Source organism: Prevotella veroralis DSM 19559 = JCM 6290, from assembly GCF_000377625.1.
Classification (GTDB): Bacteria; Bacteroidota; Bacteroidia; order Bacteroidales; family Bacteroidaceae; genus Prevotella; species Prevotella veroralis.
Map to the genome: position 1 here is coordinate 1 of NZ_KB898329.1, position 57,671 is coordinate 57,671.

General features: G+C 42.1%; 38 protein-coding genes (1 of these 38 running past the window's edge). 24 read left to right on the plus strand and 14 right to left on the minus strand.

Translation table 11 applies throughout. The annotated features are described in order from the left end of the window. Nucleotides 1–36: 36 nt before the first annotated feature. The 7 genes from D464_RS0105680 (at nt 37) to D464_RS0105710 (ending at nt 12,545) form a co-directional block, all read left to right on the plus strand. A complete protein-coding gene (locus tag D464_RS0105680; RefSeq protein WP_018910542.1) occupies nt 37–699 on the plus strand; it encodes a hypothetical protein in 663 nt (220 codons plus the stop codon). Nucleotides 700–800: 101 nt separating this feature from the next. Continuing rightward, nucleotides 801–1,031, plus strand: a complete 231-nt coding sequence (locus D464_RS0105685) for a helix-turn-helix domain-containing protein (protein ID WP_018910543.1) — start codon at nt 801–803, stop codon at nt 1,029–1,031. Continuing rightward, the gene (locus D464_RS0105690; RefSeq protein ID WP_018910544.1) at nt 1,028–5,326 is read left to right on the plus strand and encodes an AAA family ATPase; all 4,299 of its coding nucleotides are present in this window, start codon (nt 1,028–1,030) and stop codon (nt 5,324–5,326) included. The genes D464_RS0105685 and D464_RS0105690 overlap by 4 nt, the downstream gene beginning before the upstream one ends. A 72-nt stretch (nt 5,327–5,398) precedes the next feature. Continuing rightward, complete coding sequence (locus D464_RS0105695) at nt 5,399–6,466, plus strand: Fic family protein (RefSeq protein ID WP_018910545.1); 1,068 nt, start codon at nt 5,399–5,401, stop codon at nt 6,464–6,466. Nucleotides 6,467–6,476: 10 nt separating this feature from the next. Beyond that, nucleotides 6,477–7,370 (plus strand): protein adenylyltransferase Fic, encoded by an 894-nt coding sequence (gene fic / locus D464_RS0105700; RefSeq protein WP_018910546.1) that lies wholly within the window; start codon nt 6,477–6,479, stop codon nt 7,368–7,370. 77 nt (nt 7,371–7,447) lie between these two features. Continuing rightward, the gene (locus D464_RS0105705; RefSeq protein ID WP_244264088.1) at nt 7,448–10,828 is read left to right on the plus strand and encodes a hypothetical protein; all 3,381 of its coding nucleotides are present in this window, start codon (nt 7,448–7,450) and stop codon (nt 10,826–10,828) included. Between the two features lie 829 nt (nt 10,829–11,657). Beyond that, nucleotides 11,658–12,545 carry a hypothetical protein gene (locus tag D464_RS0105710; RefSeq protein ID WP_238309024.1) on the plus strand — a complete coding sequence of 296 codons (888 nt, stop codon included), beginning with the start codon at nt 11,658–11,660 and terminating at the stop codon, nt 12,543–12,545. Between the two features lie 183 nt (nt 12,546–12,728). Here the strand turns inward: D464_RS0105710 and sov are convergent, their stop codons facing one another. Further along, entirely contained in the window at nt 12,729–20,285 is a 7,557-nt protein-coding gene (gene sov, locus D464_RS0105715) for a T9SS outer membrane translocon Sov/SprA (protein WP_026284646.1), read from the minus strand. A 132-nt stretch (nt 20,286–20,417) separates the two neighbouring features. Beyond that, nucleotides 20,418–21,035, minus strand: coding sequence for a Holliday junction branch migration protein RuvA (ruvA, locus tag D464_RS0105720; protein WP_018910549.1), 618 nt, complete (start codon nt 21,033–21,035; stop codon nt 20,418–20,420). Nucleotides 21,036–21,294: 259 nt separating this feature from the next. Here ruvA and D464_RS13630 point away from each other — a divergent pair, with 259 nt between their 5' ends. The 5 genes from D464_RS13630 (at nt 21,295) to D464_RS0105750 (ending at nt 25,920) form a co-directional block, all read left to right on the plus strand. After that, on the plus strand, nt 21,295–21,432 hold the full coding sequence (locus D464_RS13630) for a hypothetical protein (RefSeq protein WP_154649586.1): 138 nt from the start codon (nt 21,295–21,297) through the stop codon (nt 21,430–21,432). Nucleotides 21,433–21,917: 485 nt separating this feature from the next. Next, nucleotides 21,918–22,817 carry a diaminopimelate dehydrogenase gene (locus D464_RS0105735; RefSeq protein ID WP_018910550.1) on the plus strand — a complete coding sequence of 300 codons (900 nt, stop codon included), beginning with the start codon at nt 21,918–21,920 and terminating at the stop codon, nt 22,815–22,817. Between the two features lie 152 nt (nt 22,818–22,969). Beyond that, nucleotides 22,970–23,377 (plus strand): PH domain-containing protein, encoded by a 408-nt coding sequence (locus tag D464_RS0105740; RefSeq protein ID WP_018910551.1) that lies wholly within the window; start codon nt 22,970–22,972, stop codon nt 23,375–23,377. After that, the gene (dacB, locus tag D464_RS0105745; RefSeq protein ID WP_018910552.1) at nt 23,374–24,690 is read left to right on the plus strand and encodes a D-alanyl-D-alanine carboxypeptidase/D-alanyl-D-alanine endopeptidase; all 1,317 of its coding nucleotides are present in this window, start codon (nt 23,374–23,376) and stop codon (nt 24,688–24,690) included. The genes D464_RS0105740 and dacB overlap by 4 nt, the downstream gene beginning before the upstream one ends. A gap of 24 nt (nt 24,691–24,714) precedes the next feature. Continuing rightward, nucleotides 24,715–25,920, plus strand: coding sequence for a mechanosensitive ion channel family protein (locus tag D464_RS0105750; RefSeq protein WP_018910553.1), 1,206 nt, complete (start codon nt 24,715–24,717; stop codon nt 25,918–25,920). Between the two features lie 18 nt (nt 25,921–25,938). On the opposite strand, the gene D464_RS0105755 is transcribed toward D464_RS0105750, so the two are convergent. Together D464_RS0105755 and D464_RS0105760 are read right to left on the minus strand one after the other, a co-directional pair. Continuing rightward, nucleotides 25,939–26,574 carry a hypothetical protein gene (locus tag D464_RS0105755; RefSeq protein ID WP_018910554.1) on the minus strand — a complete coding sequence of 212 codons (636 nt, stop codon included), beginning with the start codon at nt 26,572–26,574 and terminating at the stop codon, nt 25,939–25,941. Between the two features lie 356 nt (nt 26,575–26,930). Beyond that, the gene (locus D464_RS0105760; protein ID WP_018910555.1) at nt 26,931–28,337 is read right to left on the minus strand and encodes a hypothetical protein; all 1,407 of its coding nucleotides are present in this window, start codon (nt 28,335–28,337) and stop codon (nt 26,931–26,933) included. Nucleotides 28,338–29,118: 781 nt separating this feature from the next. Here D464_RS0105760 and D464_RS0105765 point away from each other — a divergent pair. Continuing rightward, a complete protein-coding gene (locus D464_RS0105765; RefSeq protein ID WP_018910556.1) occupies nt 29,119–31,905 on the plus strand; it encodes a porin family protein in 2,787 nt (928 codons plus the stop codon). A gap of 153 nt (nt 31,906–32,058) precedes the next feature. On the opposite strand, the gene D464_RS0105770 is transcribed toward D464_RS0105765, so the two are convergent. The 8 genes from D464_RS0105770 to D464_RS0105805 form a co-directional block, all read right to left on the minus strand. Further along, the gene (locus D464_RS0105770) at nt 32,059–32,436 is read right to left on the minus strand and encodes a hypothetical protein (protein ID WP_018910557.1); all 378 of its coding nucleotides are present in this window, start codon (nt 32,434–32,436) and stop codon (nt 32,059–32,061) included. 93 nt (nt 32,437–32,529) lie between these two features. Continuing rightward, a complete protein-coding gene (locus D464_RS0105775; protein WP_004382386.1) occupies nt 32,530–33,201 on the minus strand; it encodes a DUF4276 family protein in 672 nt (223 codons plus the stop codon). Next, a complete protein-coding gene (locus D464_RS0105780) occupies nt 33,198–34,301 on the minus strand; it encodes an AAA family ATPase (RefSeq protein ID WP_244264089.1) in 1,104 nt (367 codons plus the stop codon). Before D464_RS0105780 ends, D464_RS0105775 begins: the two co-directional genes overlap by 4 nt. 348 nt (nt 34,302–34,649) lie before the next feature. Then, entirely contained in the window at nt 34,650–35,108 is a 459-nt protein-coding gene (locus tag D464_RS0105785) for a DUF6078 family protein (protein ID WP_018910559.1), read from the minus strand. A 92-nt stretch (nt 35,109–35,200) separates the two neighbouring features. Next, the gene (locus D464_RS0105790) at nt 35,201–36,934 is read right to left on the minus strand and encodes an acyl-CoA dehydrogenase family protein (protein WP_018910560.1); all 1,734 of its coding nucleotides are present in this window, start codon (nt 36,932–36,934) and stop codon (nt 35,201–35,203) included. A gap of 87 nt (nt 36,935–37,021) precedes the next feature. Beyond that, nucleotides 37,022–37,420 (minus strand): endonuclease domain-containing protein, encoded by a 399-nt coding sequence (locus D464_RS0105795; RefSeq protein WP_018910561.1) that lies wholly within the window; start codon nt 37,418–37,420, stop codon nt 37,022–37,024. A 125-nt stretch (nt 37,421–37,545) separates the two neighbouring features. Next, nucleotides 37,546–38,568, minus strand: a complete 1,023-nt coding sequence (locus D464_RS0105800; protein ID WP_018910562.1) for an electron transfer flavoprotein subunit alpha/FixB family protein — start codon at nt 38,566–38,568, stop codon at nt 37,546–37,548. 5 nt (nt 38,569–38,573) lie between these two features. After that, nucleotides 38,574–39,443, minus strand: a complete 870-nt coding sequence (locus D464_RS0105805) for an electron transfer flavoprotein subunit beta/FixA family protein (protein ID WP_018910563.1) — start codon at nt 39,441–39,443, stop codon at nt 38,574–38,576. A 537-nt stretch (nt 39,444–39,980) separates the two neighbouring features. Between D464_RS0105805 and D464_RS0105810 the strand changes: the two genes are divergently transcribed. Both D464_RS0105810 and D464_RS0105815 read left to right on the plus strand, forming a co-directional pair. Further along, the gene (locus D464_RS0105810) at nt 39,981–40,871 is read left to right on the plus strand and encodes a DNA/RNA non-specific endonuclease (RefSeq protein WP_018910564.1); all 891 of its coding nucleotides are present in this window, start codon (nt 39,981–39,983) and stop codon (nt 40,869–40,871) included. A 17-nt stretch (nt 40,872–40,888) separates the two neighbouring features. Continuing rightward, nucleotides 40,889–42,304: an ATP-dependent DNA helicase gene (locus D464_RS0105815; RefSeq protein ID WP_018910565.1), complete on the plus strand. Its 1,416-nt coding sequence runs from the start codon at nt 40,889–40,891 to the stop codon at nt 42,302–42,304. Nucleotides 42,305–43,261: 957 nt separating this feature from the next. Here D464_RS0105815 and lpxB read toward each other — a convergent pair. Next, a complete protein-coding gene (gene lpxB, locus D464_RS0105825) occupies nt 43,262–44,422 on the minus strand; it encodes a lipid-A-disaccharide synthase (protein WP_018910566.1) in 1,161 nt (386 codons plus the stop codon). An 11-nt stretch (nt 44,423–44,433) separates the two neighbouring features. Beyond that, complete coding sequence (gene surE / locus D464_RS0105830) at nt 44,434–45,207, minus strand: 5'/3'-nucleotidase SurE (protein WP_018910567.1); 774 nt, start codon at nt 45,205–45,207, stop codon at nt 44,434–44,436. A gap of 114 nt (nt 45,208–45,321) precedes the next feature. Here surE and D464_RS0105835 point away from each other — a divergent pair, with 114 nt between their 5' ends. The 9 genes from D464_RS0105835 to D464_RS0105875 form a co-directional block, all read left to right on the plus strand. Then, complete coding sequence (locus tag D464_RS0105835; protein ID WP_018910568.1) at nt 45,322–46,089, plus strand: ParA family protein; 768 nt, start codon at nt 45,322–45,324, stop codon at nt 46,087–46,089. A 3-nt stretch (nt 46,090–46,092) separates the two neighbouring features. After that, on the plus strand, nt 46,093–46,998 hold the full coding sequence (locus D464_RS0105840; protein ID WP_004382368.1) for a ParB/RepB/Spo0J family partition protein: 906 nt from the start codon (nt 46,093–46,095) through the stop codon (nt 46,996–46,998). 42 nt (nt 46,999–47,040) lie between these two features. After that, complete coding sequence (locus tag D464_RS0105845; protein WP_018910569.1) at nt 47,041–47,820, plus strand: DUF5683 domain-containing protein; 780 nt, start codon at nt 47,041–47,043, stop codon at nt 47,818–47,820. 40 nt (nt 47,821–47,860) lie between these two features. Beyond that, entirely contained in the window at nt 47,861–49,027 is a 1,167-nt protein-coding gene (locus D464_RS0105850; RefSeq protein ID WP_018910570.1) for a lytic transglycosylase domain-containing protein, read from the plus strand. A 41-nt stretch (nt 49,028–49,068) separates the two neighbouring features. Beyond that, the gene (locus D464_RS0105855) at nt 49,069–51,366 is read left to right on the plus strand and encodes a RelA/SpoT family protein (RefSeq protein WP_018910571.1); all 2,298 of its coding nucleotides are present in this window, start codon (nt 49,069–49,071) and stop codon (nt 51,364–51,366) included. A gap of 413 nt (nt 51,367–51,779) precedes the next feature. Continuing rightward, entirely contained in the window at nt 51,780–54,203 is a 2,424-nt protein-coding gene (locus D464_RS0105860; RefSeq protein ID WP_004382364.1) for a TonB-dependent receptor, read from the plus strand. A 15-nt stretch (nt 54,204–54,218) separates the two neighbouring features. Further along, nucleotides 54,219–55,670, plus strand: coding sequence for a hypothetical protein (locus D464_RS0105865; RefSeq protein ID WP_018910573.1), 1,452 nt, complete (start codon nt 54,219–54,221; stop codon nt 55,668–55,670). Nucleotides 55,671–55,691: 21 nt separating this feature from the next. Further along, complete coding sequence (locus tag D464_RS0105870) at nt 55,692–57,098, plus strand: hypothetical protein (protein WP_018910574.1); 1,407 nt, start codon at nt 55,692–55,694, stop codon at nt 57,096–57,098. Nucleotides 57,099–57,314: 216 nt separating this feature from the next. Continuing rightward, nucleotides 57,315–57,671, plus strand: partial view of a DUF4876 domain-containing protein gene (locus D464_RS0105875; protein ID WP_018910575.1) — the start only. 702 nt of this gene lie beyond the right edge of the window; 357 of the gene's 1,059 nt are visible here — the first part of the coding sequence; the start codon lies at nt 57,315–57,317; its stop codon lies off the right edge, out of view.

Here is a 57,671-nt window from a genome sequence, read left to right on the forward strand (position 1 = left end):
GAAGAAAAAGAAAAAACGTAAAATACATTTATAACTATGGCAGATAATAATACATTCGTCCTCTTCGAGGAAATCAAAAACAAGTTGGAAACAATTTACAGGGAACTAAAGGAACTGAAAGAAAAGGAGAACGGTTCTGTTTCCCTCCCTGTTCAATCTGCACCTGTACAACGTGACGAACAGATGGAACAGGAATTGCTCAATCAGTATGAACAGCGAACAAAAGAGGTGATTAACAAGTATATTGGTGTACAAGTGCGCATCAAGGACGAGGAGGCTAAATCTATGGACAAATTGGTGGCAAGCGTCTTGACCATGTTGCACGAATGGCAGGAGAATAAAGAGCATCCAATACCGCAGGAACATATTCACAGGCACAGTTTTGCCCTCAAGTCCTCGAAAGGCTTTACTTATATGGTAGCAGTATCTGTCCTTTGTTTTGTTTCTTTGGTCGGCAATTACTTCTTGTGGCAAAGCAAGCAGCAATACAAGGATGATGCCTTGAAATTCCGTATCATCAGAGTATGGAGAGGATGTAGCCCAAAGGAAATCCTATGGCTCAATGATGTGTTTGACATTCATCGTAATGCTGCAATAATTAAAAGAATCAAAAAGCATACAGATGATTATAATGTGGGACTGAAAGCAAAAGCAGATAGTTTAATGCAGAATAATCTACAAAATAAGAAAGGCAAATAGAATTGTAGATATAAGACTTTTGAAGGAGGAGAAAATATCTCCTCTTTTTTATTCTTTATACAAGAATATTTACTATATTTGCAAACTATCAGATGATATTTATGGAAAGTCCAACTAATAGAATTAAAGAGGTGCTTATCGAGAAAGGGATTAAGCAAACATGGCTTGCAGAGAAACTCGGTAAGAGTTTCACTATTGTCAACTCATATGTTTGCAATCGTCGACAGCCAAGCCTAGAATTGCTATTTCAGATAGCAGAGATCTTGCAGGTTAATCCAAAGGATTTAATAGTGTTTGTAGATAAGGAATTGAGTAAAGAGCAACTTAAATGAAAAATCTGAATTTACAGCCTAATAAATCATCTTGGGCTTCAAAACGTTTGGATGAAAAATCTGTTCGGCTACTACGGAAAATCTTAGAAGATAAAAGGGTTGACACTTCTAACATTGAAGAAGGTGGAACAGAAGCAAATACAGATGGGTATATTAGTATTTTGGATGTCGATGATACAATTGTCGCAAAAGTTACAGTGCAGATAAAGCATTATAATAACAACGCTATCAGTGAGAAGGGCGTCTGTTATGACATCCCGACATCACTTCTTGCGTATGCCCATAGAATGAAAGGAGAAGTTGTTTTGTTTATCACTTGTGATACTAACAACGATATCGTTTATTGGAAGTATATTGACAGAGCTTTTGTTGAGAGTCAAATTGCTAACTCGGAAAATATTCAACAGACTTACAGGTATTATTTTAAAGACAACGAAAATCTTACAGAAAATAATGTTGACTCGGTCATTGATTTATGGGAAACATTATACCATGAGCAAATGTTATCATTAAAAGATGAGAAGTCAAAACTATTAGATTTTTTAGATGTAAACCTGAAATCTTTTGAAGGAATAACGACTACATTTTATGGATTAAAAGAATCTCATATAGCTAGAAAAGAAACAGATCTATTATTTGATTGGATACAAGGCGATTTGACATCTAAAGATTGTAAATTAAAACTTCTGGTTGGAAATGCAGGAGTCGGGAAAACTGTTATCATTAAGGATTTACTGGATAAACTTACCACATCAGGAGTTAAATGTCTGACGATTAAGGCAGATTATTACAACATTACAGAAAATGAGACATCTGATTTTTCTTTGGAGAAGTTACACGCTTCACTGGATTTATTAGTATCTGAGCATAAGAGGGTTGTTGTTATTATAGACCAAATAGATGCATTATCCCAATATTTATCTAACGATAGAGACAAACTGAATATTCTCTTAAATGTAATTGCTGCATGGGAAAAGAAATATAGTAAAGACATAAGAATAATAGTGTCTTGTAGGAAGTATGATTTAGAATATGATCCCTCATTAAGTCAATTAAAAGAGCATAGCACTGCTATTGAGGTAAATAGCTTGGATGATAAGGATGTTGAGAATGTTGTTAACAAATTAGATTCAGGTCTTTATCACAAATTAACATCCCAAACAATTACAACACTAAGAACTCCTCAATATCTTGATATCTTTTGTAGGTTATATGACTCTGGCTGTGTTGGAAAATACAATTATCAAAACTACATGGAGTTATATGATGATTTGTGGTTGTCATTGATAAATTATGCAAATAAAAACACGTCTTGTGATAATTTGGAAGATGTTATGTTTGAAATTGCAAACTCTATTCATGAGGCAGAAACTTTAACCCCTACATGGTTAATAACGGCAAGAAACAATAAAGCAACAAGATATTTAGCGAGCGAGTGTATAGTAAAATATAACAACAAAAGAATCTCTTTCTTTCATCAAAGTTTCTACGATTATGTACTTGCAAGGTATTATGCATCAAAGAACAAGTCTCTTATTACTGAATTGAAAAGTCAATTTCAAGGATTAGAAGTACGTTCCTCAATTAAAATTTTCTTAGATTTTGAAAGGGGACATTCTGATTCATTGTATAAGAAGGATATTTATACAATAATATTTTCTAATGATATTCGTTTGCATCTGAAGCAACTGGCTCTTTCTATACTCTCATATAGTGATGCTGTATATAAGTTCGAGATTGATATCATTAAGAAATTGCCCAAACTCAATCACCAATTATTTATTTATTTCCTTTCGACAACAGCGAATCCTTTATGGTTCCCGACAATAAAGGACTTGATACAACCTTTAGTGGCTGACCTTACCACCGAAAACGATTATTTTGACCCTCTGCGAATTTTGTTTTCGAATTATGCCTCGAAATTTCCCAACGACATTTATGACATGGTAGAGACAATAAAGGACAGTTCTACTAAAGAGAATATAACGATGTGGATGTTGCGAAATCATAATGATTATTCCAATAAGAAAGTAAGAGAAAGTTACATTAACTTAAAAGTAAAACCCAATTTCGATTTGGCAAGTTGTGTCATGGATGCAATTGATAGCAATCTGAATTTTGCTTTGGAAGAGACGAAGGAACTTCTCATTAACTACTACTTTCTTAATAACAATAAGCATAAGTCGCATTACGATTACGAGTTGTTTGAACAGATATGTGAAAGATTCTACAAAGAATACCCGAAAGATTTTTTAATGATAGCATACGATTGTTTTGTACAAATAGTTTCCAAAACAAGAAAACAAAGCTATCAGTGGTATTCGACAAATGAGATTTTTAGTAACTATATGTCTGATTATGCAGAAAAGTTTTTTGACTGGTTAGGAAATCTCCTTATACAATATATTGGTGAGCAAGATTTTGATACCTCTATGGTGGAAAAATTATTATCTCTAGAGGAGGAGTATGCATTTATTTTGTCTTTCAAGGTAATTGCTGCAAAACCAACTCTTTTTGATATATATATAAAGAATTTAGTCTCACATAACGAAGAATTAGATAAGTTTATTGAATTTAATGATGTGAGGTATTATTTTTTAGAAGCTCTATCTAAATGGTATCTTTCAGTTTCGCATGAAGAACAAGTAAAATATCAGGGGTATATTTTGAAATATAGGTCAAAAAGAGACAACATACATAGTGATAGAAGTGACAATAAACTTGTGCTACCTTATCTTGGCTGGCATAAATGGCAGTTACTATGTTGTACTATTTTAGAATCTACATTGACGAAAGAAGCTAAGCGATATAAGCAAGAACTTTGTCGGCGATTCAAATGTGTATATGTCAATGAGAAACCTAACCACCATGTAACCGCTGCATCCATTTGTGGAGGTATAACAACGCAAGAAGTTTATAATCATTTCTCTCCCGATAATTGGCTATCCTCTTTTGGTAAATTAGATGAACGAATTACTTTCCGCAAAGGCAATTTTTCACCAATTAGTTTAAGAGCACATGCAGAAGCATTTACTAAATGTGTAGAGAATTCTCCAGAAAAGTATAAGAAATTTATCTTCTCTTTACATGATAATCCAAATATCAAATCTATGTACCAAGAAGCTGGATTATTAGGATTGCTTTTAGGTGGGGCTGAAAAGACAGAGCTAGCCCCATTGTTCCAAAGATATATGAATGTTAGCTATATAAGAGATAACGTATATACTTTTGAACAACTTGCCATGAACTATACAAAGGAAGAAAATTGTATGATAGATGATTTGATTCCAATACTTGTACAAACTATAAAGCAGCCATTACTTTTAAAAAATGAGCAAGAAGATCTGCAAGTTAAAAGCTTAACTGATATTACACAACACAAATTGAATGTTGCTATTAATAGTTTTCAAGGCCGTGCATTGAATATCCTTATATCTATTTGTGCGTTGTCCACCCGTCGTGTCCAAATCTATAATCTTTTGAACCTACTATATACAGATTTAGCTATAGAATTGCGTTTAGAGGTTTTATACTACATATACTACAAGGAATATTATGATGAAGTGCTAACAGATAAATTATTCTCGGTCTATTTATCTGGTAGTGGAGCCTGTGGACTAATAGTAAGAACAGATGTGGTACAGTCTCATTTTTATTTTAAGACAGATTTGGTGCGTACATACATCGCTGATCTTATGAAAGATAATAGATGCCATGATATTTTGGCTCAAATATTCTTTTATGGATTATATCATGATGATATAAAAGATATTTGCAAACAAAATCTTAATAAAATTTTATTGTTGAATGACAAGAAAGTTATCGCGACAATGATAAGACTTTCGTTAGAAAACATTTCTGAATCTTGTTACAGAGAAATAGCAACTGATATTCTGGTATGTCACATAGCGAATAATAGAGAAGAGATTGTGAAATCATATGAATATCATATAGAAGACCTGCCTGTAGAAGAATTTAATCTATTTGAAGAGATTACAAAGGATTGGAACATTAAATCGCATCGGGAACGTTTTTCTCAGATTAAATATTTGGAAAAATGTGCGAGTAAGCTACCATTAAATTGCTACCAGTATATAAAAGCTCATGACTTCTTGCATTCTGATGATTATTACGTTAAAGAAAAAATTGTGAAACTTTTATTAGGCATATATAAACAGATAAAAGAAGAGGAAAATTTGGATGCGATGAACAAAATGATGGACTTGTTTGATGAATACGTCATTGCGAATTCTTATATCATAAATGATGCAATAGAAAAATTAGGTGGTGTATAATTTACCTACTATAGTTGTTGTTAATGATGAAATATTACATTCATGGTAAAAAATAAATGTATAAAATTTGAAATGACTGACTTTGAGGAATATATACGACAGAGCGAACCGCATAAACGTGAGAAGGGTTATGCGTGGCAGACGGCTATTGGTTTGCAGGCTGTTGATGGCTTGAAAACCTCTGACTATCTGCGTGAAACTGCCCGGCAGCATATTGAGGGTGATATTACGATAGAGGAGGTGAAGCGACTCGTCAATAGTTATTATGAATCGAAGACTGCTCGTAGCGGCGTAGAGGATAGGACGGAGGAAGCTGATAAAGTTTCGGCTCGTATTACCGAATTGCTATCAGAACAGAGCTTTACATTCTCGCCATTGGAATATATTTCTATTCATCGCCGGTTGTTTGAAGGCATCTATGAACACGCTGGTAAAATAAGAAATTATAACATTACGAAAAAGGAATGGGTGCTGAATGGAGAGACGGTGCTGTATGCAGGTACAGACAGTATTCGTGAAACGCTGGATTATGATTTTGCCCATGAAAAGGAATATGATTACAAGCAGCACGATATAACAGAAGCTGTGAGCCATATTGCCCAATTTGTTTCTGACTTATGGCAAATTCATCCATTCGGTGAGGGTAATACTCGTACAACGGCGGTTTTCACTATTAAGTATCTGCGTACATTTGGATTTGACCTCAGCAACGAAACCTTTGCCCGCTATTCGTGGTACTTCCGCAATGCACTAGTTCGAGCCAACTATAACAGTATGCCTAAAGGTATTTTTGCCACAAGGCAATACCTTGAAGCGTTTTTCCGCAACTTGATATTAGGTGAGCAGAATGAGTTGAAGAATAGGCATCTCCATGTGTTGGCAGAAAGCCAAAGTGCAGCAGAGAATGTTCCAAAGTGCAATATTTGCACTTTGAATTGCACTTTAGAAGAATTAGCGTTGCTCAACTTTATTAAAGAGAAGCCGAATGCAACGCAAAAGGAAATAGCTGTGGATATAGGAAAATCAGAGCGAACGGTAAAGACGATGACCGTGAAATTATCTGAACAAGGCATTATTGAACGCAAAAATGGTCGGCGCAATGGCTATTGGGTAATAAAAAGTATTAAAACGAATAACTAAGTTCCCATTTATGGAAGAGAAGAAAGAGCAACATAAGAAATCGATTCGCTTCTTCAACGACCGTGAAGTAAGGGCGGTATGGAACGAGGAACAAAACTGTTGGTGGTTCTCGGCTACGGATATTGTACGAGCCATTAACAACGAACCCGACTACACCAAAGCTGGTAACTATTGGCGTTGGCTAAAACGTAAGTTGAAGCAAGACGGCATTGAACCTGTGAGTGCCACTCACGGCTTTAAATTTGAAGCACCAGATGGCAAGTTGCGTGTTGCAGATGTTCTTGATAGTGAAGGAGTGGCTTTATTAGCAAAGCACTATCCCAACAATCGGGCTAATGAATTTCTCGATTGGTTTACATACAGCGATAATACATTGGATGGACAGAGTCGAAAAAAAGCATATCAGTTATATGAAAGTGGTTTGCTGAAAAGTCTTGAGCCGGGCAGTGTAAAGTGTCTGCAACAGATCCATGCTTATCTTTTTGGTGGATTATATGACTTTGCGGGACAAATTCGTACCAAGAATATATCCAAAAGAGGTTTTACTTTCGCTAATTGTATGCACTTCCCTGAAACTCTGCAAACAATAGAACGAATGCCCGAAACAACCTTTGATGAGATTATGGACAAGTATGTAGAAATGAATGTTGCCCATCCTTTCATGGAAGGCAATGGTCGCAGCACCCGCATTTGGCTTGACCTTATACTGAAGCGTTCACTTAAACGGTGTGTGGATTGGAGTCAAATAGACAAGAACGAATATTTGTCAGCCATGCGTGAAAGTGTTTCTGATAGTACACACATCAAAGCTTTGGTACAACCTGCACTCACCACCAAGATTGACGACCGAGAAATGTTCATGAAAGGTATCGATTATTCGTATTATTATGAACAAAATGATTGAAGAAACAAAATGAATCGATAACATACTTCAAAAGGAAAAAGAGGAATACTATAATGAAATATAAATTCTATCATAACTTGAAGAGAGATAAGATGCTTAAGTACCTCTCTTATTTGTCCGTGTTGCAGGAAAATTCCCGTTTCTGCTATAGATTAGAAATGGCCTTGATCGAAGCATATTTGATGTGGAAACGAGGAAAGCATGACTGGCTCCACATAGATAGAATTCTTGAGTATGGCAATCCACATGAAGATCCACAGGAAAGGCTGTTTGTTGAAACTGTAAACACTCCGATTGGTTCTTACAAGGTATTCTCTGCGTTCTATTTGACTCATAAATATCTTCTCAGCCAATTATTGTTTTTGGCTCATAAGGAAAAGACAGATCAAAGTAAGTTGACAATTGTCTATGCAATTTTGGAAATATCCAATAAAATAGCAGATAGATTCAACTATGGCCGTAATATATGTGGTAAATACGATGCAGAATCAGTTTATACCTCAAACTACAAGGAATATGGCAAGTGTCAATCATATAACAGTTTTAGCAAAGCTGAGGTAAACTCCATATTGGCAAAATACAAAGTTGAGGAAAAGTATCTGCAACCATTCTTGTTATGCATGAAAAGGAAAGAGTACAAAAAAGAATTATCTCAATTAGGTCATAGCGATACGTTTGAGTTGCATCCTTTCTTAAAACTTGACGGTGGAGATTTTTTGGTTCTTTTCCCGGCTAATCTCTTAAGGTTAGCTTACAGACTATGCTATGGTATTCTTGTAAAGGAACTGGGCGAGAAAACACTCCTATCGTTAATCGAAAAAGAGATGATCCAAGAAACTGGATTTCTCCTGCAAGGAGGTCATGGATCATTTATTGAACAGAAGAACTATCATGACACTTCTTTCCTATGGTTCCAATTTGATGAAGATAAGGTTGCCAATGTTACAATCGTTTTAGCAGATAAGAAAGCAAATCTGGAGCAAGCAGTTAAAGATTCAGAGACTGCTATAAAACAAGCGTTCCCATTCAAAAACATATTCACGTTTTTAGTTACTCAAGCGATGACAGAGGAAAGTCTGTTTATGACTTTCGGTCATGATGTGGCTCATTTCTCGTTAGAGGAACTGAATATTGTAATGGGTCAGGATAGAATGAATCTGCTGAATCTATACTATTACGATCAAGACAGGAGGATTCAAGGATTTTTACCTACAGTCCAAGAAATTGATAGATTTGCATACTATAGTTCCAACCATAATACATTCTATCGGGATGAAAAACCAGATATCATGGTCGTGGAAATAGGTTACGCTCTATCAATGCGTGAGAAATATTTGTGCGGCCAGGATGCGCATATAGTACAATATGCACCGAAAAGTAGCTATGTTATGGTCAAGCACTATGCTGACATACCAAAACAGATACCTATCTACGCCCCATACATGATGGTGAAGGGCCTTCTTATGCTTGAGTTGCAAAACTATAATTTATGGATTCATATAGTATGCAAAGAGGAGCATCGCATATTTGGTAGAGAGGCCACCATCGCCTTGATGAATTGGTTGTTTGCTATTGAGAAGAAACTATGGGTAAATACTATTGGCCAAAATCTCTATGTGGAATTATGCGTTATGCCGGGTGGTGTCTATGAGTGGAAAAAGGAAAATGACCAGTCTATGGTATTTTGCGTACCAGAAGAAATCATGAGTTCGGATGCTACTACTTTAGAGAGAGATTTAGTAGGCCAATTCCTCAAAGCAATTAAAGATTGTGGATTCTCTTCAAACGAGTCATTATTTGATACTGGTATGCAATTGCTTGATTCTGCACCAGGAAGATTTATTCAGGTTGGCGAGAGTGAAAATATAACTATTATTGACGAGAAGGATGGTGTTGACTCATGCTATTATGTCAATTCCAGATATTGTGACAAGATTCTTTCCGAGATTGCTGATTTTCTGAATATTAAAGGTTCAGAACAGACTTTTGATTTTGCAGAGTCGAGGAAGATCATGATTCGGGTTTCTGATTATATCCTTGACGAAGTAAAAAAACTGTTGGCAGAGATGGATACCCAACTACTTCTTACAAGTCTACTTAACCTTCATCATGCCATGATTTATTGGTCGAAGCTTACTCAACGAAGGTACGAGTCTTTAAGCAAGGCATATTCTTTTTTGGATGCGACATTTGATAATCAACTTGATTATGTCAATGAATATTCGGAGATGAATACGTTGACACAAAGTATGATTGAAACCATTGTTCTGAATGGTATTCATAATACTGGTGGAAAGCCTGAATTGGAAAAGCTTGATCGCCTGTTTGCTCTGATGCACTTTAGTTTGAATATGGGTGTATATATGGATCAATTAGGTGAGAAGATAAAAGGTTCTGAATTGACAATACTAAAAAATGGAAGACTGGTAATGCCAAAGCCTATGATTGATAAACTAAACGCCTATTTTTATAGGCTAAGAAAGTTGTCCATGAGTAATCCAGAATTGTACACAAGATTACATAATCTGATGCCAACATCCTCCATCAATCCAAATGATGAAATATTTATAAAGGCTTATAAAGCGCAATTCGGTATTTCATTTGAGAAGTATTGTAAGGTACTCAAGGCATCCATTGATTATGCCAGCTATAATAAGAAACCAGTAATGGTATTACCGGAGAAAAAGTTCTTTGAGAAAATATGTGCCGGCATATTTGATGAAGAAGAGGCGAAAGTATTCATGGCGAACTTTGTCCTTACGAAGGATCTCAATAATGGTGATCTTAAGTTTAGTGACAGATGGGTTCAGAGATTTAATCGCCCAGTGCAAGTTACAGCACGGCCTTGGATACTCTTTGATGGCAACATCTATTATTCAACTAAAACACTTTATGAGAGTTGGATGATTCGAGTAGAACGATTGAATAATGGAACTGTGGTTAATACTACCCCAGAAATGCAGGCTCTTGTATCAAAGGTAAATATAGAAAAAGGTCGTGAGTTCACTACAAGTGTAAGGAGATTATATGAAAGTCTGTCTCTTGATTATTTATATGTGGATTCAGAGGTTAAGATTATGCCAGGCAAACACCTCAATTCCGACAAAGATCTTGGAGATATTGATATTCTTCTTATAAATAAAAAAACAAAGCAGATTGTTTGTATAGAGGCTAAGAATTTCTCGGAAAGTAGAACAGCATACGAATTAATACAGCAGAATAGAAAAATTGTGACTAAAGAACTTTCCCATGTGATTGACAGAGATTTGTGGTGCAAGGAAAATGTTGACAAGTTCATGTCTTACGTACCAGAAGTTGATGTTCAATTCTCTGTTAAGACAATATTCTTGACGTATCACGAGAATGCATATAAATACTTTGAACATAATCAAGAAAATGACATCACTTTCCTTTCTGCAGTAGAGATTGTGGAAAATCCAATGAGCCTATTTGAATGAAAGGAACATATTTATACCAAAGTAATTTGCAGAGCTGAAACAAATCTCAGTACTTTTGCAACCACGAAATGGAAATACAAAACAAAGGATAGATATTATCGGTATAATGAGAGCACGGATAGATCTCGATAATTATTGATTCCTATTGTTCATGATATTTACAACGCCCCTTATTTGTACCATGCTATTATAAATAACTGATAATCAGTGTAGGATATATTTGAGGAAGAAAAAACAAAGACTTATAAGAGATAAGGGTGTTGTAGTCAGAGAAGGCTGTAGCACTCTTGGTTTATAGGAGGGTATGGCGTTAAGGGCTGAAGGTATATAATAGGGTGGAATAATGTGTACAATAAGAGAGAAAGGAGGTTTTGATAAATACAGCAAAAACGCCTAATAAAGTTTTGAAATTAGTTGCTGCCACTTTTAACACTTCGTGTAAAGTGTTAGTTATTAATGCTTTATAAGTGCTATTTTGATGACAGAAGTGACAGGAAACTGAAAAGGACTCGGTCTGACCTTTTTATATACTGAGGGATGAGCGTTAGGTTTTGGGAGATGGGATATCTCTTTTGAGAATGTTTAAGTAGCATGTTGAACGTGGGAAAGGATGGTTGTGAGGTTGGAAGGAAAGGACTTAGTGATTTTTAACAAGTAATGAGGGGTAAATTGAAAAAGTATATTTACTTTTGTTACTATTAATATATAATTGTCTTTTAAATGGTTATAATTGTCTTTTGAATGGTTATATTGGTACAGGAAAGCTGGCAATTATGGGATTTGAAAGGGTGAGTTTGTTAGGGAATAAATAATTTTAAATATAAAAGAAATGAGACATTCAAAGTTTTTAGTAGTGAGTTTATTAGCGTTGATGACGTTGAGTTTCACGGCATGCAGTAGTTCTGATGATGATGGAGGAAAGGGTAAGATAGAACGACCGAAGTATTTGTCTGATGCTGCAAGATACAAGATTACAACGCAGGGATCTACTTGGAAGAGTCTTGAACTAACTGAAGATGGACGCTACTTTATCGTGTATGATGGTAGTGTTTCTGGATCTTCTTCACAAGATAATGATGATGTTATCGTCTCTGGAAGTTATGAGAAGAAAGGTAATCGATATGTATTGAATACTGTTGGTGAGCTGACTATCACAGCTAACAATAACTCATACGAATTGCAGTTGACCAATAAAGGGAAGTCTCTCAAGCTCTCTGCCCAGAAGTCTGGAACATTACCTTCTAATAAGATCAACGATGAGTTGTGTCGTACATGGGTGTTCTCTAAGTGTCATATCGTTGTGAAGTATGATGGAAAGAAGGTCTATGATGCATCATCTACCTCTTTCAATGAGCTTTACGATGGATTTAGATCAGCAATAAACACACCTGAGTATAAGGACAAGTTAAAGCTCTCTCAAAGCAAGGTGGAGGATATTGATGACTTAAGGATATTGAGAACGGTTACGTTTACGCATGCAGGTTCATATTATGTAACCACTACGGACAGTCGTGAAGACTTTATGAATTACTGGAAATGGATTAACGCTAACGAGTTGATCATAGGCTTTTCAGAAAATGAGGATCAGATCTCTGTAGATGATCAAGCTGCTCTCAAGTTTGATAATGGGCAGTTGATCATGGTAGATAGCCAATCTAAAGGTCGTGAAGAAGTTACTCTTACAATGGAATTTCAACCTGTTCATACAGATCGTTAACAGATTCCAATTATAAAGAAAAGTCCGAATCCCGTTCAAGGATTCGGACTTTTTCGTATCTGTTAAAGCCATTTTAAAGTGCAACTGATAATTTACAGGATTATTACAAGTGCTTTGGAGAACCATTACAAGTGCTTTGGAGAAGTATTACAGAAGCCTTGGAGAAATGTTGTAAACCTCTTTCTACCTCGTTAAACTTAGTCTTAAACTAACTCCAAAGTCGTGAGTTGTGGTTGGATAACTACCAGATGACAGCAGAGGAGAGTTTATTTGCATATCGTAATAGACGCTGGCTGTGACAAAGCGACTTAGTGTGTAATCACCAAGGAAGGAGAATTTAAAGGCCGTATTACCACTGGAAGCGGTAGAGGTGAGCGATGCGATGTCACGTGTAAGTGAGGCTTGACGACGATAGCTCATATCTAATCTGAGGTTAAGATCTTGGTTAAATCCGTTGTTCCTGTTCGATGAATTATTATCGTTTTGTTGCGTGTTTGCGGTTGATTTCTTCTTCTTCTTTGCCACACGATGTGTTCCATTGCCAAAGAGATTGAAGTCGTTAATGCGATAGCCAATACCAATTACCCAATCTTTCGATGTAGCCTCATTGAGCTGAACACTCGTCATTGAGAGAGCTAACACACGTGTTTGACGATATTCCATGCGTGCAGTTAGATTGTTCTGAAGCGTCACATCCACACCCAGTAAAGGCGAGAATGCCTCGTTGATACTAACTTGTGAGATGTTATACATCGAACTTGGGATAGGGTTTCCAGTGGTTGCATCGGTGATGAAACCTAATCCATTCATGTATTCCTGCCATGTGCTGTAACTCTGATAAGAGCCGATTGCGAAGATACTTCTATATGCGTGATTGATGTTCACACTCTTGAATAGATCTTGGAAGAGTGGTAATCTCGATAGTCCACTGTACCTAATACTCCAGTTCGGGAGCAGACTTCGTAGGGTAGGGAATAGCTTTAAACCATTGCCCCCCATACTTGTGTAGGCATTGAGGAAGGCAGGGATCATCACATCTGCACTATATTTATTGACTGCTCCGACCGTTGGACTGAAGTGCCCTCCACCCATTGATGCTGGATAAGTAGCCCCATTGTATTGTGCTTCCACACGATTACGATAGCTGTTGAGCGAATTGACAAAGCGGTCGAAAGTGGCACTGTGATAACCATTGTTAGCGTTCCCCATGCTCTCAAAAGCAGTGCCCAAAGAGAGCGTAGTCATGGTGAATGAACCTGTTTGAGTGGTTGGAACGCCAGCATACATGTACTGAATACTCCTTGAAGTGGTTGTCATTCTACTAGCCGTGAGATCGATTCTGAAGTCTCTGAAAGGCTCCAGTGTGGCACGTAATTGTACGTCTTCAACCTGGTTCGTTATCGCTGGTGTGGCAACACTATCATTGATGAGTAACCAGTTATTGTCACGTGCTTTACCAATGTAATCATCGTCAATGAGACCAAAAGCAAAGTCCAACCCTGGTGTCAATGCACCGGTACCACGACGTTGTCCAAAGGCATCTCCAATGGTTGGCATGAAGCCTGGTAAGGTCATAGAATACTGGTTGCGATACGATATTCCGACGTTGCGCACCATCATTAAAGCACGTACAACACATTGTGCAGTCTTATACCATTTCTTGTTATCGAGTGGCTCTTTTGGTGTGATAGTGAGCTTTGCTCGTATAGCAGAGTCTGTCCGATTGAAGATTTTTACTTGGTTATCTCCCACCTTCTTCCACTTCATCTTTAAGGCTTTTCCATGCTCATCTTTAGCCGAGAAGATCAATCGTTTCGTGTTCTTACCATGCGATACAACGATAGAGGTATCGGCTTTGAGGGTTATTTCCTGCTCAAAACTCTTCTTGTTCTTAGGCAGTGCTTTCTTCTTTTCGTCGTCTTTCTCTTTCGCTTTCTGCTCCTTCGCCTTCTTCTTCTGTTCGGCTGTCATTGTCGGACGAGAGGGCTTCCTCGGTTGTGTCCGATTGAACCGCTCATTCGTTTTCTTTAGGAAGGGAACATGGTTGTAAAGGCGTTCCATGTTGAAAGTCCCATTAATGTTTAAGGTCCTGTTACTCGTGATTGTGTGACCGAGCGAAGTACCATTATCAAGGTTAGCACCCCTTACCCATGTGTAAGTTGCATTATAGTTTGCATCCGTATTCACCCAATCGAAGATAGGTAAAAGGTTAAGAGGTAACTGATAAGAGAGCGAGAAGTTCTGTTGGTAATCAAGTGGAGTACCAAAGTGCTTAATGCTTGTCCACACCGAATCCTTCCATGCTTGATAACGATCCGCATAGAGGTCTTTATTGATAGGAGTGTATGGCTCTTCTATTTCTGCATGTGTTGCACTTTGGAAGTTCATGTGTAGGTTGCGCGTTAAGTCCCATCTCAACGCAAAGTCTCTGTTCCATAGGAACTGCTCATTAAACGTCAGTGGGAGCCGGTCATGACCTATTGACTCCATGTCACGTTCTTGTAGTTCGTAATAGTTGCGAACCATCTCTGTATTGAAAGTAAGGTTCTGTGGCAACCAATTCAAGCCAAAGCGACGTAGGATATCAAACCATTTTGAACGGCTCTTGATTAGTCGTTTGAATGGCTCCCAAGGCTTGTAAACAGGTGTCCAGTTATAGTTTAATGCCCCACGCCAGTTGTCTTCATTCTCATAGACAGTCGTTTCGCCCGATGTGTGAGAGTGTGAATGGCTATACGAGAAAGAGAAGTTTGCGGGGTCGTATGGCATAGGATGATTCTTTGTCTGTATGTCAACACGCACATTCGATAGCGATAAGTTCGTTGTCAATCGTTTGGTAATTGCAATCGACTTAATCGAGTCTCTCTCCTGCTTGTTACTAGCTCCTTCGAGTGCTTCACCCAGTTCCATGTCGGTGTCGAGTGGGTTATATTTAGGTCTACTTTCGCTCTTTGTGATACTATAATATAATGGTGCAGACACCTTCGCCTTGTCTGGGAACAGTTTACCTAACTCCAGACTCGTAGTGACAGACACGTCTGTCTTTGTTTCTTGTTGCCGTTCATTTACACCCTGTTCTAAGCCTCCAAAGCCATCAGTACTATGACTTGCATTGACATCAACACTACCGAAATCGGACAACTGGACGTTCAACTGCCCTCTTGCAGCCCATCCACCTTCGTTGTTAAACTCCTTTAGACGCAATTCATTGACCCAAACTTCACCACTCTTTTGGCTGCTGGAAAGGTTGCGCACACCGATAATCATAGTCTTAACCTCACCCAGTGTTGGATTACCCATGATACTTACTTTGTTGGCAGGGTGGTCTGTGTCATAGACAGAGAAGACGCGGTTGAAACTAGCTCCACCAGTTCCACGTGCCTTGTTACGCTGCTTCTTGACGGAAGTGAGTAGGTGCAAAGGAATATCTAACATGTTCTCTATAGGCCAAACCAGCCGTTGATCCTGTGGGAGATACATGTCGTAATTACTTTTTGGAGCGGTTAGCTTTAATGGAATTTCATATTCGTAATAGTTGTTCTTATAGTCTGAGCCCAATCGAATGAACACTGCCAACTGATCATCACCGAGGTTGGTTGTGTTCTGTTCGAAGGCATTTGCGTGTACAAACATCTGTAGACGCTTGTATTGGCGCAGGTCAAGTGTTGTGTTCTTATACACTGCCTTCGATTCACCAGAGCTTAGATTATTAACGACCAAAGATAGCGCTTGCTCGTTTTCCTCTACTAGTTGAGGCTGACTCGGATCCTGTCCTCGAATGATGCCAGGCGGTAAGACATAGTTGACGGGAGTCTTATCTCCATTCTCTTCAAGGCTTACCGTACTAACATTCATCGTACCAGTATTGGGCACACCACTGGTTAAGTTCTGCTGATACTGACGCCATTTGCCACTGACAAGGTCGAAAGTGGCAAAGCGGAGAACTATTGGTTTGCTGAAACCAGTGAGGAACATGCGCATGAAGCGGATACTTGTAAAGTCGTTGATACCCCCCACTCGTTTCTGAAACTCCTCTAGTGGAATGCGGAAAAGATACCATGTGACAGGCTCCGAACCACCTTTTCGCAAGGATGCTGACGCCACTCGCTTGTCCACAATGAAGTTTTGTCCGACATTGAGATCCTGTGGTCGAATGCTAACATGGTATTGGTAATACTTCTCGTATTCGTTCAGTGTATAGTCTTGGTTGATGTCCTCTACATCAGGAGTGGTCTTGTAAGACGTGTCATAACGCTCGTTATTATTCTCATTGTCAGGTGAGTTACCTTGCGGGTTGTTGATTCTTTTATAGCGTTCAAGTATCGATGCACGTTTACGATCCCAATCCGAACCACGGAAATAGTGGTAGTCATCATTGGCAGGGTCAGCCCATATAGAGTCAAACACGGCTTGATTAGTGTTGGCACGGGCTGCAGTAAGGAAGTTCTGATAGGCTGTGAACTGTCTTTCTTCTTCATCCGTCAAGCCATTGTAACCCACATCTTGCTTGGCACGACTGCCTGCTGACGTCGCAAAAGCATACGTGATGGTAGATTGTGTAGGGATTCGTCCCCACTGAGTCGTTGTCCATGAGTTGCTACCATCTACTGGCATACCACTCTCATAGAACTTCTTTCCATCCTTCAATATATCTTCAGACACCTCGCCGAGATCGATATAGAAGTCGCCACCATACTGGTTGGCATTAGCTTGTCGATTGGTATAGATGAACGGATCAAGCATCCAAAACTCCACATACTCGATGTTGGCTGTCTGGAAGTCGTTCGTGTCCAACTTACGCATCATACCGCCCCATGTTCTGTTAGGGTTGGTGAGGTGACCATTAATGTCAATATTAGGATTGAAGTTATAAGGACCTCGTTCTGCTGGATAGAAAGCCAGATTCAGTATTTGCAAGGTTGAGATGGAACCGCTATAGTTACGATCTCTGTTAGGGAAGACTTCGGTAATTGGAATCTCACGAACGTAGTGATTCGATAATTGTTCGAGGTCGCTTTTGATGTGACCAGGCGTTAGTGAACTACTACGACGGGTGAAGAGCGGGTCAATATTGTACCAAGCTAAGAGACTTCTGTTGTATCCACTCCTTAGAGTAGTCTTATCCGTTGACTCGGAGAAGTCGGATGGTACGCTTGAAATAACCCATGATGTAGGTTGGCTAACATCGATTGCATTCTTCGTACCTTCAAAGTCATCAAGGTAAGACGCATGGTCTTGTGTACCCTTACTCTGCCCTGCCAACAACTGTGCAAACTCGGCAGAGAAGGTGATATATGATGGTTGAGTGACATGCAAGAAAGGTATCTTATTGAGCATGTTGGTCAACCACTGGCTCTCTTTCTTCCAGTTTAGATTAAGTCCCCAAATGGTGTTGTTGAGTGGTTCCGAGCCCATATTCACCTTTGTGGTGAGTGGTTGTTCGGATAAGTGCATGAATGTTCCACCTATTTGGAAGTCCTTTGAGAAATCATACTCCCAGTTTACTCCTATCATTGTCTTGCGCTCCTGTTGGTAAGCACTTTGACTTTCGAGGGAGACATTGACGGCAGTTCCTGCATCAATAATACTCTGGTTGAGGATTGTTACTTCTCCCGCACTGTAATCAACGCTGTAATCAGAACCTTCATTAAGCGTTACTCCACCAGCAGTAACCACCACGGAACCTTGCGGAACATTGTAGGCACCAAGCGAAATAACGTTTGCTGCCGTACCACGATATTGTCCCACGAGCATGAATTTATCCTTCTCTGCAATCTGCTTAGCGGTTGTCTTTGTCGAATTATATAGTTCCGAGAATGTGTACTTATCGGCTATTGCAGCCGTAACACCTTTATCAATAAGTTTCTTACGAAGCCCTGCGCCGAATGGTTCCGCTAGTGGGAAAAAGACGCGCCCATTGCTTATAGTGTATCCTTCTACATAATCGAAATAACCATTCGGATGCGGGTTGTTATTGTTATCTAATCGGTCGGCACCAAGTAACTTGATGATGGGTAAGCTCTTAACTTGTGGTTCAGGTATATAAGAAAGGTACACACCTGTCGTATCACTTTGATATTTAACATCAAGGCGGAACTTATCCTTCTCAATGTTAGTTGACAGGTAATAAACGTTCTTCATCATCAATCCCCAGTTACCTTGACTAGGGCTGTTATTGGTGTTCTTCAGCGACTTTACGAATAGAGCCTCATTGATATCGGTGCGGTCACTGGCAAATTCTCCCACTTGATAGGTCACTCCGCCGAATGTATATTCGTATGCAACGGCAAGCACCTGGTCGGTTTGTAGACCACTGCGAAGCGATATGTAACCCAAAGCAGGGTTCACTGTGTACTCCGAACTATTGAGTAGTCGGGCATTAGCAATCTTCTCGTAATCATTACCACCCACAAGTCCTGCGCCATCCAAGATGCCTGTCACTTGATCAATATTGCGTGCGGCAGGGTAGCCTTGAGCGATAGTGTTGTATTCAGTGTTTGCGTTGTTCGTTGGTACTTGACCAATTCCTGTACCCCAAAGATCCGTTCGACTCACTCGTTCATTCTCTCCTAAATCGGTGAGAGCAACGATATTACGAGTGTTACTTGTCGTTCCGCTCTTGTTTGTTACCCACACTTCAACACGGTTGATAGTGATACCTGTCTTCAGATTTGGCAATGATTTCATTGCATCATCATAGTGATCTCGGAAGTATTGAGATAAGAAGAAGTGACGGTTCTCTTCGTATTCTGCGGCATCAATCTCAAATGGTGTTAACTGCTTTCCACCCCTAGAACTAACGCTCTTATTCGAACTCTTCTTTTGAGATAACACCGTTTGTAACTTCAATTTACCGAATTGCATGTCGGTGCGAATGCCGAATAAGGCCGAAGCTCCTTGCACTAGAGAGTTGTTAGAAGGGAATGTTACGTTACCACCCTCAACCAGTTTGATGATCTCATCCTCCTTTCCTTCATACTTCAACTTGAAGTTCTGCGTGTCAAAGTCAAATGTCGCATCAGTGTTGTAATTGAGGTTCATGTTCACTTTATCGCCCACTTTACCATTGACATTGACGTTAATTTTCTCGTCAAAGTTCATCGCTGTGGTCTTACGATTGTGTATTGGCAATGACGGATTATCAATGCTTTTGAGCGTCGCACCGAACTTCAGCTCTGCAGTTCCTTGTGTTTTAATACGCACACCACCTGGTCCAAAGATCTTCTCTGCCGGTCCTAACGAGAAGTGCATATCGGTGAAGTCGAACTTCTCCTTGCCCTTTTCGCGTAGTATTTCTTGGTTCTTTGAGCGATAGTAATCCGTGAAGCTGCGTTTCTCTGTCCACTTCCGATACTCTTCAGGTGTCATCATTATTGGTGCCATCACGTATGTATCACCAATCTTGTTACCTATGATATACCGATCGAGAGAGTCGTTATACTCCACCGTTTGTCGCATGTTCTCGGGGCGGATGAGATCGGTAGAGTTCTCCCTTAGATCATCATAAGTAATAGGTGAAGTGCGCTGCACTTTCCACCTTGGATGCAGTAAAGAGTCAGGGATCTTCTCCTCATCTATCTCCACCTCAATCGGTTTCTTCTTCTTGATCGTATCGTTTTGTGTTACAGAGAAGAGGCTCTTTATCGGTGCAAAAGATAGAGCCATACGTCCCCAGCTTAGTAGTGTGACACTACCAAGAAGCATGATAATAATGAGGAATATGTAATGTTTTCTTTTCAAGAAGACGAGTGATTGAAAGCCTCCCTAAGCTCCTTTAACAGAAATATGCAAGCTGTAATATGCAGAGAACAGCATTTGTAAGCGGTAATTACGCCCCTCTCCTTTCGGAGAGGGGACGGGGGTGAGGCTTTATTACTTAATCATTTTCAACGCCAACTTAACCACCTGTTCCACAGGAAGGTCAGGTTGTTCGGTAAGGATACTCACGACAACCTTTGCAGAAGGAGCTGGTGAGAAGCCAAGCATAGTGAGTGCGCTAACGGCCTCATCCTTAATTCCTGCATCAACAGCAGGTGTACCAGGAGTGTTGCTAACATGCAACTCGTCAGCAATACCACTTTGCATGATCTTATCCTTGAGATCGACTATAATGCGTTGAGCTGTTCGAAGACCAATACCCTTAACTGTCTTCAATATCTTCTCGTCCCCATTGGCAATTACGTTGCAAAGTTCGGCTGGTGTCAATGAAGAAAGAATCATTCTAGCAGTGTTCGCACCTACTCCGGAGACCGTAATCAACAATCTGTAAAGGGCTCGCTCCTGCTTGTTTGCAAAGCCGTATAGTGTGTAGTTGTCATCGCGTCCACCGGTCATAATGGCCTCATGAACATATAGTTTGACAGCTGTTTTACCCTGTATTGCACTATAAGTATTCAGTGAGATATTCAGTGCGTAACCCACACCATGAGCTTCAACGACAGCCATGGCAGGTGTTAACTCTGCCAGTTCGCCTTTGATATATTCAATCATAATCTAAAATAAATATGCCTTTTTCGGGCATGGAAATTCTGTATATACGTTCTTAATAACGCATTCCTCCTTTGTTTATTGTTACATTTGACTACAATTATCGCAATGTTCTGAGTTCCACCCAGCCTCTCCTAAGAGGAGGAGCTGCTAATGGGTGATAGTTAGGAAACGTTCCCTTTATTTCAAAATCAGGATTGGTACAAGTTGACGAGTTAACAAGTTGACAGGTTAACAAGAATAGGAAAAGGTAAAAAAGTAAATGACTAAAGAGGTAAAAGAGTTGTTGGATCGGTTGGATATAGTGCCACAAAGTAAGGACAGACGCCCTCGTCTGTCCGCCAAATCACAGCAAATAAAAGCCTCCCCAAGCCCCTCTAAAGGAGAGGATGTTGTCTAACAGGATGTTATTTAGGGATTTACAAGCGGACAGACGAGGGCGTCTGTCCCTACTTTGTGGTATTGCTTAGACACGAGGTAGATTGTGACTGGAAACAAAGAGAGGCTTTCCTTGATGTGAAGAGACGCCTTCTTCGTATCAAGGAAACGCCCTCTTCAAAACAAGAAGGGCGTTTCTTCGTTTTTAGTCCTGCTATTTCAGCTAATGAGGCATTGCCTCGTTATATCCCGACCGACCATCCCCTAACTTGTTTCTGTTAGGCACTCCTTCCCCTCGGAGAGGGTGGGAGGGGTTTTGACATTCGAAGAAAGGAAGGGGCTGAGGCTTTTCCTCTTTCGCCATCTCTTGTTTGCAGCAGAAGAGAGGGAGCTTGGGGGAGGAGATATTGAATAGTGTTAAAAAGCAATAGAAGACGATACTTGTTAGCAAATAAAATACTACTTTTGCGGAGAAGATTAGTTCAATTATATAAAAGGTAAGTAATTATGAAAAAGATTAGAGCAGCTGTTATTGGTTATGGTAACATTGGTCAATATAGTGTTCAGGCCTTAGAAGCAGCAAAGGATTTCGAGATTGCGGGTGTTGTAAGACGTCAGGGTGACAAGGATAAGCCCTTAGAATTGACTCCATACGAGGTTGTTGATGACATCACAAAACTGAAAGATGTTGATGTAGCGATCCTTGCAACTCCAACAAGAAGTTGTCCAGAGTATGCCGAGAAGATTACGGCTTTGGGCATTAATACCGTTGACTCTTTCGATATTCACGGTTCTATCCTCGACTATCGCACGAAACAAATGGAGAATAACAAGCGTACTAACACTGTGAGTGTTATCTCTGCTGGATGGGATCCAGGTTCTGACTCTATCGTAAGAGTACTAATGGAGAGCCTTGCACCAGAGGGTCTTTCTTATACAAACTTCGGTCCTGGTCGTTCCATGGGACACTCTGTTGTGGCTCGTAGTAAGCAGGGCGTTAAGGACGCATTGTCGATGACTATACCTTTGGGAGAGGGCATTCACCGCCGCATGGTATATGTTGAACTAGAAGAAGGAGCCAATCTTGAGGATGTAACAAAGGAACTCAAGGCCGATGATTACTTTGCTCATGACGAGTTGCATGTGTTTGCTGTACCTAGTGTTGACGCCTTGAATGATGTTGGTCATGGCGTTCACATGACCCGCAAGGGCGTTAGTGGTAAGACACATAACCAGCACTTCTCATTCGATATGAATATCAATAACCCAGCACTTACAGCTCAGGTGCTTGTCAATGTGGCACGAGCTAGTTTCCGTCTAGCCCCTGGTTGCTATACAATGCCTGAGATTCCGGTCATTGATATGCTACCTGAAAGCCGCGAAGAAGTTATTGCGACTTTGGTTTAAGGGTATTAGCTTTATTGGTCCAATTAGGCTAATAAGCCTAATTGGACCAATAACCTTCCCCTCTAATAATGGCAACCAATGTTGGTTGCCATTATCTTTTTATGTAATATATTGACGTACAAAGGCTTTTATTTTGTACTTTTGCACTCAGTATGAGAACATTCCAACATAAGGTAACAATAAATGATATAGGAGCGATACTAGTGTTTGGTCTTGGTGCATTCTTCTGTTTGTGGCATCGAACTAGTAGTGTGATGATAGTCTTAGGAGTCTTACTTATCGTTGTAACTATTAGAGCCATCGACCGTGCTATACATACTAGTTATGTTCTTACTGATGATGATCAATTACGCATTAAGACAGGACGTATCGGACAAACAAAGTCTATTTCTATCAGTGATATCCGGTCACTTGGGAAGCATCCCTTTGCTTTTCACATTGGACATTATATATTAATTGAATTGGTAAATGGCAATACCATTAGCGTACAACCTGATAATATCGACTCGTTTCAGGCTGTACTTACCAAGCGAATGATAATGAGAAAGGACGAAGAATGAAGTTAAGATATTTATCGGCATTGGTTCTTTGCATTGTATTGAGCCTACAGGTTCATGCGCAAGTATATCTTGATAGTACAGAGGTAGCCAATATCCTGCATCCCAAGGCAGTGATTGCTCAACCCAAGACGGACGATATTGGGGAAGATGAAGACGAAGACACGGACAGTATTATACCGATGTTCTCCACTGATGATCGGCTCTCTTGGAAGGAGAATATCACGAATCGTTTGGATGGAATCATGCGTAGTCCGCTCCTTGAAACGGTGCAGGCTTCGGTCATGGTATGGGACTTAACTGATGATGTTCCCGTCTATCAGTTCCGTGAGAAACTCCATCTTCGCCCCGCCTCTACGATGAAGTGCGTCACAGCTATTGCTGCTTTGGATAAGTTAGGAGCTGATTATGATTTCAAGACACGTGTTTACTATACAGGAACAATCAATGACTCAACACAGGTTTTACACGGTGATCTCTATTGCTTGGGAGGCATGGATCCGATGTTGTCATCTGGTGATCTGTCGGCGATAGCAGACTCTATTCGACAGTTGGGGATCACTCGCATTGAGGGGAATGTCTATGCTGATCTGTCGTTCAAAGACAAAGACAGACTTGGAGAAGGGTGGTGCTGGGATGATAAGAATCCTGTTCTTACACCCTTATTGGTCAATCGAAAGGATGATTTTATGGACACTCTTCTTCGCAAACTACGCAATGTTGGCATATCCGTCGATGGTTTCACCGATGAACGACAAGTTCCCTCTAATGCGTCATTGATCGTTACCTATACTCATTCTATACGTGAGGTCTTACACAGAATGTTAAAGGTCAGCGATAATCTCTATGCAGAGTCTATGTTCTACCAGTTGGCTGCGAGCGGTGGAGTTCGTTGGTGTTCTGCTAAGCAAGGGAGGAACTATGAGAATGTACTCTTCAGTCGTCTCGGATTGAATCCACGTGATTATAATGTGGCAGATGGCTCTGGCTTGTCTCTTTATAATTATGTAAGTGCAGAGTTAGAGATCCAACTCTTGCGTCATGCCTATCGCAATCAAGAGGTTTATAATGCGCTCTATGAAGCCTTACCAATCGCTGGTGTTGATGGCACACTGCGTAAACGTATGCGGGGAACAAGTGCTCAAAATAACGTGAGAGCCAAGACTGGTACAGTGCGAGGAGTTAGTTCCTTGGCTGGTTATCTCACTGCTTCAAACGGGCATTTGATATGTTTCTCTATTATTAATAATGGTGGTATGACCCATTCACCAATGCGTCGTTTCCAAAATAAGATATGTGTGGCATTGTGCCAATAACCCTTCATTTAAATGCAAATAACTATGTTGCCGAAACTTCCTCATCACTTATTAAATGATGCATTAGAGCAGATTCGCATCTTTGTAGAGGATGTTATCCTATCGTTGGGAGTGCATGGTCATGCCGTCCCAGTACTGCGTCATGTGTTGTTAACAGTGGTAGCTCTGTTGCTAGCATTGGTATCGGAGCTTATTTGTAGGTATGTCTTTGTACCTTTAATACTGAAGATTGTAAAGCGGACAGAGGCCAAATGGGATGATGTAATATTTGATTATAAGGTCTTGAAAGTGGCCTGTCGCATTGTTCCAGCCCTCGTTATCTGGAAGTTAATGCCCCTTGTTTTCTATCAAATACCTGTTGTTCAAGAGGCTTTGGCACGTCTGACAGCGGTCTATCTCACCATTGCTACCACACAGCTTGTCGTTGGTATCATTGACAGATTGCGTTATCTAAATACGAAACCAAGCAGTTCTAAGAGCCAATACCTTAAGTCCTTCTGTGGAGTCTTAAAGATATTGACCATCTTTATAGCTGCTATTGTGGTTGTGGGAATACTCATCAATCGCAGTCCAATGAACCTTCTTGCTGGTTTGGGAGCCACTTCTGCTATCTTGATGTTAGTATTTAAGGACACAATTGATGGTCTTGTCGCTGGAGTTAGGCTCACCAGCAATGAGATGATACACATTGGAGACTGGATAACAATGCCTGATGGCAGTCTTGATGGTACTGTCCAAGACATCACTCTGACCACTGTTAAAGTGAAACAAAGCGATAATTCCATAGCAACGGTATCTCCTTTAACATTGGTAAATGGCACTTTCCTCAACTGGAAAGATATGTTAGAGGGGGGAGGACGCCGTGTGAAGAAGGTCGTCTACTTTGATGTTCGCAGTATAAGAATTGCTGATGATGATCTCAAGAAGAACCTTCTTGCAAAGGGATATGTCAAGGAGGAGGATCTGAAGGGGGATGTAATTAACATCGGACTCTTCCGTCATTACATGGAGCATTACCTATCCAAACGAGAAGATGTAAACCCTAAGATGACTTTACTCCTGCGTCAATTAGATGCGACACAGGCGGGAGTTCCTATCGAGTTTTACTTCTTCTTATCTAATAAGGATTGGGTTCCTTATGAGCATTCAACGTCAGATATTCTCGAACACGTTTATGCCTATGCGCATGAGTTTGGCTTGATTATATATGAACAAAACCCTCAGCAGTAACCGTCAGGGGGCTTTGTTCTATTTTACTTTCTTATACTTTCCCATCGTTAACTCATCTAAATTGATGGTCAAAGTGTCGTCCTCTGCATCCTCATCATTGGTGTGGAGAATGACAAGTTGTGTATGAGCATTGGCTGGCGGTTCGGCAAATTCCCAACTAACATACACTCCTTTAGCATGCCCATCACCATAGAGTGTTAGTTCGTTAGCCCCTTCTTTTCCCTTTCCTTGCTTATTAGTTTCAGTCTTCCACGTACCTATGATATTTGCCAACGTGTGTGTGAAGCGTGCATCAACATTGTTGATACTTTCAATAATGTAGTGCCCCTCCTTGTCTTTCGATAGTTTCGCACGCACAACGTTACCAGCGAAATTAAGTCCATCACCCATCATCTTGTCTGCTCCTGACGCATGAATCGTATCATCGCGCATAGGATATGAATAGAGCGTAATGCTGTCTTGGCTCGTAGCATCACCTATATAATACATGTCTGTATTGTTACTTTGGTTATAGCCGGGCACTAAGTATTTCACGATAGCAGGCTTTATGCTATCCGAGTCAACGTCTTTTCCTTTTCCTGTCAGCCCATTGCAGCTCGTGAGGGCACAACCTAACAGCACTGACAAGGAACTTGATAATAGTCTTATAGTCATTGTTATCTAATTCTCTTTTACCTATTTTCGCCCGCAAAAGTAAGTATTTTGCAGCAGAAAAGCAAATAGATAGAAAGGAAAAAGGGTGTCCTTTTTGCATCAAGATGCCGCTCTATTTAAATGAAGCCGAAGCCCCAAAGTAGAGACAGACGCCCTCGTCTGTCCGCCAAGACACAACCAAGAAAAGCCTTCCTAAGCTCCTCCCAAAGAGAAGATGTAGCCTAACGGAGTGTTACAACTGGCTTGAAAGGCGGACAGACGAGGGCGTCTTTCCCTACTCTGTGGCAACTGAATTGATTAAGGATGTGCCTTTCTCCAATTGAAGATAGTGTTTCCTTGATATGAAAAAGAAGGTCTCAATAACTCACTTCTACGGCTGTTGGGAACACACGATAGGGGTCGTAATATTCCACACAACTATTTATCATGTCCTTTAGATTAGCCTTTACAACACCTTGAAAAGCCTTCTTTCCGTTGATGATCACTGTTACCTCTTTGTTAAGATTTACCAGTTTATCATTGAGATAGACACGTAGTTTCCCTCCTTGAGCCGTTGAGTAAGAACGATTAAACTTCATTTCTATGCCCCATTGTGGCTCTTTCTCGGTTGTTGTATAGCGTACATCTTGTATGCTAAGGGTAATCACGTTCCCTTGAATAGACATATCATAATAGGTGCGAAGGGCTGATGGACGCTTCAAAACCTGTAAGTTGTAAAAGCCTGAACGATGCCTACCATCCATCTCAAAGTCCTCCCATAGCACCGTCTTAGGGTATGGATTCCTAACGAATTGGCGCAACCATGGTGTGGTGAGTCTATAGTCTATGTGGTGTTGCATACCGGGTAGGAGCTGTACACGATGGCGGAAGATAGGCTGTTGGTCAGCGGAGAGTGGACGAGAGAGTTGCGCTGAATCGAAGGCAACCTGCGTGTAATAGGTTAAGATGTTACGATAGAATCCAGTGTCATCAGCACCTGTTAAGAATGAAAAACCTATATTGGCACAATTCTCAACTGGCGCATTCTTCAATGGTTCTCCACCAGCCATTGGACCTGCAGCAGCCCAATAGTCGGCATAAAATGAGGCTAGTCGCTGACTTCCGTAACCGCCTTCTGATATGCCAAAGACATATATTTGGTTAGCATTGACAGCCCCTTCTGCGAGCGACTGGCGGATGAGTTTCTCCCAAGCAAACTGCTTGGCAAGTTGCCACCAACGATAGTATTCGCCCTCATTGGGTATCTGTGGGATGAAATAAGACGATGGCGAATCATTGAACGACTTGGCAAGTAAGATACCATTCTGCCATTCCTGTGCCTTTGGTCCAGAGCCATGTAGATAAAGAAAGAGCGGTAGCGGCTTATCACTTGTGCCCTTCGTTCCATAGTAATAAGGCATTTTTGCGTTAGACTCTAATCCTTGTGGCAAGTCCCATGACGCCTGATTAGCATTTTGTAAAGGCTCTGCAGGAATGAGTTTCTGCTCCTTCAGTACCCGATTAGCTGCTTGCCAAGCCTTCCAAACCATCTCTTGATAGTGAGGAATATCCTTGTTTTTGATGCTTTGTTGTAGGTGGGTTACACAGGTAGGGGCATTGGTGAAAGCATTTCGGTCAGCCACTTCCGTGGTCAGTTGGGTGTTTAATGTTTGCAAGAAATAACTCTCCACGTCCTTTTCTAAGTTCGTTGATTGTGCCTGCGCACCGACAGATAAGGTGAGAGCTAAGGTGATTGTGGATGCGAAACGATTGAATGGTATCATAGTTAATAACGTTGTTTGTTCAGATTAATAAGTATTGTTTTGATGGCAACAAATATACACATTAAATCTTAGATAGCGTGTTTCTCCGTGTAGTTTTTTGTTTTGTTCATTGTAACGAGGCAGTGCTTAGTTAGCAACGAACAGGAGACTGTAAAGAAGGAGAGGCTTTCTTCAATATGAAGAGGGCGTTTCCTTGATGCGAAGAAGGCGTCTCTTCACATCAAGGAAAGCCTCTCTTTGTTTCCAGCCACAATCTACCTCGTGTCTAAGCAATGCCACAAAGTAGGGACAGATGCCCTCGGATGGAAACCCCTCCCAGCCTCCCCCAAGGGGAGGAGTGCCTCACGGAAGCCAGTTTGGATGGTTCTTTTTAGCCAAATTGGTATCACAAAGTAGGGACAGACGCCCTCGTCTGTCCGCTTGTAAATCTCTAAATAACATCCTGTTAGGCAACATCTCCTCCTTTAGAGGGGCTTGGGGAGGCTTTTATTGGCAGTGTTTTGGCGGACAGACGAGGGCGTCTGTCCCTACTTTGTGGCACTATATCCAACCGAAATAATAACTCTTTTACCTCTTTAGTCATTTACTTTTTACCTTTCCCAAGGCTTTTACCAAATAGAAGGTGTTAAAGATTTATATTTAAAGGGGGAATGCTTGCAATATGAAAGAATAATCTTACCTTTGCAATCAATTCTTATATCTATGACAATAATAGGTTTATACCTATGGGATAGATATTCGATTAATCCTTAACAAACATCTAATAATCAACCTAAAGTTTATGACTAAGAACCGAGTTCGAAGCCTATTTGTTATTATTTGTGCGCTGTTTATATGCTTATCAGCCCATGCACAGAAGTATCGTTATCAAGTGAATGGATTAGTGCAAGACGCTATTACGGGGAAAGGACTACCCGTGAAGTTATACTTGATGACGGCGGATAGCATTGTGATAGATTCTGTTTCGACCGAAGCAGAGCAAGATCCAGAGAGTGGCAAAACTATTTATACGGGCGAATATTACTTTCCTGGCGTTACAGAAAAGGGTCATTACATTGTTCACGCAGTGTCAGAAGGGTATCAAGATGCCTACATGAATTGCGAACTGAAGAGTAAACGCGAGTTCTATATACCAGTGAGAGCCATCTATATGTATAAGGTGCACAAGCTAAAAGAGGTCACTGTGAAGGCGACAAAGCTGAAGATGGTTATCAAGAAAGATACTATCGTCTATAATGCCGATGCGTTTAATCTGCCTGAAGGGAGCATGCTGGAGACCTTAGTGGCACGCTTGCCGGGGGCGAAACTGACGAAGGATGGACAGATATATGTCAATGGTAAGTATGTAGAGAGCCTATTGGTCAATGGCAATAACTTCTTCTCTGGTAACCCAATGATGGCTTTGGAGAACCTGCCAGCCTATACGGTAAGCAAGATAAAGGTGTTCAATAAGGCTGGACAGAAGTCACAGATGATGGGAAAAGACATGGGCGACAAGGTATATACAATGGATGTACGACTGAAGAAGGAGTATGCTACGGGCTACATGGGCAACTTTGAGGCTGGAGCAGGCACTCAACACCGTTATAAGACACGTGCTTTTCTCCTGAAGTTCTCCGATAAGGAGCGTATCGGGACATACTTTAATATGAACAACCTAAACGATAATCAGCGGGCAAGACTTGATGGGGAATGGTCGCCGCAGGATGTTTCTGATGGACTAACGACGACGAAGACGGCAGGACTCTCTTATATGCGACCCTTGGGCTCACCGATCTCTTGGTTCCAAAGTGATGTTACATGGGAGCATACGAACGATAATTTAGTAACGAAGACGAACACCCAAACTTTCTTACCCGATGGTGACTCCTATCGTAAGGCGGTGTCGAATATGCGGAATAGTAGTACGTCGTGGCAAGCAATCAATATGTTAGTTTTAGTAAAGGATGCCTATTATGTGACATCGAATCTGGCTGCATCTTATAAGAAGAAGACGGGTTGGGGATTGGATAACCAGCGTGACTCGGTACATAATTCACTGTTGAGTCGACTGATGGAAAGCCAGAGTAATGATATAAAGCACTATAGTTTCGCATTCGATAATAGTATGGGATGGAAGGTATTAATGAGTGACATGCTCGGAGTAACAAGCCAGGTGTATTACACACGAGACCTGAATCGCTCATTATCATCGTCCGACTTGCAATACCCAACGGCTGCCTTGCCTGCAGATAAGCGTGTGCGCTATCTCAATACACCAAATCAGAACCTCAAGCTAACGGCTGGATTGTATTATGCATGGAACTATCGTGACCGCAGCGTGACCCCAGAATACAAGTACATCTATAACTTTAACAAGGCAAATAACCTCCTTTACCGACTTGATAGGATAGGTGCTGGACCTTATTCGCTCGATAATCTCCCACCATCAACAGCCTTGATGATGGCGGGCGCATTGGATGGTAACAACACTTATGAGTATCGCGAGCGTCGGCATGAGCACCTCTTCAATCTGTCTTATTCGTCATTAAAGAGCCTACTCTTCGGTGCCGAGTTCCGTGTGGGAGTACCCGTTCGCCTCTTGCATGCCAGTCTGAACTATGAACGAATGGGCATGCAGCACATCAGTCGACAGCGGACATTCTTCGAGCCTATGCTCTCTTTGGAGAAACAAGGTCAATGGTCAGTGCGCATGGGGATGAGCTCGGACTTCCCCGAGATGACGCTTCTTACCACTTACCGAGACGACAGCAATCCGCTATATGTGCGTGAGGGCAATAGTAAGTTGCGTGATATTCATAAGTACTATGTGACGGGGAATGTGACATTCCACGGTCAGCACCAACAGAGTATCAGCCTAAGTGCGAGCTATAATCAGACGGATAACGCAGTAGCATACGGTCTGCAATATGATAAAACGACCTCCGTATCGCACATCCTACCCGTTAGTGTGAATGGTAACTGGCATATTAATGGTAGTTTCAACTTCACGCGTGCATTGGATAAGAGCAATCGGTTGACGATTGATAACAACCTCGCAGCAGAATATAGGCACTCGGTGGATATGGCACAGACGCTGGGTAGCACGGGGAACGAGCGTAGTATAGTGGGGAATGTGATACTCGATAACACATTGAAGTTGAATTATCGAGCTAATGACAATGCAGAGTTTGCCTTGCACGGAAGCGTGAAGTATTACTCTATTACCAGTAAGCGCACAGGCTTCGAGGCAATTCATGCAGGCGACTATAATGTGGGACTGAATACGACCTTGGCACTTCCTTGCCACTTCCAATTAGTCACTGACATGACAGTCTTTATGCGTCGAGGCTATCAGCAAGCAGAGATGAACACGTCAGACTGGCTCTGGAACGCACAACTCACACGTTCCTTCTTCAACAATCATTTGTTGGCTAAGTTGCAGGCGTTCGATATTCTTCATCAGTTGAACAATACTAGTTACACTATAAATGAGCAAGGGCGCGTGGAGACTTGGCACAATAGTATTCCCCGATATGTGATGTTCTCGCTCGCATGGAAGTTCAACGTCAATCCGAAGAAGAAGTGATCATACTCTCGCTTACTATCTAATCACGTGTCCTCTTACCATCTAATCACATGCTATCTACCATCTAATCGCGTACTATCTATTATCTAACAAAGAAAAGTCAGGCTATGTTTTTAGCCTGACCTTATTGTTTGTTGGGAACGTTACAGATGCCTATTCGGGCTGCATGATACCATTCACGCCTATACTTAGAACGCCCTTCACGCCTTTGAAGTAGGCTATGGCTTTGTCAATATCCCATCCTTCGCGCACCTTAATTGCTACCCCGTTAGATTCCTTGTATTTGTAGAGTATCGTACAGGCGTTCGTCTTGATCGCCTTCATCAGTGGTTTGCTGCCCTTCTTCTTATCGAAAAAAATAACCAACGTGTAGCTTGCCAGTGCAGGAGCAGAGCTTACTTGCGATGTCGAATCAGCCTCTCCCTCACCATTCATAATCCGTTCCTTGATTGGGCATTGCGCCATTGCTGTGGTTGATTGAACCAACAGGAAGCCCATTAACAATAGGCTTGCTTGCATATATCTCTTCATATTCTTTCCTTTTAAGTACGTGCTGCAAAGATAGAGATAATTTCGCATATCACCATAAAGGCGTATGTTTTATTTCACTCCTATCAGTTATCTTTATTCTTCTCTAAGTGCTGCTTCCATGCGTTCTACCCAATCCTTGAATCGAGGACACTTCTCCAACAGTACAGACATACCCGCTGTAGTGATAATATTAATTCCATCAACAACTTTGTTGTAACCATAAATTAGTTTCTTCAATCGTACGGAAGGAGCTGTATCAGGAAGGTTATTAATGTCCTCAGGGTTGGGATATTGTCGGATGACATCTATTAGTCCGTCATAATTCATTTCGTTCCTTTCAAACAAGTCGGTGATACCATTGATGGACGCAAACACTAAAGCTTCAAACTCATGAAGTTGAATATAAGGAATAAAGTTATCGAACCTTTGGTTCTGGCTATTTTCTAAATCTTCTTTCATTCTCGCTTCAAGTAAATCAGCTTGTTCCTTGTGGGTTTGTACCTCTGTCGATTCGCTGAAGCCGGGGGTGTCTGATGGTAGGCGATAGAAGTCAATCATCATTGACACTACCACATCACTCTCGTAAATGATATTTAGAACATCTTTTTTGATGTAAGAGTATTTGGATATTCCACCGTGGGAGTGTTTTGTCTTAAAGCATTGTATGACATTATATAGTCCTTGAGAATAGAAAAAGGGACGAAGTATGTTATTGACGAAACTCTCTTCTGTCTCACCTTCTACAATTATTACCAGTCGTTTCATAGTAATGTTGGTTGTCCGTTAATAACGCTTTTAGTCCATAAGTCACCTAAAGAATAATCATCTAACCAGCCTTGTAAGGCGTTGCTATCTAATCTGCTGAAAGAAGATTGCTTGTCTTTGTGGTCTGCGGTGATAATCTCGTCTGCATCAAAGTTGTTGATAAGGTTTACCGACTGTGTGGATATGATAACCTGACAATCCCTAGCAGCTACTGACTTTATCATCCCTGCCAGCTTGACAATAGCTGTCGGGTGCAGTCCTAGTTCTGGTTCGTCAATGATGATAACTTTTGGGAGGGTTGGTTGTAGCAATAGAGTGGCAAGGGCTATGAAGCGTATGCTACCATCTGATAAATCTTTGGCATCAAAATACTTTTCGCTATATTCCATATCGCTCCATTGCAAGTTGATTTGACCTTCATCAAGTCGTGATGGTGCTAAAGAGAAGTTACCAAAGTATGGCATGACAGAGCGGACAGTTAGTTCTATTCGTTTCAGTGTCTTGGGATATTTCTCTTGTAGCATATAGAGGAATGCAGGGAGGTTACTACCGTCCGTCTTGAGATAGCGGTTGTCATTGACATTTGCGCTACTTCTTAATGGCGCATCTTTGCTTGTGTCATGGAAGTGGAATATCTTGTAACTTTGAAGATACTCTCTCAGCCATTTATCTCTATAGGTCGTTGAGTCTTTGATTTGACTTTCATCTATGTTAAAAACATGGTTAGGTCTTGATTGATAATAACTACTCTCATCTGCAATGAACAGACTTCCGTTGTCTCGTGCTTGGAGTGTTACTCCATAAGCGTTATCACCAAACTCCAGATACCCTTTCAGCTCCTTAGTGTGCTTCTGTCCATAATAGAATAGTCTTTCAGCACTATTCTGCATCGTGTAATTATGCAATCGCTGCTCGTAAATGATGTTTATTAGTTTGAAGAAAGATATAAAGTTTGTTTTACCCACGCCATTTGAACCAATCAGAATATTGATTGGCTTTAATTCTAAATCTATGTGACGAATAGACTTATATCCATCTATGACAACTCTGTTTAGCATTGTGAGAATCTCATTATAAAGTAAAGGATTATTCCATTGCAAATATACGATAAATTTATTGTCTTCACAACTATTTCTATTTAATAGAACTATAAGTAACTCTTATACCGACACTTTTGACAAAAGAGTTGGGAAGAAATACTTCTGCTGTGAGCGTAAAGACACGCTGGTAGTCCTAATGATACTGGAATATCATCCTAATGATACTGGAATATCATCCTAATGATACTGGAATATCATCCTAATGATACTGGAATATCATCCTAATGATACTGGAATATCACCCTGATGATACTGGAGTATCACCCTGATGATACTGGAATATCACCCTGATGATACTGGAGTATCATACTGATGATACTGGTGCATCCTATAAGTGCGAAAGAATTATTATGCAGATGTGTACAGCTTTATTAGTCGAGGATACTGTTCCTCATAGCGGTCGAACTCAATAGCAGCTCCATTATATCCCATATCATTGAAGACATCTCTTATAGTCTGTTGCTCGCTCTCTGTAATCACCCTCTTTCCTTGTTTCATGCGGTAATACACCATTCGTCCGAAGGTGTAGATGAGCTCATTTCTGATACTATCCATATCGGCAACCCGCACATTATCATATATGCGAGAGATGCCCCATGCGAAACGCTCTTTGCGGTCGGCTTCATAGATAGGGCAGGGCTGCTTGCCCGTTATCACCTGTGGATTAGCTAAGGTGTAATGCTCATTTGTGTTCGTGCGGAGCATGGTGTAGGCTGTGTGGCGCAGACAACTGTTAGCTTTCGGGCAGTTCGTACCAGCGCAGTGAATATAGTTGTAATCTAATTGATTGTATTCCTCTTGGGTCATAGTGTGTGTTTAGTTATATAATAAAGGTAAGGAGGATGTGTCGAAAATGTAATGACACATCCTCCCGTTAGATGTTTCTTGTGTGTTAATCGTTATACTTCAGCAGGTTCATCGTCCGTAGCCTTGAAGTTAGCAAGGTCTGATGGGTCGAATGACTTGATGTAAGAAGCATGACCAATCACCTCTTCCTCTGCCATGCGAACGAATACATTAGCCGACTTCTTGAATAACTCTGGTGCCTTAGAAGCATCTTCTATCAAGAGTAGCGAACCGATGATATCGGCTGTCATATTGTACAGACGGCGAGCAAGGAAGTCGTGGATATCTTGGTTATCGTAAGCATTTACCCTCTCGATTGACTCCTCGTAAAGCTCAACGAGACGGGCAACACGATCGCGCAAAGCCTTCATGCAGTCGCAAGCGAGTTCACCCTCGAGCATCTCCTTCATGATAGAAAGGTAGGTGCCGTTGGTGATGTAACGAATAGCAGCTACTACCTGGAGTTGCGTTGTACCCTCATAGATAGAGAAGATACGCGCATCGCGATACAAGCGTTGGCACTTGTACTCCATGATGAAGCCGGAGCCTCCATGGATAGAGATAGCGTCGTAAGCAGTCTGGTTAGCGTATTCAGAGTTGATACCCTTGGCTAGCGGAGTGAAAGCGTCAGCCAGTCTTGTGTACTTCTTCATCTCTTGACGCTCCTCTGGAGTGAGCTTCTGGTCACGAGCAATATCCTCCAATGCCTTGTAGATATCAACGTAACGAGCCGTCTGATACAATAGCGAACGACCTGCGTCAAGCTTCGCTTTCATGCGAGAGAGTATATCGTAAACCGCAGGGAAAGTGATAATCTTCTTGCCGAATTGCGCACGTTCCTTTGCGTATGCCAATCCCTCGTTGTAAGCCTCTTGCTCAAGACCCACCGACTGAGCGGCTATGCCGAGTCGAGCACCATTCATCAATGCCATAACGTATTTGATGAGTCCCATGCGTGTGTTGCCACATAGTTCTGCTTTTGCATTCTTGTAAACAAGCTCGCAAGTAGGCGAACCATGTATACCGAGCTTGTTCTCGATGTGACGCACATCAACGCCTCCATTGCGCTTATCGTATATGAACATAGACAAGCCACGTCCGTCTCGTGTGCCCTCTTCTGATCTGGCGAGGACGAGGTGGATATCAGAATCACCATTGGTAATGAATCGCTTCACACCATTCAGTCGCCAGCAGTTCTCCTTCTCATCGAAGGTAGCCTTGAGCATAACGCGCTGGAGGTCGGAACCAGCATCTGGTTCGGTGAGGTCCATTGACATGGTTTCACCTGCACAAATGCGTGGGATATAGCGTTGGCGTTGGTCGTCATTACCGAACTCGTAGAGCGTGTCAATACATGACTGCAATGACCAAATGTTTTGGAAGCCAGCATCAGCAGCTGCAATAAGCTCTGATAACATAGAGAATACGACGTTAGGAAGGTTCAAGCCACCATATTGGCGTGGCATTGATACGCCCCATAAACCAGCTTGACGAGTGGCTTGGATGTTCTCAAGCGTCTTACTTGCATAGTGCATGCGGTTATCAATGAGGTGTGGACCTTCTTGATCGACAGCTTCAGAGTTGGGTGCGATGATGTTTGCTGTAATGTCTCCCGTAATATCAAGGATACGCTTGTAATTCTCAATAGCGTCCTCGTAGTTTACTGGTGCATCAGCGTGTGTAGCGGCATCAGCGTAGTTACGCTCCTTCAATTCTACAATGCGTTTCATCAATGGATGATTCAAGTGAAACGCTATCTCTGGGTGGTCAGTATAATAATTTGCCATATTAAAAGTGTAGCGGCCCCTCCCCCTTTCCCCTCCCCCAAAGGGAGGGGAGTAGAATGTTCTGTTCCTGGTGGTTAGGGGTCTTCTTTATTCTTTGTTTATAAAATCGTTTATTTGTTCAGTGACGTTATCAAGTTCCGTGCAAATCTCATCATTCGTGAATCTAAGTACGTTGAATCCCATGTCGTTGAGGCATTCTGTCCTCATCGCATCATCTATCATTTGCTGAGATTCATTATGATAAGCTCCATCAACCTCTATAACCAAGTTGTGAGAAAGACATACGAAGTCGACAATAAAGTCGCCGATCGGGTGTTGTCTTCTGAAGTGGCAATCACCCCTCATACCTCTTAGCTCGTTCCAAAGGATACTCTCTGCAAGCGTCATCTCCTTTCGATTCTCCTTTGCATAGTCCTTCAAGATATGATACCTGTCAGGTGATGAGGTTTCATAACCCAACTTCTTCTTTCTCCTGTCCTCGCTCATGGTTGATTGCGTGTCAGCCTATAACGTCTTCTGAATATAAGTAGAATAGTCCTCTTCTGTCCTTTCAATATCCCTCTGTACATTTCACTCCCCTCCCTCTTGGGGAGGGGTCGGGGGAGGGGCCGTTATTTACTATTCTGCTTATAATACTTTATCAACTTAGGCACCACCTCCTCAACTGTTCCATTGATGACATAGTCGGCAATGGCATTGATGGGGGCGTCTGGGTCGTTGTTAATAGATATGATGATACCGCTGTCCTGCATTCCTGCAATGTGTTGAATCTGTCCGGAGATACCACAAGCGATGTACACTTTAGGGTGAACGGTTACACCTGTCTGCCCAATCTGGCGATCGTGGTCTACCCAACCAGCATCAACAGCAGCACGACTAGCACCAACCTCACCATGAAGTTCCTTTGCGAGCTTGAATAGCAAGTCGAAACCTTCCTTTGAGCCGACACCATATCCACCAGCAACAACGATAGGAGAACCCTTCAAGTTGTTCTGTGCTGGTTCGACATGGCGGTCGATAACCTTCACAACATAGTCTACTTCGGGCACATATTTAGCAACATCTGGATAGACAACCTCATTCTTTGCCTTACCCTCATAGAGTGCTTTCTGCATTACACCAGAACGAACCGTTGCCATCTGTGGACGGTGATCTGGGTTGACAATCGTCGCTACGATGTTACCACCGAAGGCAGGGCGAATCTGATAAAGCAGATTCTCATAATGCTTGCCAGCTTTCTTGTCATCGTAGTCACCAATCTCTAGTTGTGTACAATCGGCAGTCAGACCACTAGTCAATGATGATGATACACGAGGACCGAGGTCACGACCAATCACCGTTGCACCCATCAAACAAATCTGTGGTTTCTCCTCTTTGAAGAGATTAACAAGGATGTCTGTGTGTGGTGCAGATGTGTAAGGGAATAGTCCCTCACCATCAAAGACAAAGAGCTTGTCTACTCCGTAAGGCAGAATCTGGTCTTCCACCTTCCCCTTAATACCACTACCAGCAACAATGGCATGTAACTCAACACCCAATTCATTAGCGAGCTTACGACCCTTAGTCAATAGCTCCTGCGAAACCTCCTGTACGGTGGTCTCTTCTATTTCGCAATATACAAATACGTTGTTCATAGGTCTTACCCAATTATCTTCTCTCCTAATAGTTCCTTAACAAGTCCTTCAATATCCTCATCAGAGCCTGTTAGCGTCTGACTCTCCTTAGCTTGAAAGACAATGTTCTGCACTGCTTTCACCTTTGTTGGCGAACCGCTAAGACCGCATTGAGCTTCGTCTCCATCAACGTCAGCAACTGACCATTGATTCAAAGTGAGGTAAGGACGCTCTTCGTAGAGGTTAACCCAAGGCTCATTACCCTTGCGCTCCATAGGACATGTAGCGTATTTGTACTTCATAACGAGCTTAGCATTACAGGGGCGAGCAGGGGCTGCAGAACCATTAACAGTAATCAGCACTGGCAATGGGGCTACGACCGTCTCAACACCACCATCAATATGACGGCGAATAGTTGCCTTTCCGTCTTCAACCTTTAGAATCTCTTCAGCGTAAGTAACCTGATTAAGACCTAACTTCTGTGCAACCTGTGGACCCACCTGTGCCGTATCGCCATCAATAGCTTGACGACCACCAATGATAATGTCTACATCCCCAATCTTCTTTACGGCAGTAGCCAAAGCGTAAGAGGTAGCCAAGGTGTCGGCACCAGCAAACTTGCGATCGGTAAGTAACCAACCGGTATCTGCACCACGATAAAGTCCTTGTCGGATAATTTCTCCAGCACGTGGAGGACCCATAGTCAAAATACCAACAGAGGCATCTGGGTCTTGATCCTTCAGTCGTAAGGCCTGCTCTAAAGCGTTTAGGTCTTCTGGGTTGAAGATCGCTGGCAGTGCTGCACGATTCACCGTGCCCTCAGCTGTCATCGCATCTTTACCCACGTTTCTTGTGTCTGGTACCTGCTTAGCAAGTACAACGATTTTCAAACTCATAGATATAAATGTGTGATTTAGAATTTCTTATTACGTGAGTGATGGCAAAAGTACGTTTTTTTTAGAATATAAGCAAATAAAACTTCTAAAAACATCGAGCCTTGAAACCCTACTCAAAAGTACATAATAGAGTAAAAATAAGTCTCCTTCAGATAATGAAATGTACTTTTAAGACGGAGTAGTTGATGGGTCTCATATTTTAAGTAACATGTTCTAAAGACAAAGTAATATAGGTGCATGATATTATAAGTAATATGTGTTCCAACCATCGTTACCATTGTTACATTCCACCATATAGTTATCATCCTTTCGTACTTTAACTTAAAGTAGCAAAGGACATAAACTTAGACGTCTCGAGGACTTTAACTTAAAGTACGAAGAGGGTTCAACTTAAAAGAAGAAAATAGGATAAGTTACATTTCAATGAAGAGAAGATAAGGGGAGAAGGACAGCTGTTAATTAGGTGAAAAGGAGTGTGATGTAATAAGAATATTGTATCTTTGCCGTTCTAATAGATGATTATAACATAAGGAAACGATGAAACATATATTTGTGAAAAGCTATATCTTCGCCTTATCATTGCTGGCTATTGCTTGTCAGTCGGGCAAAGGAAGAGTTAGTTTAGCAGCTTTGGAGCACTCTTTCAAAGATGTTCAAAGTATAGAGCAAGCGGATAAGAACAATGCGAATGAAGATAATGCAACAGAAGAAGGGACGAGTTCTTCCGCTAATGTTGAGGCTAAGAACGGATTAGAAATGCCGCAGGGGAAGGCGGGAGTTCCATCTCTTTTGCTTTATCGAGAAGGCTACACCACATCCTATAATATAGATATGAAGACACCGAACTGGGTGGCATGGCACCTCACTGCTAATCATGTTGATGGTGCAGTAAAGCGTAATGGTGTGCAGTTCCATGCAGATGATGATGTGCCAGAACCTCGTGTGGATACTTACGATTATATGCGTTCAGGCTATGACCGAGGGCACATGTGTCCTGCTGGTGACAATCGATGGAGTGAGACGGCGATGGAACAAAGTTTCTTGATGACAAATGTTTGTCCGCAAGATCATGCTTTAAATAGTGGGTTATGGAATTCAATAGAAGAGCAATGTCGCACGTGGGCGAAGCTGTATGGCGATGTCTTTATTGTTTGCGGACCGATCTATTTCAAGCAGCCACATAAGCGTATTGGTATTAATAAGGTGCAGGTACCTGAAGCCTTCTATAAGGTTATCTTGCGGTTGAAGCCTACTCCAAAAGCAATTGGATTCGTTTGTCGTAACACATCGGCTAAGGGACATAAGAAGATGGAGTATGTAAATACGGTTGATGATGTGGAGCGTATAACTGGGATAGACTTCTTTCCAAAGTTGCCCGACGATGTTGAGCAGCGTGTAGAACGCCAAGCCGACCTATCAGAGTGGTAATATAAAAGGTAAGACACATGTATGATAGTTTAATGTATCAAATACTTCGTAATTTTCCGTTCGATCCAACCGCCGACCAGATGCATGCTCTTGATATCTTCGAACGCTTCATAACCGATAGCGATGAGCGTTGTGTGATGATACTCCGAGGTAGTGCTGGTACGGGCAAAACCTCCTTAGCAAGTGTTATTGTGCGCACGCTCTTAGACTTGCAATACAAGATAAGCCTTCTCGCACCCACTGGTCGTGCAGCAAAAGTATTCTCTTTAAACTCTGGTCAACCTGCTGCTACCATTCATCGAAGTATCTATCGAGAGCGAACGTTCGCTGGATTGGATGGAAAGTTCAACCTTAATGCGAATCTCTATCGTAATCGTTTGTTCATGATAGACGAAGCCTCAATGATAAGTCTAACCTCCGTGAACTCCACCTTTGGGAGTGGTTGCTTGTTAGACGACCTCATTCAGTTTGTTTATAACGAACGCAACTGCCGAATGTTGCTGATTGGTGATAAGGCGCAGTTGCCCCCTGTGGGTGAAGCCGAGAGCCCCGCCTTACGTACTGATGTGTTAGCTGCTTATGGCTTGAAGGTCTATGAGTGTGATTTGAATGAAGTTCTCCGTCAGAGCCAAGACTCTGGTATCCTTTATAATGCTACTATCATTCGGCAAATGATTACCCACGACCAAGCAACAGCACTACCCAAGATTCGCTTCAAAGGCTTTGCCGACATCTCGATCGTACCTGGCGATGAACTCATAGAGAGCCTTTCAACGAGTTATGCAGACGTAGGAATAGATGAAACCATGGTTATCACACGATCGAATAAGCGTGCCAATATCTTCAATCAGGGTATTCGTAATATGGTATTAGGGCGTGAAGAGGAATTGACAACGGGCGATATGTTGATGGTGGTGAAGAATAAGTATAAAGAGAAACAAGCGGAAGGTCTTTCCTTCATAGCCAATGGCGACCGTGCTATCGTGCGTAGTGTTCGCAATGTGCGGGAGCTTTATGGGTTCCGTTTTGCCGATGTTACCTTATCATTCCCCGATTACGACAATACCGAGGAGGATATGATCGTCATCCTTGATACGCTCACAACGGAAGCACCAGCACTAACGCACGAACAGAACGAACAACTCTTTCAACAAGTACTGGCAGATTATGCCGACGTGCCACTGAAGTCTGATCGTATGAAGAAGATACGTGAGGATGATTATTACAACGCTTTGCAAGTGAAGTTCGGATATGCTATTACCTGTCATAAAGCACAAGGTGGGCAGTGGGCGCACATCTATCTTGACCAAGGCTATATGACTGATGAGATGCTAACTCCCGACTATATCCACTGGCTCTATACAGCATTCACCCGTGCCACGGAGCACCTTTATCTCGTTAATTGGCCGAAGACACAGGTGGAGGAAGCGTAAGATTAGTGCGAAAGAGAGGGAGTATTTGTAGGTTTTATTTGTACGTATAAGCCTGTTTGACACTTGCAGATACACATAATCATGGAAGTTAAAGAGTGCCTCTACTTGTATATTCAAGTAAGTCGTCCATTCTTTAACTTCCTTGTTATGTATGGTTAGAGCCCCTTTATTTAACAGGTTTGACCAATCTTTCTCATACGTTTGCGAATCGTTTTCCACCTGTTTCAGCATTATTTATCACCTGTTCCCCATTTCTTTCTGACGTGTTGCGCATCATTTACACACGCACATAAAGTTAGTTTCATCGTGAAGAGACACTGGTTTCATTGTGAAGAGACACTGGTTTCATCATGATGAGACACTAGTTTCATCACGATGAGACTAATAAAAGATATAGATGAAAAAGACACAAGACGCATGGGAAAGGGACTGGAAGATAGGGAGAAAGAATGCGGAAGCCTATTAGACAAGGAGTGCAAACAGGTCATCTTATTGAGCAAAGAACCCTTTAAGAAATCTACGCCAGCTTCCTATTGCCTCCTTAGATGAGTGGATATATCCCCTAAACAATGCAAAGAAATAGGGATAGACGTCCTTGTCCGGAAACCCCACCCATCCTCTCCAGAGGGGGAGGAGTGCCTAATGGAAGCTAATCTGGATAGGTTTCTTTCTATTCAAGTGGCACCAAAAAGTAGGGACAGACGCCCTCGTCTGTCCGCATAAGAAGGGGAGTTTGTTACGAATTAGATGCGATTTGGCGGACAGACGAGGGCGTCTGTCCCTACTTTTTGGTACTATCTATATTCAAAGAGACGCCTATCTCCGTGGGAGAAGGGCGTCTCTTTGATGTGAGAAGAGGCTTTCTTCATGGCAAGAAGGGCGTCTCTTCATTTGCACCTGCTTGTTCGTTGCTAACGAGGCATTGCTGCGTTACACTTGAAACTCATTGCTACTTTGCTATGGGATGTTTGCTTGTGCAATGCTGCTGGTTAACTTCTCAACCATTATCTTCGCTGCGTTATCAGGCGCAACAGCATCTCCAAGGCGTTCGCGGACGATTTGATAATCGGCAAGCATGCGCTCACGAGCGGGCTGACCGGGTAAGATTCGATATAACTCGTTGGCTATATTGTAAATTGAAAAGCGGTCGGCGAGTAATTCCTGTACGATTTCTTTATCGGCAATGAGGTTGACGAGGGAGATGAAACGCACCTTAATTATATACTTGAAAGCGAAACGAATGAGCTTCGGAACGGGCGTCTCATAGCAAACCACTTGCGGAACATTGAGCAAAGCGGTCTCAAGTGTTGCGGTTCCACTCGTGACTAATGCCGCTGTGGAGTGGGTGAGTAACTCGTAAGTCTGCAACTCCACCATCTTAGCTTCACTATCTCCGAGATATTTCTTATAGTATGATTTCTCGATAGAAGGGGCTGCCGCAATCACCATTTGATAGTCTTCAAAGTGGCGTGCAGCCTCAAGCATTGACGGAAGATTATCCTTTATCTCTTGTTTCCTACTGCCTGCAAGGATTGCAATAATCGGTTTCGACGATAAGTTATTACGCTGACAGAACTCATCTTTCGACTCTGTGTAAACATGCTGGAAGTTATCTACTTCCTCCTTAGTTGGGTTGCCAACGTAATGTATTTTGTAGTGATGTTTCTTCTCATAGAAGGGTATCTCAAATGGAAGAATAGAGAACATCTCCTTCACATCACGCTTAATAGCTTTGATTCTCCACTCCTTCCATGCCCATATCTTCGGTGAGATGTAATAGAAGACAGGTATGTTTGTATTTTTCTTTACATATTTGGCAATACTAAGATTGAAGCCTGGATAGTCGATGAGGATCACTACGTCGGGTTGCCAACGTACGATATCTTCCTTGCACATCTTCATGTTCTTGAAGATAGTGGGTAGGTGGAGTAGAACTGGCACAAAGCCCATGTAGGCAAGTTCCCGATAATGTTTAACCCGTGTTCCACCCACTCTCTGCATTAGATCTCCACCCAAGAAGCGGAACTCGGCAGCAGGGTCATACTGCATCAAAGACTGCATCAGGCGTGAAGCATGTAGATCGCCAGAGGCCTCACCAACAATCAAGTAATACTTCATATATCAAGTGTTTAGAGGGTATTCCACGTGTTCATCTTCTCAATCATATCGTAGTCCGTGACGTCAATACGTGTTGGCGTAACCGATACATAACCGTGTTTTAAAGCCCATTGATCCGTGTCGGTGGCATCGGGTTCATCGTTTTGATAATGCCCAATCATCCAATAGTAATCGAAGCCACGAGGGTGTTTGCAACGTTCAACTTCACGTGTCCAACTACCGAATCCCATACGGCAAACTTTCAAGCCAGCGAACTTCTCCACCTTTGGGAAGTTTACATTCAAGCATACGCCCTTAGGGAGTCCATCGGTGAGAACCTTCTTTACAATCTTTCTTACGTAATCCCTGAGGTAAGAGAGGTCGGCTTCTGTGTTATAGTCACAGCTTGAGAAGGCTATAGAAGGAATATATTTCATGCAGCCTTCATAGGCTACTCCCATCGTACCACTGTAGTGATTATTCACAGAAGAGTTGTCGCCATGGTTGATGCCACTAAGGATTAAATCTGGTTTACGCTCTTTGAGCAACTGATCTAATGCAAGTTTAACGCAATCAACAGGCGTTCCTGTACATGACCATACCTCACAATTAGGAATGTTATGACGCTGTTTCAATAACAAATAATCAGTTACCGAGAAGGCACATGAGAATCCCGAACGTCCCGATTCAGGTGCACAAACAACCACATCAGCAAAGTCTGTGAGGAAAGAAACCAACGTACGAATACCGTTCGAATGGTATCCATCGTCGTTAGAGATGAGTATAAGTGGTTTAGTAAAATTCATTGTTTTCGCTTTTGATTGGATGCAAAAGTACGAAAAAAGGTTTATAAAGCTCCCTGTCTCGCATAATTTGTGTATCTTTGTAGCCTAATAAACGTATTTGGAATATATAGAGAAATGGGAAAGATTATCGCTCTCGCCAACCAAAAAGGTGGTGTTGGAAAGACAACAACCACCATCAATTTAGCAGCTTCTCTTGCTACTTTAGAGAAGAGCGTGTTGGTTATCGATGCCGATCCACAGGCTAATGCTTCAAGTGGTTTGGGCGTAGATATAAAAGAAGTGGATTGTTCGCTTTACGAATGTATCATTGACCATGCAGATATAAGAGACGCTATCTACACAACTGATATTGAAGGGCTTGATATCGTGCCAAGCCATATTGACCTTGTCGGAGCCGAGATTGAGATGTTGAAACTCAGCGGTCGTGAAAAGGTGATGAGCAATCTGCTTGCAGGTATCCGTGATGATTATGATTACATCCTGATAGACTGTAGTCCGTCATTAGGGCTTATTACGGTCAATGCCTTGACTGCAGCTGATTCCGTAATCATACCTGTTCAGTGTGAATACTTCGCTTTGGAAGGTATTAGCAAACTGTTGAATACAATCAAGATCATTAAGAGTAAGCTTAATCCGAAGCTTGAGATAGAAGGCTTCTTATTGACAATGTATGATAGTCGCCTTCGATTAGCTCGACAGATATATGACGAAGTTAAGCGTCATTTCCAGGAACTGGTGTTCCGGTCTGTCATACAACGTAACGTCAAACTATCCGAGAGTCCGAGTCATGGATTACCTGTTATCCTCTATGATGCAGACTCTACTGGAGCAAAGAATCACCTTAGTTTGGCAAAAGAAATCATCGAAAAGAATAAGAAATAAGCAATGGCTGTTCATAAGAAATACAATCGAAATACAAAGACGAATGCGTTAGGGCGTGGACTTGATGCGCTGATCTCTACCGAAACTGTTAGTACGCAAGGTAGTTCAACCATAAATGAGATCGCCTTAGATCAGATTGAGGCGAATCCTAATCAGCCACGCCGTGAGTTTGATCCTGTTGCTTTGGAAGAGTTGGCGAATAGCATTCGTGAGCTTGGATTAGTACAACCGATCACATTGAGACAGATAGCTGATAACCGCTTCCAGATCATCGCTGGTGAGCGACGTTGGCGTGCGAGTCAGTTGGCAGGATTGACTGCTATCCCTGCTTATATTCGAACGATTAAGGACGAGAGTGTGATGGAGTTAGCATTGGTAGAGAATATCCAACGTGAGGACTTGAATGCTATTGAGATTGCACTTGCCTATGAGCACTTGTTGGAGAAGAGTGGTATGACGCAAGAGAGAGTGGCAGAACGAGTTGGAAAGAGTCGTGCAGCTGTTGCTAATTATCTTCGTCTTCTGAAGCTCCCAGCGCAAGTTCAGATGGCATTACAGAAGAAGTACGTTGATATGGGACATGCTCGTGCATTGCTATCGTTAGATAGTCCTGCATTACAACTGAAGCTTTATCGTGAGATACTAAAGAATGGTTATAGCGTTAGAAAGGTCGAGGAGCTATGCCAGCGGCTTAATAGAGGGGAAGACATACAGTCTGCTAAGAAGAAAATAGCAGCTCGCGCGCGTCTGCCGGAGGAGTTTAATATCCTTAAGCAACGCCTTTCCTCTTTCTTTAATACAAAGGTTCAGATGAGCTGCAATGCGAGTGGAAAAGGAAAGATAAGTATTCCGTTTGCTTCAGAAGAAGAGTTGGAGCATATCATGGAAGTGATGGATAAGATAAAGTAAGGTACTTCCTTTACGGGTATTAGTTAATTAGAACGGATAGTGATGATGGTGAAGAATATAATTCGTAGGGGGATATTAGTGGTAGGGATGCTCATTTGTTCAATGAGTATGCAGGCTCAGAATGTCCTTGAAGATACGATAAAAGTAATCTACCCAGGCGATTCTTCCGTTGTAAAAGTTCCTAATTCACAGGATAAGTACATAGAGGAAAAAGCAATCACGACACCTGATGATGAGGGACGTCTCACTTCTGTTGTACGTAAGGATAGCCTCGGTCTTGTGAAAAAGCAAGCTCGTGACTGGGCAAAATGGCGTCCTAATCCTAAGAGAGCATTGTGGTTAGCATTAGTACTACCCGGTGCTGGACAGGTTTATAATCGTAAGTATTGGAAGCTCCCGATATTCTATGGCGGCTTTGTTGGGTGTATTTACGCCATGACATGGAATAATCAGATGTATCATGACTATGCACAGGCATACGTCGACCTTGTCGATAATGACCCTACGACACAGAGCTATAATAGCTTCTTGCATTTGGGCACAACGATTACACCTGCTAATGAAGAACGCTATAAGAACATATTTAAACAACGCAAAGATCGCTATCGCCGGTGGCGTGATTTGAGTATCTTTGCAACCGTGGCAGTCTATGCTTTATCAGTAATTGATGCTTACGTAGATGCCTCTCTATCAGATTTTAATATTTCAGATGACCTCTCGTTGCACATTGCACCGACGGTTATTCCAGATAAGAGTATCACTACACCGAATCATCCCTTCCGTTCATCGGCAATAGGAATAGGCTGTAGTTTGACATTCTAAGCAGTGACGCACTGTATTTGCGTTAACTAAATAAGACGTAATGAACCATAAGATATATTTCGTTTCACTCCTAATTGTACTGGTGTCAACCAGTAGTTTGCATGCACAAAGACAAACTGTTGTGGATGATCATGGCAATACTTTGGATGTTAGCATACCAACTGCTGATAGCTTACTGACAGGGTATGTTGATGTTAATTACACGGATGATAAGTTCTATGAAAGTGGTAAACTCCAAGGCTTGAATAGTGGGAAAACAACAGAGAAAGGGAGTATTGAAGACATAGAAGAGGGTTTGGAAGGCATTGATCGTAAGATGCGTAGCCTTTCAGAAGTGATGACATTGACTTGTAATGACGAAGTGAAACGATATATTGATAGGTACACAAAGGTTGGGCGAAAGTCTACCAGTTATCTACTTGGGCGTGCCAGCTATTATAACCCATTCTTTGAAAAGGCTTTGCGCACTTATGGTCTACCACAAGAACTGAAGTATCTTCCAATAATAGAGTCCGGTCTTGACCCTAACGCAACATCACGAGTTGGAGCCACAGGACTATGGCAGTTTATGACAACTACAGGTAAGCAATACAACCTCCAAATAGATAATTATATTGATGAAAGGCGTGATCCCGAGAAGTCGTCCTATGCTGCTGCACGCTTTCTAAGCGATCTTTACAATCGTTTCGGAGACTGGACTCTAGCCTTGGCAGCTTATAACTGTGGTCCAGGACGTGTGAGTAGTGCTATCGCCAAGGCTGGTGGTGGATCCGACTTCTGGGCTGTTTACCGTTATCTCCCTAAAGAGACACGAGGCTATGTGCCTGCTTTTATTGCTGTAAACTACGTGATGAATTACTATGGCGATTATAATATAACACCGCTTCCAACCAATCTTCCGGCTCAATGTGATACTGTTGTGATAGAGAAAGACGTCACATTAGCGAAGGTGGCAGACGTTTTGGGGATTGATTTAGATAAGATTAAAACGCTTAATCCACAGTACAAGTTGGGCGTAGTGAAAGCCCTTTCCACTTACGGAATGGCTAAGTTAAGATTGCCAGTAGATATGATTGAGAAGTTTAACTATAGCAAAGAACTTATATATCAAGATGAGGCATCATTCGAGAAAACCAACCCTAATGTCGTTGCTACTAACGCGAACCAAACAACCGTACTACATAGACAGGGCGTAATGATGCACTAAACAAGTCTTTCACCTTATTATATTATAGGAGAGGATGCACTATGGATAAAGACAAGGAACGAACAGAAGTAAAAGCGATTGATTATGAGAAGATGGTTGATGAAGCCTTCCAACATCTTCTTGATACCTATCTTGCCTCGCGTCATCGTAAGAAGGTTGACATCATAACTAAGGCTTTCAACTTCGCACGACAGGCTCATAAAGGGGTTCGCCGATTGTCAGGTGAACCATATATCTTGCACCCAATCGCTGTTGCCCAGATAGCTTGTGAGGAGATGGGACTCGGTGCAACGAGTATCAGTGCAGCCTTATTACATGATGTTGTAGAGGATACGGACTACACAGTAGAGGATATTGAAAACATCTTCGGATCGAAGATTGCGCAGATAGTTGATGGTCTGACAAAGATCTCTGGAGGTATTTTTGGAGAGCAAGCCTCCGCTCAAGCCGAGAACTTCAAGAAGCTCTTATTGACGATGAGTGACGACATTCGGGTCATACTCATTAAGATCTGCGACCGCTTGCACAATATGCGCACCCTCGCTTCTCAGCCTGCTAACAAGCAATATAAGATAGCTGGTGAGACGCTCTATATCTATGCGCCGCTTGCGAATCGACTAGGTCTTAATAAGATAAAGACCGAATTAGAGGATCTAAGTTTCCGTTACGAGCATCCCGATGCATACGCTTCTATTGAGAAGAAGTTGGCTTCTACGCAAGCACAACGCGACACTCTCTTCGACGAGTTTACTGCTCCTATCCGCAAAGAACTCGATAAGATGGGGTTTGAATATGAGTTGAAAGCACGTGTGAAGAGCCCTTACTCCATTTGGTGTAAGATGCAGAATAAACATGTAACATTCGAAGAGATCTATGATATCCTTGCTGTCCGAATCATCTATAAGCCTAAGTCTAAGGAAGAAGAAATCAATAACTGCTTCCAAATCTACGTCGCCATTAGTCAGATATACAAGAGTCATCCCGATCGACTTCGCGACTGGGTGAACCATCCAAAGGCTAATGGTTACCAGGCATTGCACGTTACCTTGATGTCATCAAAGGGTCGATGGATAGAGGTGCAGATTCGTTCTGAACACATGGATGAGCTTGCCGAGCAAGGATTTGCAGCCCATTGGAAATATAAGGATGGTGGGGAAATAGCCGAAGATGAGGGAGAATTGAATGAATGGCTTAGTACTATCAAGGAGATACTGGATGATCCTCAACCTGACGCAATGGACTTCTTAGATGCTATTAAGCTCAATCTCTTTGCCTCCGAGATATTTGTCTTCACTCCAAAAGGTGAGATTAAAACAATGCCGGCAGGCTGTACTGCACTCGACTTTGCCTTTCAGATACACACATTCCTTGGTAGTCACTGCATTGGAGCAAAGGTTAATCACAAGCTAGTACCGCTTAGTCACAAGCTACAAAGCGGTGATCAGGTTGAGATCCTCACGTCTATGTCACAGCATGTCGACCCCTCTTGGATCAACTTCGTATCGACTGCTAAGGCTAAAGCTAAGATACAGGCAATCCTCCGCCGAGAGAGTCGTCAGATACAAAAGACTGGTGAGGAGAAGTTGTCCCAATGGTTGAAAGCAAACGACTTAGAGATGACAACGGCTGTATTAGATAGGCTTTGTGAGTTGCACGACCTAAAGAAGCACGATAGTCTCTTCCTATCTATTGGAGACAAGACGGTCATTCTTGGCGATACAGATCTTGATGAACTTCGAGGGAAGAACAAGGCAGATAAGCCTACAGAAAAGCGTGGTTGGCGTCGTTATGTTCCTTTCTTGAAGGCTGGAAAGCGGGAGACTCGATCTATAGACACCGATGATTCTGGTCTTACAGAGGGATTGATCGTTGTGACCAAGAGCCTGAATAAGAAGAAACCTATCTTCATCAATGAGGATAATATCTATCGTTACATCTTCCCACATTGCTGTCATGCCATCCCCGGGGACGATATCTTGGGTTATATTGATAATAAGAATCATATCGAGATACACAAGCGTTCATGTCCAGTAGCAGCCAAATTGAAAGCCAGTTATGATACTCGCATATTGGATGCAAAGTGGGACATGCACCGCAGCTTACTTTTTGAAGCAGCCATACAGATACGTGGTATTGATAGAAGTGGTATGTTACACGACATTGCCGATGTGCTTTCTGACCAGTTAGGAGTTAATATCCGTAAGATCACCATCACGAGTGACAACGGCATATTCGATGGTACCATTGAGATGCAAGTGCATGATCGTAAGGACGTGGAGATGATCGTTGAGAGTATGAAGAATATAAAGGATATGCAAGAGGTGCAGTCTGTTCTGTAAGTAATAGACCCAAAGGTGTGAAGAACGGAACGCCCTTCTCGCCACGAAGAGAGGCTCTTCTTAATTCAAGGAGAGCCTTTCTTCATATTCAAGAAACGCCCTCTTCAAATGGAAAGAACCCTTATTCTTACTTAAAATTAGGTAATATGTAAATCGCTAATAGTGGGTATTGCTGTATTAAATAAATATCTATACCTTTGCAACCGATAAAGATGTTGTATAGAATAAAGTACTGAATAAGGCTTCATCTACAAACAAACATCTACGAATCTGCGGATCTGTAGGCAATAGCCAATAGATCTCTAAACTTAATTTATGAACTGAGTAGCATATTAAAAGATACTCATTTCTCCTGCAAAGAGTGGGAGAATTGCATAAACTTAAATGATAAACTACTCACAATCTGATAATATATGATTAAATTAAAGATGGACTTTGGAAGGCATGTTAGATTATTGTCATCTACAATCCTAATGTCTTCCTTGTTACTTTTCTCGCCTCCACTCTTAGCCTCAATAACGGCGCATGGGAGGGAACATGTTGGTGATGATGATAAGAACGAAGGTTCTTCTGTCACCTTTTCCGTAGTTGCTGAACAATCTCAAGAGCCCCTCGTTGGTGCTGTGATACATTGCGAAGGCTTGTCAACTCCTGTTGTCACGGATATTAATGGTCGTTGTGTGGCTAAGTTTAAACATCCTGTAACTCGCATAAAGGTTTCGGTCTCTTATATAGGTTACAAGAACTTGTCACGTTTGGTAGTCGTTCCTTCAAACGGACAAGTGGTTTTGACAATGAAAGACGACTCTAAGCAGTTGGATAATGTGACGGTTACGGCTTTGCAACGACACACCTCCGTCTTGCAGCAATCGGCGTCTATTAGTCAAGAGGCATTGGAGAAAGGCGGTGCAACCTCATTAGCCAAACTACTTGAGACGGTGCCTGGCGTGAGTTCAATTAGCACGGGAAACACGATCGCCAAACCTGTTATTCAAGGTATGCACAGTAGTCGAATCCTATTGATGAACAATGGAGTTCGACTCGAAAGTCAGAGCTGGGGAGCCGATCATGCACCCGAGTTAGACTATACGGGATCGAGTATGGTTGAGGTAGTCAAGGGTGCCGAGTGTATTCGTTATGGCTTTGGTGCGATGGGCGGAGTTGTTCTCTTGAATGATGCTCCACTACCTTATGGAAACAAGAAGACCATGGTGAGCGGTAATGTCAATATGGGATATGACACCAACGCAAGGGGCTTTAGCGGTTCAGGTAGTATAGAAGCTGGACGCAAGAACATCGGTCTGCGCCTACATGGAATGTACACAAAAGGCGGTGATTATCGCACTGCCGACTATGTCTTAAACAATACTGGTTATAACACAATAAGCCTCTCTGCGCTTGCAGGATATCAAGGGAGAAAGGTGACAGCGACGCTCTTCTCGAGTATTTATTACCAACGAAGTGGAATCTATTATGCTAGTAAGATATCCGATTTGAACCAACTCCTCAAACGCTTCGAGTATGGACGTCCAGATCCAGAGACCGTTAAGCCCTTCTCATATAGCATTAAGCCGCCCTTCCAGCAGTCGCAACATGTAACGCTGAAAGGCGAATTGAAGTGGGATATTAACGCTTATCATCGTCTCGACTTCACCCTTTCTTTCCAAGAGAACTTGCGTCAGGAGTTTGAAAACAGGAAGAAGGTGCAATGGAGTTGGATACCTGTTCAAGACTTGATATTGAAGACTTATAAGTTTGATGTGCTCTGGCATGCTAAGTGGAAACGATGGAACATGACCACAGATGCAGGCTTATCTAATACCTATCAAACGAACTTCAACTATCCAGGAACTAAGCAACCAGCCTTCGTCCCGAACTTCGCTGCCCTCTCAATGGGTGGTTACTTCTTGCATAAGGCAGAGTTCGGTCGATTGCAATGTGCCTTGGGTATGCGTTATGACTTCCGTGTGATGTCGGTGAATGGGTATAGTAGTTTGAGTAATTACACTTACTATGATGACTTCAAGCTGTATAGTAACTTCACCATGAGTTTGGCATCTCATTACCAGTTGACAGACCTTTGGGACATTCGAGCTAACATTGGTTGGTCATGGAGACCACCTGATATTAATGAGTTATATGCCATTGGCTTGCAGGATGGTTCTTACTGGGTAGTGGGCAATAAGAATCTTGCCAGTGAGCGAGGATACAAACTCGTGGTAGGTACAAGATACCGCAATGCGTGGTTGTCAGTAGAGCCGAGCTTCTTCTTACAGCGCATTAATAGCTACATTTATGACCACATTGGCGAAGGGAAAGACCGCTTCCATAACCATCCGAGTGGTAAGTATCCTAAGTTCATCTACGATCAGGACGATGTGAAACTATACGGTGGTGATATTGAGGCAACGCTTAAACCTTTGCAAGGACTCACCTTTGTGGGTAAAGGCGAATGGATGTTCGCACGCAATCTGACGCATAACGACTGGCTACCTTTTATGCCTTCCGATCGTTACGGACTATCATCTACCTACGAGCGAGGACTTACGAAGGATGATAAATATCATGGTTCGTTGTCGTTATCGGGTATTTATGTGACAAAGCAAACCCGCTTTGACCCTGATAAGGATCTAGTTCCTGACTCGCCACCTGCTTACTTCCTTTTGAATGGTACAGCCGAGTTGCGTATCAAACTACAGCAACGAAGAGAATTGAAGTTTATGCTTGTGGGTGAAAACATCCTTAACGCATTATATAAGGAGTACACTGATCGGTTCCGTTACTACGCCCATGAGCGTGGAGCAAACTTCTCCTTACGTACATTGTTTAAGTTCTAATCAATCGAAAAGAATATGAAACGAAATAGAAACATACTACCTCTACTTGCCATAATGCTAATGGGACTCCTGTTCGGGAGTTGTTCCAACGATCAAGTAGACGACTTCTTCAAGAAGATAGTACAGGCTCCGCCCTCATCAATTGAGCGTGATGTGAAGGGACATGAACAAATCTATGCTGTCCACGCCATCCTTAGAATGGGATATAAAGGGGGCATGATTGGTGTCGGACCAGATGGTAATGACTCGCTCACAGCCTATAACACCTATCATGTGGTTAGTCCGGAAACAATGTTACCCATTATGCAGGAGATTGATATCACACGTGATGATGATGGGCAGATGACCATCACTACCGAGCGTAATTGCTTTGATGTGATAGCGTCAGACAATATCTATTACGGTTTAGAACTCAAGTATTATGACCGCAACGGAATGCTTATCAATCATCAATTCTCGGGCTATCCTTTCACGAAAGATAAGGAAGGTTACAGCATACCAGACGAGGATAACGCCACCTTACTGGTGCATCAACACTTCTTTGGAGTAGGTAACTCGTCATTGGATCAAGAGGTATCTACGGGTACAGGAAGTGCTGAACGCAAGAAAGGAATACAGTTGGCTTATCCACGTTCGTTGGCTGATTCACCCACGTATTACGACCGATACACCTTTAGGGAGAAAGCTGGTGCAGCGGAGATGGCTAGTAAGTTCTCTACGTCGAACATCTTTGCTCCAGAGAACTTCCAGCTCGGTAAGAATGAAGTGAGCTATCAGCCAGACCTCGCCTGGAAGGCTATTGAACTATCAGGTAAGCCTGATGCCTTGAAACCTCATACCTTTGATGGGAAGAGTTATAGGCTCTACAAGACCATTGATCAGACCCTCCTTAACAAGATAACACCGGAACTCTTCACCTATGAATACCGTGACACCGACCCTGTGGAGGAGGAGCTTGGCAAGCTATTCACCGAAGTTTATAACGATGACTTCATCGATCCCGATACCGAGTCGCCCCGACAACGCTACGGGCACACCGTGGGACTGTTACGACAGAAGCGCAGTCTGGATGTTGGATCAGACTTAGACAGGCTCGGTTTTAAGGGCGTTATGCAGTTCCATCGGGCTAATGTTGCATTCCAATTACAGGTTCGCATTTGTCATATCTTGAATAAGGGACAACAGCACGCAGGTGAGTCTGAGAAGCCAGCGAAGTATTGCAATACGAATAATAGTGAGGGCGCTTTCCTTTGGGCATTCAATGAGATACAGCCTGGATGGGACAGTTTCGATATTGATTATCCCTTGTCAGTGCGCATTATCGCTGATGTGAAGGATGGCGAAGAGAAGTGTTATGAAGACGTGAAGCGTTTCTATTCAGGTGTAGAGAAGGCGCAGCTGTGGCGGATGTTGACCCATCCACAGGATTACTTCACGCAATATAGACAGAACATAGTATTGATGTAAAAGAAGAAAGGACTAATAGTAATGAAAAAGATAATCAAGAGTATTCTCCTGCTCGTTGCTGTTCTAGGCTTGTGTACGTCATGTGACGACTTCGTCTTTGGCAATGTGCATGTTGATTATAATGATAATCCACTATCGGCGAAAGGCGTTGCGCACAGTGGTGCCGATCGTTATGTTGATAGCTTATCGAAGGTGAAAGTATCGGGCGAAATGGCTAATCCTGATGCAGATGGAGCCTTTAAGGATTGGGCTACATGCCTTGCCATGTTCAAGGAAGGTCACTCGCATGGTGATGCCATGATGCACGGCAACTTTGTTTATCAGAATGCTCCATGGAAGCAAGAGGAGTTTGTGCTCATACATAACAATGCGGGCAAGTGGCCAACGGTTGAGGTTCAACGGAAGAGTACGGTGACCTATCTCGAACAGAACGATGGGAAGCAAGGTCCTGACTATATTCGTATCATTGGCGGAAAGCTGAAGCGATGGGGATTGTGCCTCTATTTCTTCAATAAGGAGGGCAAGCTCATGAATGACGAGATACTCAATCACTCGGATGAATATCAGATATTCTTCACCGTGAGTGAGGTGGATGACAAGGGAAACCCGTATGAAGTGATGGATTGCCGAGGTACGTGGAAGCCTAAGAAGGATAAGTTCGGCGACTGGATGAAGGGCGGAACGATAGATACCACCCCAGTCCCTTCACCGCTCTTTGTCAATACCTCAACATGGAAAGAGCGTGCGGCGCTGACGCCAAAGATATTTGAATATACCTATCGTGATACGTGGATTCAGGACGCAATGGCTGATGGTGCACGCGAGTTATTCAATCAGCGACTGCTACCACCACTCACTCGTGAGGATGCCGATTGGGCTGTTGCACCTTATGATCAGGATAGAGTAGGACTCAAGGGGCACTTCAATTTCGATATAGATGCCGATGAGAACGATGCATTACATCAGGAGTGGCCTTTGGAGATAACCCGTAGGCAGGATCCCGCAACAGGTGAGGCTGGGCGATATACTCGTCCGTCTTATCTCCTTCCGAAGTTCTATCTGTCGGTGCGCGTGATGAAATGTCCGAAGGGCAAGAAGGCTCTCATTCCTAAAGAGGAGTATCTCAACCGCCATTCCACCTATGTGTTCCGTAGCCCATTCATCTGTTCGGAGGCTTATAACCCTGATGAACCGAAGGAATACGGAGCTGATTCTGAGTGGAAGGAACTATTCCGCTTCAACATACCTATTAAGGTCTTTTGCAGTAGCTTCGATACTGATCCAACGACAATCGACCCTAACGACCCGTTGTACTTCTATATGGGGCATGAGATAGGACTAGCCTCGGCGGATGCGATGGAGGCTGCTCAGAATGTGCAAACACATGGTATTGGAGGTGGAGCTGGCTTTGGTAACTGGTTCTTATAATAAGAGGTTGAATCGGAGGAAATGCTATGCGCCAATCGTCCCATCCTATGAGACGCACAGTTTCAGTACATGAAACGCAGGGTTTCAATATATGGAACGCACCGTTTCAATACATGGAACGCAGGGTTTCAATACATGGAACGCTAAGTACCATTCGCTGGTAATGTTACAAACAATATATTTAAAGAGTATAAACAGATAAGATAATTGAGTGAGATGATACATAAGAAGATAATAACCTACCTGCTGTTGAGCCTGATACTCACATGTTTAGGCAGCTGTACACGTAATGAAATGCCGGTGAAACAGTCTACTTCTAAGACGAAGTTAGACCATCTGATCATAAAAGAAGTGTTTTACGTTGGGCATTACTGGTATCGTGATGTCAGGGCATGGGGTATGAAGAATCAGAATCAGATGTATAATGATGACCAATACATCGCTATCTTTAATCCGACCAATGAGGTGAAGTATTTGGACGGACTGGCGTTGTGTGTCAATGCCATCGACCCCAGTAGGGCGATTCAGTTTGCTCCGAAAGACGACTTTGTCAATCGTTATTATGGTGCATCG

Coding starts and splice junctions, on each gene's coding strand:
- D464_RS0105680 (WP_018910542.1), top strand. CDS start 37: ATGGCAGATAATAATACATTCGTCCTCTTCGAGGAAATCAAAAACAAG.
- D464_RS0105685 (WP_018910543.1), top strand. CDS start 801: ATGGAAAGTCCAACTAATAGAATTAAAGAGGTGCTTATCGAGAAAGGG.
- D464_RS0105690 (WP_018910544.1), top strand. CDS start 1,028: ATGAAAAATCTGAATTTACAGCCTAATAAATCATCTTGGGCTTCAAAA.
- D464_RS0105695 (WP_018910545.1), top strand. CDS start 5,399: ATGACTGACTTTGAGGAATATATACGACAGAGCGAACCGCATAAACGT.
- fic (WP_018910546.1), top strand. CDS start 6,477: ATGGAAGAGAAGAAAGAGCAACATAAGAAATCGATTCGCTTCTTCAAC.
- D464_RS0105710 (WP_238309024.1), top strand. CDS start 11,658: ATGAGACATTCAAAGTTTTTAGTAGTGAGTTTATTAGCGTTGATGACG.
- ruvA (WP_018910549.1), bottom strand. CDS start 21,035: ATGATTGAATATATCAAAGGCGAACTGGCAGAGTTAACACCTGCCATG.
- D464_RS13630 (WP_154649586.1), top strand. CDS start 21,295: ATGACTAAAGAGGTAAAAGAGTTGTTGGATCGGTTGGATATAGTGCCA.
- D464_RS0105735 (WP_018910550.1), top strand. CDS start 21,918: ATGAAAAAGATTAGAGCAGCTGTTATTGGTTATGGTAACATTGGTCAA.
- D464_RS0105740 (WP_018910551.1), top strand. CDS start 22,970: ATGAGAACATTCCAACATAAGGTAACAATAAATGATATAGGAGCGATA.
- dacB (WP_018910552.1), top strand. CDS start 23,374: ATGAAGTTAAGATATTTATCGGCATTGGTTCTTTGCATTGTATTGAGC.
- D464_RS0105750 (WP_018910553.1), top strand. CDS start 24,715: ATGTTGCCGAAACTTCCTCATCACTTATTAAATGATGCATTAGAGCAG.
- D464_RS0105755 (WP_018910554.1), bottom strand. CDS start 26,574: ATGACTATAAGACTATTATCAAGTTCCTTGTCAGTGCTGTTAGGTTGT.
- D464_RS0105760 (WP_018910555.1), bottom strand. CDS start 28,337: ATGATACCATTCAATCGTTTCGCATCCACAATCACCTTAGCTCTCACC.
- D464_RS0105765 (WP_018910556.1), top strand. CDS start 29,119: ATGACTAAGAACCGAGTTCGAAGCCTATTTGTTATTATTTGTGCGCTG.
- D464_RS0105770 (WP_018910557.1), bottom strand. CDS start 32,436: ATGAAGAGATATATGCAAGCAAGCCTATTGTTAATGGGCTTCCTGTTG.
- D464_RS0105775 (WP_004382386.1), bottom strand. CDS start 33,201: ATGAAACGACTGGTAATAATTGTAGAAGGTGAGACAGAAGAGAGTTTC.
- D464_RS0105785 (WP_018910559.1), bottom strand. CDS start 35,108: ATGACCCAAGAGGAATACAATCAATTAGATTACAACTATATTCACTGC.
- D464_RS0105790 (WP_018910560.1), bottom strand. CDS start 36,934: ATGGCAAATTATTATACTGACCACCCAGAGATAGCGTTTCACTTGAAT.
- D464_RS0105795 (WP_018910561.1), bottom strand. CDS start 37,420: ATGAGCGAGGACAGGAGAAAGAAGAAGTTGGGTTATGAAACCTCATCA.
- D464_RS0105800 (WP_018910562.1), bottom strand. CDS start 38,568: ATGAACAACGTATTTGTATATTGCGAAATAGAAGAGACCACCGTACAG.
- D464_RS0105805 (WP_018910563.1), bottom strand. CDS start 39,443: ATGAGTTTGAAAATCGTTGTACTTGCTAAGCAGGTACCAGACACAAGA.
- D464_RS0105810 (WP_018910564.1), top strand. CDS start 39,981: ATGAAACATATATTTGTGAAAAGCTATATCTTCGCCTTATCATTGCTG.
- D464_RS0105815 (WP_018910565.1), top strand. CDS start 40,889: ATGTATGATAGTTTAATGTATCAAATACTTCGTAATTTTCCGTTCGAT.
- lpxB (WP_018910566.1), bottom strand. CDS start 44,422: ATGAAGTATTACTTGATTGTTGGTGAGGCCTCTGGCGATCTACATGCT.
- surE (WP_018910567.1), bottom strand. CDS start 45,207: ATGAATTTTACTAAACCACTTATACTCATCTCTAACGACGATGGATAC.
- D464_RS0105835 (WP_018910568.1), top strand. CDS start 45,322: ATGGGAAAGATTATCGCTCTCGCCAACCAAAAAGGTGGTGTTGGAAAG.
- D464_RS0105840 (WP_004382368.1), top strand. CDS start 46,093: ATGGCTGTTCATAAGAAATACAATCGAAATACAAAGACGAATGCGTTA.
- D464_RS0105845 (WP_018910569.1), top strand. CDS start 47,041: ATGATGGTGAAGAATATAATTCGTAGGGGGATATTAGTGGTAGGGATG.
- D464_RS0105850 (WP_018910570.1), top strand. CDS start 47,861: ATGAACCATAAGATATATTTCGTTTCACTCCTAATTGTACTGGTGTCA.
- D464_RS0105855 (WP_018910571.1), top strand. CDS start 49,069: ATGGATAAAGACAAGGAACGAACAGAAGTAAAAGCGATTGATTATGAG.
- D464_RS0105860 (WP_004382364.1), top strand. CDS start 51,780: ATGATTAAATTAAAGATGGACTTTGGAAGGCATGTTAGATTATTGTCA.
- D464_RS0105865 (WP_018910573.1), top strand. CDS start 54,219: ATGAAACGAAATAGAAACATACTACCTCTACTTGCCATAATGCTAATG.
- D464_RS0105870 (WP_018910574.1), top strand. CDS start 55,692: ATGAAAAAGATAATCAAGAGTATTCTCCTGCTCGTTGCTGTTCTAGGC.